The sequence below is a fragment of the Pseudoalteromonas sp. GABNS16E genome (assembly GCF_028598715.1).
GTDB lineage: Bacteria > Pseudomonadota > Gammaproteobacteria > Enterobacterales > Alteromonadaceae > Pseudoalteromonas > Pseudoalteromonas atlantica.
In genome coordinates this window covers 115,343-171,373 of sequence record NZ_JAQREZ010000003.1, presented here as the reverse complement: position 1 = coordinate 171,373, position 56,031 = coordinate 115,343, and the positions used below count along the sequence as shown (strand labels likewise).

Below are 56,031 nucleotides of genomic sequence, written 5' to 3'. Positions count from 1 at the left end.
GCACACGGCTTGAACTCAAAGCAAATTATCCAAGGTGTAGGTTTAGACCCACGTATAGGCAATCATTATAACAACCCGTCGTTTGGTTACGGTGGTTACTGTTTACCAAAAGACACCAAACAGTTACGCGCGAATTATCAAGATGTGCCAAATAATATTATAGGTGCGATTGTCGATGCTAATACTACACGTAAAGACTTTATTGCAGACTCAATCATAAAGCGCAGCCCTAATATCGTGGGCGTTTATCGCTTAGTAATGAAAACAGGCTCTGATAACTTTAGAGCCTCTGCTATACAAGGCATAATGAAGCGTATAAAAGCCAAAGGTATTGAAGTGGTTGTGTATGAGCCGGTGCTTGAAGAAGAGGAATTTTATCACTCACGGGTAATTAAAGACTTAAACGAGTTTAAGCAACTCGCTGATGTGGTTGTGTCAAACCGTATGGTGAAAGAGTTGAGTGATATAGCAGATAGAGTGTATACGCGCGATTTATTTGGTAGTGATTAAAAAGTAGCACTATCAGGGTTTTAAATTATTCTATTTAGATGAAAGACTCCCTCGGTACGAAGCGCACCTAAAGAGCTGTTAAACTGCTCTTTAGGTGGAGTGAATCAATTGCTTTAAAAGTTAGCAAACACACTCAAGCGGGCAAATGTTTCGCCATAAACATCTTTACCTTGGTAAAGCTCTGCTCCCAAACTTTGTGCGCCCATGATTGGTTTTGCCAGTTTACGAGTATAGGCTGTTTGTAGTTCGTAGCCAGTTTTATAACCATCGTTTTTGTTTTCAAGCGAACGAATAGTCGTATTGAGTGTTTCTATTGGGCTTAACTGCCAATGCCAGTTGACGCTCATTGATTTAGCTGCTGTGTAATCAGTATAGTCGTGCTCATCACCTGCCCAGTGCCCAATGACATTCCCCGAGTTTCGGTTTCCATCAAGGTACAAGTGGTTACCATACCAACTCGGCTGCCAATTGCTGTGCTCAAATCGTAAGCTGTGGTCATTACTAATAAACGGTAGGTAGAGCCCAAAACTGTACGCGTTATTTCGGGTTCCGCCTAGTGTGTCTTCTAGGGCAATTTCACCATATAATTCAAATGGCACTGAGTAGAGGCTATTATTGTATTCAAAGCTAATTGCCCCAAGCTGATCGCCCAGCTCATATTCATCTCCTAGCTCATCTGCATCTGCAGTTGTTATGTTGTCTTTACTACCAGGGGTAAAAAAGCCTTCTGCAAAATCTTTAAGGGTGACAGTACGTGGCCCCCCTCCAAATTGCATTAAGCGGCTTAAACCAATAGTTAAATTATCGGTAGCAGCAAAGCTTGTATGAAGACCAAATAAGTAGGGTTTACCCGGCTCATAAACTCTTTCTACGCCTGTCTGCTGACCTTCTTTTAAAATCCCACGTTGCTCTGTCATTTGGCTGATAAACATATCATATCTAATGTTAAAGCTAGTGATAGGCTCTACGTTACTTATTGTTATAGAGGGCGTTGTTTTAGCTTGTGTGCTTAATAGCATGGCGCTGTCTTCAAAGGGAGAGTACCAATGTTCACGGTAGCCAATATCTAGTTGGGCGTATTTATAACCTAGGTAAACAAAGCTTTGTGTTGGCAGTATTTCGTCTTCATTGGCTATGCCAGCCACACTTACACCAAAATAACGACCGAAGTTGGCATATGCACTGCCTTCGACAATTAAGTTTGTTTTTGTGGTTTGCCCGCGTTGGTTTGGTAATGTTTTATCTTTTGTACCTGCGGCAATAGTTACTTTTGCAAAAGCCCCTGCATCGCTTTGTACATACGGACTTAGCTGATAAGAAAGCGTTTGATATAGTGCAGGGTATGTATGTCGGATAGTTTGTAATACATTGTAAATATCATGCGCTTTATAGGGTTTGCTTATTATATGTGTGTTTTTACTTACAGCTAAAAGACGTTGTATTTGATGTTCAAGTACAGGCGCTTGGTTTAATGGTAAGTAAGGAGAGACACCGCCTTTAGCCACTGCACTTGTACTCATTGCCATCCCGACAAGCAGTGATATTTTTTTCAGCATAATTATTCCGTTAGCAAAAAATTGTTTAAGTAAAAAACGTTAATGCGAGGTTAGCAATAATCACATAAGTAATAAAGCGAAAAGCACGCATGCCCAGCAAGATAATTTCAGTGGGAAGTCCACCCGTAATGGCAAAATATGAAGGCAGCTTTATGAAGCCTATGGCTATTTTTCTTGCATAAAGTTGGTTTTTTGTTAACCTACTGGCCTTCCTTTTTTAGCTTGTTGAGGTGTATATGGCGTTGTTATCTCGTGCGATATTGGCGTTGTGTTTTGCTTTTTCAAGTTCGAGTGTACTCGCTCAAACTCAATGTGATGTTGAGTTGAGTCATGGTTTAATCATTACCGACGATGTTATTCGTATTCTAGATAAAGGCCAAACCCGTGTACAAATTAATAACAATAATCAGCTTTTTATACGGGGTTATTGGGTCGATTTAAGTACTGAAGAAAGTAAAGTGCTTGAGCAATTTAGCAATGGTATTCGCCATACGGTGCCAGAGCTTGTAAATTTGGCGACCGATGGCGTTAATTTAGGTTTAAGCGCGATTGAACATGTGGTTGAGGGAATGTCTGACAAAGAGCCTGAGGTATTAAAAACCCAGCTCCAGTACGTAGAGCGCGCGCTGATGGACAAGTTTAAGCGCGGTGATGATTTCTTTTTTATCGCGCCACAGTCGCTCTCGCAAATAGATGATTTTTTCACTAAAGAAATTAGCCAGCAAATACACTCTGCCGTACATGGCTCCTTAGGAGCTATTTTAATGTCGCTTGGTGATGCGTTTAAATCACGCGAAGGTAATATTGAAGATCGCATTAACGACATGGGCCAACGTATGGATATTATCTCTAAAGAAATAGATAAATCCCTGCAAAAAAAGGCTCAGCAACTTGAGCTTAAAGCCTCTGAATATTGCGAATGTTTAAACGCACTCGATGTGACCGAATCGCGCCTGCAAGCGATTGTTCCAGGCATGGCTGATTTTGATTTAGTGCAGATAAAATCGTAACTGAAAAAAACACCGCATTGAATTATTAATACGGTGTTTTTATGGTGTTGCAGCTTTGACTGCTTAAGCAGCTCAGTGCTAATCTAGGTTAGCTAAAACTTGCTCGCCAAACCACTCGGTGATCAAGCGCTTTTCATAAAAAAATGGCTCATCGCGGCCCATTTTAATTTTATCCATAAAACCCATATCTTTAAGCTCTACGTCGTCGCTTTCACTAACTATACTGCCTTTATCATCGCTTAGTGAGTAAGTGAGCTTAATACGCGGAAAATAAATAGGTTTTACTACGCGTATTTCATCCATACCCCCATAGCGTACATCGCCCGCTAAATCTATATCAGTTATTTCTAGATTTAGCTTATAGCCTTTTGGCAACTGCTCGGCAAGTTTGGAAAAATGTTTTTCGAACTGAGTCGCAATTTGCTTGTGGTACGACGCTTTGACTTGGTTAGAGGCGCGCACATCGCGGTAGTCTTTAAAATCTTGCCACTTAACTACAGACTCTCCAGCGTGTGCAAATGCAGGTAATGTAATACACATTGCCATAGCGATTGTTTTAACTGAGTTCATAACATTCTCCAAAGGGGCAGTGCTAATTATTTAGACTTAGCCCAGTAATAGACCATACAAGTTTAACACTAGTTTATTAACCATCACTTAATTAACCTGAACCTTTGTTAAGAGACTTACGAAAATATTTAATTATAGTGATATTTAAATTTATTTATCTAGCCAGAGATTCTCAATGAAAACATGGCGAATTCACGGGGCAATAGCTCGCCTATTGCAATTAAATTAAATGCAATAGGCGCTGAAAATAGCTGCTAGAGATCGGTTTATTGCCCACGGTTTAGGTTAATTATATTTACCCATTTTAATATGCTTTTAAAATAAAGCATGTAAATAGTACAAATATATGATGAAATTAACTTAATTGAAAAAGGTATCCACGGAGCATTCATGGCAATTTTAGTAACAGGCGGCGCAGGCTACATAGGCTCACACACCGTTTTAGAACTTTTACAGCAAGGCAGCGAAGTTGTTGTTGTTGATAATTTAAGTAACGCATCAAAAGAGTCGCTTGCACGCGTAAACCAAATCACAGGTAAAGATATTACGTTTTACCAAGGCGATATTCTCGATAAAGTGTTTTTAGACGCCATCTTTGCAAAACATACCATAGAGAGCGTTATTCACTTTGCGGGTTTAAAGTCGGTTGGTGAGTCGGTCGCTAAACCTGTTGAGTACTATCAAACAAACGTACAAGGTACGCTAACACTTGTAGATGCTATGCGTGATGCGGGTGTCTTTAAACTCGTATTTAGCTCATCAGCCACAGTTTACGGCGACCCTGCAAGTTTACCGATTAAAGAAGACTTCCCGGTAGGTGGCACAACTAATCCATATGGCACATCAAAATTAATGGTTGAGATGATGCTGCAAGATATTGCTAAATCAGACGAGCGTTTTGCATTTGCTATTTTGCGTTACTTTAACCCTGTTGGCGCACATGAGTCGGGCTTAATTGGCGAAGATCCTAATGGTATTCCTAATAACTTACTGCCATTTATTGCTCAAGTTGCGGTAGGTAAATTAAAGCAGCTTGCTGTATTTGGCGATGACTACGACACCGTTGATGGCACAGGCGTACGTGACTATATTCACGTAGTTGATTTAGCGATAGGGCATTTAAAAGCGCTTGAAAAAATTGCTAACAACACCGGCGCACTCGTGTATAACCTTGGCACAGGTAATGGTTACTCTGTCCTGCAAATGGTTAATGCCTTTATAAAAGCCAGCGGTCAAGACGTTCCTTACCAAGTATCGCCTCGACGACCTGGTGATATAGCGGCCTGTTACGCTGCTCCGGAAAAAGCCCTCAATGAACTTGGTTGGGAAGCGGTGCGTGGGATAGATGCCATGATGGAAGATACTTGGCGTTGGCAGTCAAATAATCCAAATGGTTATAAGAGTTAAGTTATTATCGTTGTAGAGAGCTACTCTACGGTTAAAAATCTAAAGAAGAGTCTGAAGTACTGCGCTTCAGGCTCTTTTTAGGTATGCTGCCCCATAAAAAATTATAGCTAAAAATGATGGGGGTACTAGTGTTTAAACGTCGCTAAAAGGGTTAATAAGCTTTGCAGTTTAACAACAGCTTTTTTAAGCTTTTCTTCGTTAAGGCCTTCACTGCTTAAGCTTTCTACATCGGCTGCTACATCAAGTACGTATGGCTTAAAGCGTTTAGCTTCAAAACTAAATCCGGCATCAGCTGGGAACAAGGCTTTAAATTTACCGTGGCCTTGTTGCTGTAGTTCATCTAGTTTTTTGTCGGCATCAAGTGCTTGGCGATAAACAATTTTTAAGTTAGCGTTGAGTTGTTCAATTATAGAATCCATGGTTTTCCTAAAGCTTTGTACTGCATTGCCGATATAGTACTTGGATTACATTTAAATGTCAGGTTGATTAAGGCTTATAACGATGAATATATCAGGTGGAAATCTACCCGCTATGTCTAGCTCTGGCCAAGGTGGTGAAGTATATACCGCTGCTTTGTCTAAAAAGCAGCAATTAGCAGATGGCGCAGCAGCACTTGCACTAATTGAAGGTGCTGCCCAGCCAACAAGTGCGCAATCACCGGCTCAGTCGGTCACTGCAACACTGGGTAACAATGTAAATATATACGTTTAAACTAGGGCGTGTTGAACTTTTCGGATTGAAATTTGTTCAATCTAGGGGCGATTAAATCGCGGCGCGAGGTTTGTAACCTAGTGGGCTAAGTAAAAACCGAGTAAAGCTTCCGCGTCCTGCTCACGCCCCTTACCTACATCCATGTAGGCAACAAAGAGTTCATCGCCCCTAGGAAGAACCCGAAGGGCAGCGCATGTTTGGCATTTATGCTGCGTTATCGCCTATTTATGGGGAATAACCACACTACACAGGCTCAGCCTTGCCTAAAAGCCAAACATACTGCTGCAAATTCAACCATCAAAGGTTAACACGCCCTAACTTAAGGTCGATAGGTGTTTTGCTTTTTTGACCGCCTATTTCTCTTACTAATTTAGGCACTAAAAATCCAGGCAGGGCTTTTAATAGTTCTGCCATTATTTCTATTGCTTGCTCTTCGTTAATATCAAAGTGGCTTGCGCCTTCAACCTTATCTAGCAAATATAAATAGTAAGGCAGTACGTCTGCATCAAATAACGCCTCACTTAAATTTATTTGTGCCTCAACGGTGTCGTTCACCTCTTTTAAAATAACTGCCTGGTTTAATAACGTTACGCCTGCTTGCTTTAGCTTTTGCATGGCGGCTTTAAACTCGTCGTCTATTTCGTTGGCATGATTTATATGGTTAATAAATATAATTTTTAGCGGTGATTGCTTTAGCCTCTCGCACAGCTCATCGGTAATACGCGCAGGTATAACAACAGGCAAACGGCTGTGTATTCGCATGCGTTTAATTTGAGGTAACTGTTCAAGCTCATCTAAAAACCAGCTAATGGCATCGTCTTTGGCCATAAGTGGGTCGCCACCACTTAAAATCACTTCGTTTATGTTGGCATCTGATTTTATATAGCTCAGCGCATCAAGCAGGCTTTTTTTATTAAGCTGGTTTTCTTGATACGGGAAGTGGCGTCTAAAGCAGTAACGGCAATTTACTGCACAGCCAGTTTTAAACATAATTAAAACACGGGATTTATATTTATGTAAAAGCCCAGGCTGTTCGTTGTCTTGCTCTAGTAAAGGGTCTTTATTAAAACCTGTTTTGGTTAAAAACTCTTGATGGCGTGGCATAACTTGTAGCAATAAGGGGTCGTTTGCATCGCCCTTGCGTATTTTTTTTATAAAAGGGACTGGCACGCGTACCGGAAATAAACTGCGGGCTTTTAGGTCGTTTTCATGGGCTTGGCTCGATAAACCGACCATTTCAAGCAAGGTTTTTGGGCAGGTAACTACATTTGCTAATTCTTTTTGCCAGTTTTTATGCAAATTTGCTTCATTTCTTTGTATCATTGGCACGTAGATTACTCGAAAAAAATTAAATAGAGGAAACGATGGCGAATTATAGCACCAACGAGTTCAAGGGCGGCCTAAAAATTATGATGGACGGCGAACCTTGCAGTATTTTAGAAAATGAAATGGTAAAACCTGGTAAAGGCCAAGCGTTTAACCGTGTTCGTATCCGCAAACTTATCTCTGGTAAGGTGCTTGAAAAAACCTTTAAATCGGGTGAATCAGTTGAAGGCGCCGATGTAATGGATACCGACTTAGCGTACCTATACACAGACGGTGAGTTTTGGCATTTCATGAACAACGAAACATTTGAACAAATTGCCGCTGACGAAAAAGCACTTGGCGATGCCGTTAAATGGTTAGTTGAAAACGATGTATGTACTATTACATTATGGAACGGTAGCCCAATCGCGGTTACTCCACCTAACTTTGTTGAGCTTGAGATCACTGAAACTGATCCTGGCCTTAAAGGCGATACAGCGGGCACAGGCGGTAAACCTGCAACGCTTAGCACTGGTGCAGTAGTACGTGTTCCATTATTCGTACAAATTGGTGAAGTAATTAAAGTAGACACCCGTAGCGGTGAATATGTAGGCCGTGTTAAGTAAGCTTGAGTACGGTTTATAAAATCCCGGCTTAAGCTGGGATTTTTTTTGGAGAAAATATGTCAGCAACACCTTGGGCACCTAGTGCAAGTATAAACACCCTTAAGCAACGTGCAGCCATACTGAGAACCATTCGTGAGTTTTTTTATACGCGTAATGTAATGGAAGTAGAAACCCCGAGCTTAAGCAGTGCCAGTGTAACCGATGTGCATTTAGCAAGTTTTAATACACAGTTTGTAGGCCCAGGCCACGCTGGTGGCTTGCCGCTTTATTTACAAACATCGCCTGAATTTGCAATGAAGCGTTTGCTAGCAGCAGGCTCAGGGCCCATATTTCAGCTTTGTAAGGCATTTAGAAACGAAGAAGCGGGGCGCCATCATAACCCCGAATTTACCATGCTTGAGTGGTATCGCCCTGGGTTTGATGAGTTTGCATTAATGGATGAAATGGATGAGCTAATGCAGCTCATTTTAAATGTAGAGCCTGCAGAGCGTCTTACTTACCAACAAGCATTTGAGCAAGTGTTAGCGCTTGACCCATTAGCAGCTACGCTTAGGCAATTGCAAACACTTGCCTGCGATCACGGCTTTGCCGATATAGCCGAAAACGAAACCAATAAAGATACCTTACTGCAGCTGTTATTTTGTATGAAAGTAGAGCCAACTATTGGGCAAACTAAGCCGTGTTTTGTGTATCACTTTCCGGCATCGCAAGCGGCACTGGCACAGATTTGTGAGCATGATAACCGCGTAGCAGGGCGCTTTGAGCTTTATTATAAAAATATGGAATTAGCGAACGGCTTTAATGAGTTAACCAATGCGACAGAGCAGGCAAAACGCTTTGATGAAGATAACGCCTATCGCGCTGCCAATGGGTTAAACCACGTGCCTATGGATACCCGCTTAATCGCCGCACTTGAGCACGGCTTACCGCAATGCGCAGGCGTTGCTATGGGTATAGACAGGTTAGTTATGCTAGCCACCGCTAAAGATACAATAAAAGAAGTCATCGCGTTTGATGTAGATAGGGCGTGATGCATGGCCTATAGGCGCCATGCTTACTGGCGCGTTGATATAAAATCTGTACGCTTTTTCTTTTTGCGTGAGCAAGCTTCACGCCTACCAATAAAAAAGCACCGCAATTGTTACAAATGCGGTGCTTAATAATGTATGTTTGATTGCTGAGTATACAGCTTATAGCTTGGCAAACACGTCTTGTAGTGGTGGCACTACTTGCTTTTTACGGCTTAATACGCCATCTAGCCATACTTTATCTTCGCTCGGCTTTTCACCGTAAGCTTGCTCTACAAGGTTTGCATCATCTGAAGCGATCAGCATTTGTGAGCCTTCTTTCATGATGTCGGTAAGCAGTAAAAATACTGAGTGGCGGTTGCCTTCAATTTTTAGCTTAGCAATATCGGCTTCTAAGTCTGCTTTAATTTCGTCAAACACTGCAAGGTCAATAACCTCTAGCTGGCCAATGCCCACTAGGTGACCGTTCATGTTGAAGTCTTTAAAGTCACGCATTACTAAGTCACGCACAGGGGTGTCTTCAACAGCTGACTTAACACGGAACATGTCCATGCCTAGTTCTTTAAAGTCTTCAATGCCGGCAATTTCTGCTAGTGCTTCTACACATTTAATATCAGCCGTTGTACAGGTCGGCGATTTAAAAATAACGGTATCGCTTAAAATTGCACATAGCATGATGCCAGCAATATCTTTAGGGATTTCTACGTTGTAGAAGTCATACATCATTTTAATAATGGTGTTTGAACAGCCTACCGGACGGATCCAACACTCAAGCGGTGTAGATGACGTTAAATCGCCTAGTTTATGGTGATCGACTACGCCAACAACACGTGCTTGGTCGATATCATCAGGTGCTTGTGTTTTTTCTGTGTGGTCAACAATATATACATCTTCGCCAGCGTAGCTTAATTTAAGCTCAGGTGCTTCGAAGCCAAATTTATCTAGGATAAATTGAGTTTCTGGTGACACTTCACCAAGGCGTGTTGGAATTGCTGGCTCATCGATTTGGTTTTTTAAATAAGCAAGTGCAATTGCACCACAAATAGAATCTGAATCTGGGATTTTATGGCCCACTACATACATAGACATTGACGGAACTCCTTTAAATTTGCCGATATTCTACCAAAGTCTGTGGCCTTTAACATATAGACAGTGCAATTAAGTTTTAGTTACACTTTAAAATCTTGAATTTACTGGGTGTATAAATATGCGACTGGGCCGCAAAGGTTGGAACAACGTTATTATTTTTTCGATGTTGATTATGATCTTCTTTTTAAATGGCTGGCATAAGCAGTTTTTAGGGGGCGAAGACGAGCCTACATTACAACCGGTACTGCCATTGCAAAGTTTTGTGTTAACACTGAGCTTTGTTGATCAGAAAATTGAACGTATTGGTACAAGTTGGCGTACAACCGCATTAAAAGAAAATACGCCCGTGAGGTGGGATGCATCACAGCAGCAATTAGCTGAGCTAATTAACCATTGGCAAACGGCTGCGTTGATGCAGGTAAATGAGTCTGTTGTATTTAATCCAAACTCACCATTGTATGTGGCCACCTTTGAGTTGGCTGGTGAGCGCTTACCTTGGGTTTATTTACTTTACAAAGGTAACGGTAGGTATTATTTGTTGGAAAAAAATAGCCAGCGCGTGATGGGGCTTGATTTAGCGACTGCAAAGCAGTTATTTCCAAGTGTTGATTTTTCAAAAAGTGAGTTGCATTAATGCCTGAATTACCAGAGGTAGAAGTAAGTAGACTGGGGATCACCCCGCATGTAGAAAACCAGGTAGTTACGAAGGTAAATATTTATAATGCCAGCATGCGATGGCCTGTGCCCGATGATGTTTATCAGTTAGAGGGGTTGAGGGTAGAGGGAATTGAGCGCCGTGCAAAGTATCTATTACTGCACTGCGAATTAGGGAGTGCTATTTTACATTTGGGAATGTCGGGTAATTTGCGCGTTGTGGATAAACGCGAGCCGCTTAAAAAGCATGATCATGTTGAGTTTGTTCTTAGTAATGACAAGGCGCTGCGATTAAATGACCCACGCCGGTTTGGTTGCTGTTTATGGCAAGCACCGGGGGATGTTCATAAGTTACTCTCAAAACTTGGCCCTGAGCCGCTTACGGATGATTTTTTTGCAAAGCGTGTATACGAGCAATCGCGAAATAAAAAAGTCCCCGTGAAGCAATTTATTATGGATAACGCGGTAGTGGTGGGCGTAGGTAATATTTATGCCAATGAGTCGTTATTTAAGGCGGGAATACACCCAAAACGCGAAGCAGGCAAAGTATCGTTAAAGCGATATCAAACCCTGATCCCTATTATTAAAGACACTCTAGCAGCGGCAATAACACAAGGCGGTACAACCCTTAAAGACTTTGCCCAAAGTGATGGCAAACCAGGTTATTTTGCACAGCAGTTGTTAGTGTACGGGCGAAAAGGAGAGGCGTGCGTAACGTGTAAAACGCCACTTGAAGAAATTAGGCTAGGGCAGCGCAGTACGGTGTTTTGTAAGCACTGCCAAAAATAGCCGTGTTATAGCTCAAACGGTGCCACACCGACGGCTTTCATTTTATAGCCCACTTGGGCTATTTCACCAGACCAGGTTTCGGTACTGATAACGCCGGTAACAACAATCGCATCATACAGGCTCTCAATGGGTACGCCGCCTTTTACTGTTACATGAACGATTTGATTTGGCGGCGGGGGCGGTACGTGAATACACGCGCCAAAGTATGGCACAAGCAAAAACTCTGTAATGACTTCACTGTCGCCCTCAAGTGGGACAACAAACCCCGGTAAGCTCACTGATTGGCCATTTAATGCTTCAACCACAGGTGCATCTAGCTCTGGCTGCACCCAGTTTTGTTCACTGCCTTCGTGGTTAGCTTGTGCTTGGATATCTATTTGTACATGCCCTTTTGGGATTAAGTCTTCCCAAAAAATTTCTTTCGGCGGGTTTGCACTACTGACAAAGCTAATAAGTAGGCAGCTTGCTAGCGTGCAGTAATAAAGCGCGGATTTAAAAAGTATCATGAAATTCCTAAAGTTAAGTTTTTATACTCATACCATCGCTAAGCGAATAAAAGTAAGCGCGGGTAGCTGGTATTAAGCCAATTATAAACCCAGCGGCCATAATAACGCCTATTAAAGTGAGTTCATAGTAAGAGAGCATGGCAATATTAACGCTTATGCCTGCATGGCTTTGCAAATAGCTGCTACTGATAAGCATAACGCCATAATACAAACCACAGCCAACTAGGCAGCCTAATAATGTTGTAAATAACGATTCCATGCTTATTAGTGTAAATAGCTGCCATGGCCGTGCGCCTACTGAGCGCAATATAGCAAGCTCTCTTCGGCGTTGATTTAAATTGGCCAGTAGTGTGGTCAACATGCCCAATAAACTGACTAATATAACAACGCCTGAAAACAGTAAGAGTACTTTTTCGACAATGGCGAGCATTTGCCACAGCTCTTTTAAGGTCACTGTGGGCATAATGGCCAGAAGTGGCTCTTTTTTGTATTGGTTGATATTACGCCTAATTTGCAATGTGTATAAAGGCGAGTCGAATCCCATTAAAAACGCAGTAATTTGACTTGGCTCACCGATTAGGTTGTTATTCTCATCGTGCTCATTATTCGCAGAATGTGAACCACCATGTATTAAATCAATAGCTGCTAGAGGTATGTGTAAGGTTTTATCTACTGGCGTGCCAGTGGCGTATAAAATACCGATAACAGTAAACGGGTTGTCTTTATGATGGTGAAAGCTCGTATTACCCATCCCGTGTGAGATCACTATGTTATCACCTAGTGTATACCCTAAACGGCTCGCTACATCGCTGCCTAGTACCACCTGGTTTAAATGCTTAAACGCGTGGCCTTGTTGAAAACTTAACGTTTGTTTTTTACCAAAGCGATAGTGGGTAAAGTAATCACGGCTTGTACCTAGTACAGCTTGGCCTTTGTGGCTGTCGCCTAAACTAATAGGAATACTCCATTTAACACCACGTTGAGCTGCGATGTACTGATAACTTTGCCAGCTCACCCCATTATTGGCGTAACCTATTCTAAATACAGAGGAAAGCAGTAATTGAATATCGCCGGTGCGGGCGCCTACAATTAGGTCTGTCCCAGAGATGGTATTACTAAAACTGGTTTTTGCATCCACGCGAATTCGCTCAATACTTAGTAAAAGCATTACGCTAATAGCAATGGTAAACAATGTGAGCAGTACACTTGCTCGGCGATTTAGCAAACTTTTATAAGCTAACTTAGTCAGGATCATAACTGCTCCTGCAAGCTAACTAGGCTAATTGCACGATTAAATAGCGGTTTTAATGTTTCGTCATGGCTTACAAAAACTAACGTACTGTTGGCGCGCTTAGCCTGTTCGAATAACAGCTTTATAAAGTTTTCTCTATTTGCGGTATCGAGTGCCGAGGTAGGCTCATCAGCAATTATAAGCTCTGGGCTGCCAATAAATGCGCGAGCGGCGGCAACCCGCTGTTGCTGACCAATGCTGAGCGAGGCAACATCTTTACTATGGTAAGACTCACTTAAGCCTAATGCTGTTAATAAGCGTATCGCTTCGTTTTGTAAGCTTGGCTTGGGCTCTGCTGTTTGCTGTAAGGCTTTTTGTTTTCTGCTTTTTGAAAATTCACAGCCAAGCGTGACATTCTCAATGGGTGTTAAATACGGTAATAAATTAAAGTTTTGAAAAATATAGCCAATATTCTCCGCTCTAAATACATCTCTTTGCGTATTGCTAAGTGTATTTAAATCGCGATTTAAAATACGTATGTTGCCACTACTTGGTGTGTTTATACCTGCCAATAGCGCAAGCAGGGTTGATTTACCGACGCCGCTGGGACCATGTAAAAAAATATGCTCGCCTTTATCAATTCTAAGGGTTGGGATATTTAGCGTAGGCTTGGCATCATTTTTATGCCATTTAAAGGTTACATTATCAAGCTCAATCATACAGTGTGGTGTTACCAACCCCAAAAGTTGAATTCTTTACGCATTTTAAGATTTCTAAATAGGTTAAGCGGTTTAGGTTTTAGCTTTTCTTTTTTGTGCAAAAATTCATTTGCAGCATTAAGCACGCGTTGGCTAGATTTACCATCAGTATATGGGTGGAGCTCTAGGCAATAGTCTTCAATACTTTGCATTAATTTATTAGGTTTAGTTAACGCATGTTCTATTGCTGCTTCTACTTTATCGGCTTCAGTTACATCAAGTAAGTGAGGGAGTGGTTTTTGATTGCAAAACGTAACAACTGGCTTTCTAAGTAATAAAAACATCAATAATACCGAGGATGTATCACACAGCATTACATCTGCAGCTTTAAGCAAAGGGAGTACGTTGTCGGTTTCTATAAAGGTTAAGTTTTCATTATTTAATGCTTTATATTTCTCAACCCATTCTTGGGGCATTTTAGGATGAAACTGCATTAAAATACGCCACTTCCCTTGTAGGCTAAAATGCTTTATTTGCTCATATAATTTGGGAGCAAGTGATAATTTTTTTGAAAAAGTAGAGCAAATAAGCAGTGTTGGACGTGGGTCGTCGCTTTCGTATGGGTTAGTTTGTGTATCGGTAAATAGGGGGTCGAGCGTTGGCCAGCCGGTTTCTACTACTTTAAAAAAACCATGTTGTTGCGCCAACTCTTTAAATCGGGTGGTAGTATTGGGGCCCTGTGTACAATATAGGTCGTAGCAGCCTCGTATTGCAAAGTGGCCATGATTGCCCTCTGAGCTGCGCTTCTCAGAATTAAAACCATGAAAAACAGCAACTTTTTTACCAGGAATAAAACTTGGAACAATATTGCCTGGAATATAAGTTATATCAGGGTGCCAGCTTCTCACATCAGATATTGTATGCAAGCGCTGCTCATCATCATCTAAAAAGTCGGGGTTTACTTCATTACCTGCTAAAAACCACCGAACTTCTCCACCATGGGCTAAAATTTGCGCCTGAAGCGGCCTTAAAATAGCGTATGAATAATTTTGCGAAATATACATTAGGTATTTTTTATTTGCGGTCGCAGTTAGGTAATCCAAGCGTTACTCCTCTAGTTAGCACGCTAAGTTTACCGCATTATTACAGCCATATAAATATTGCGTGGTTATTTAACCTGAGCTCTGGGTGATAAACCTATTTCTAGCAGCTATTTTCAGCGCTAACTGCGTTGAGTTTACTTGCAATAGGCCAGCTATTGACGCGTAAATTCGCCTTGCTTTCATTGAAAATCTCTGGCTAGAGAAAATAAATTTAAATATCACCATAATACAACACGCCCTAGTCAGTCTCTTAACCAGAGTTCAGGTTATTTAGTTTTCAGTGCTGATTGAGCTTTAGGGTAGGCTGATTTATTATATAGCGCTTATAACCCCATACCATACTTTGCTCTATGAGCATCCCTAACCCCGGAGATAGCATGACTAGCTATAAAGTTTTAGACGTAAACGATGACTTACCCATTCGCACTAAAGGTGGCGTACACAGCGGTAAAGTTCGTTCGGTTTATTGGCTAACAGATGAAGACAGCGCACGCCTCATTAAAGAAAAAAACTATAAAGTTCCGCAAGGAACTGAGCTGGCAATTATGGTTATTTCAGACCGTATTTCTGCTTTTGATTGTATTTGGCAAGGCGAAAATGGCTTAAACGGCGTGCCGGGTAAAGGTATTGCGCTTAACTCTGTTGCATCTCATTGGTTTAAGTTATTTGATAAAGCTGGCCTTGCGGGTAACCACATTGTTGATATTCCACACCCTTATGTATGGATTGTACGCAAAGCAAGTACCGTAAAAGTAGAAGCGATTGCGCGCCAATATATAACCGGCAGCATGTGGCGTGATTACAGTAAAGGGGATCGCAACTTTTGTGGCATAGATTTACCTGAGGGCTTAAGAGCAAACCAAAAGCTTGAAAACGTACTAATAACCCCTTCTACAAAAGGTATTATCGAAGGCGTGGCTGATATTCCACCTGTTGATGATGTGAATATTACGCGCGCTAATATCACTGATAATTTAGACGTATTTAATTTTAAATCGGCAGAGGATGTGACTAAATACGAAAAGCTATTGGTTGAGGGCTTTAAGCTAATTAGTGAAGAGCTGGCAAAGCTTGATCAAATATTTGTAGATACAAAATTTGAGTTTGGTTATGTAGAGGATTTAGACGGTAACCAACAGCTTATTTATATTGATGAAGTAGGCACCCCAGACTCTTCGCGCATATGGGATGGCGCGGCTTACCGAGATGGTAAAATAATCGAAAACTCTAAAGAAGGGTTCCGCCAGTTATTAATTTCTACTGTGCCAGAAAGTGACGTGCTGTTAAATAAAGACCGCATGGATGAGCGAGAGCAGCTTGCTAAAGACTTTATTTTACCAGAATCGGTCATGCTTGAGGTGTCTAACACTTATGTAGGCATTGCCAGTAAAATCATTGGTAAAGAGATTGTAATTCCAGAAGATCCTCGCCAAGAAGTAATTAATATTTTAGATACTGATTACGACCTTATTGTAAAATAGTACAACTAAAGTATTAAAATAAACAAAGCCCAGTCTTTATTTTTAGTTACTGGGCTATATTCCTTGCAATTAGTGCTGGTCTCTAATTAACTTAACCTAAGATTAACTTTTAGGTATTGATATGTTTAGGCAAGTGCAGCAAGTTTTTAATAAAAGAGGTTATTTACTCGCCGCTACTTTATTTTTTAGCCAAGGCGTACTGGGTGCAAATATTGATTTAGTCATTCAAGATCAGCATGGTCAACCACTAAAAGATGCAGTCGTTGAGCTTTATAAGGCGACAAAGTCAGAGCGCACTACGTTACCCGTTGCGGTAATGGACCAAGTACATAAAGCGTTTTTGCCTGATTTACTGGTGGTGCAAAAAGGCCAGCAGGTTAACTTTCCTAACAGCGATAATATTCGCCATCATGTTTACTCTTTTTCTCAGGCTAAGCCCTTCCAGCTAAAACTCTATTCAGGCCAACCTAAAGAGCCTGTAATTTTTGATCAACAAGGTGTTGTTGTACTAGGCTGTAATATTCATGACTCTATGGTTGGCTATATTTATGTAGCCAATAGTGAACACGTTTATAAAACGAATAATACGGGTAAGTTAACTTTAGACATAACGTCGTTACCGACTACGCTGAGTGTGTGGCATGCGCTACAAACTGTACCGTTGGAAAATAAAAAAATGATAACAATAAACAATAACAATGAGTTACTAATTAAGGTTAATACCTCCACCCCAGCACCGCGAAATACTTTTGGTAGTAAGTTTAAGGGCGGTAATGACTAACAGTTTAAAAAACCGCATTATTGTTTTATGTGTAGGCTTAGTGTTACTGACCACTATGGTGAGCATTGTTAGCTTTTGGTGGTCTACAAGTAAATTTCAAGAAGAAAAAGTAAATCAAGATATTAGCGTAGCGCAAAATGTATATAAGCAATATCTGAGCGCAAAAGAAAGCCTACTGCTTACTGCTGCTAAAGTACTCACTGCCGACTTTGGCTTTAAGCAAGCGGTTGCCACTCGCGATGCAGGCACCATAAGTAGTGTGTTGTTTAATCACAGCCAGCGTATTGATGCAGAGCTTATGCTACTGATTGATTTATCAGGTAAATTAATTTCAGCCAATACTAATGCAGATTTGTACCCTCAAAATTTAAAGCCGTTACTGGATGAGTTATTAACTTCGCCAGAGCAATCGAGCTTTGTTGTTCTTAATAATCAGCTATATCAAGTTATTTTACTACCTGTAAGGGCGCCTAGAACCGTTGCATACAGCTTAGTGGGTTTTAAAATTGATGACGAAGTCGCCCTAGAACTTAAAAACCTAACAGGAATGGATGTCAGCTTTATTGCTGAGCAGGACAACTTAGTAAGAAGCTCGTTGCTTAATCGCCCAGAGGTTTTTTCACCTAAAAACTACTTTAACACCACCACAACAACGCGTTTGTTTGGTGATTATCCTGTATATAAAAACCAAGATATTATGTTGCCCTCCCTACAAGGGGATGCGGTAACAATTTTGCTCAGTGCTGATTTAACGCAAAGCTATAACGATTTTGAAAACTTATTGTTTACGTTAATTATTATGGCCATTTTAACGATGCTGGTGGGGGTTATTACCAGTAGTTTACTGGCAAATAACTTAACAACCCCACTCTCACAGCTTGCAGTTATTGCCAGGCAATTTGCACAAGGTAATTACGCATTTGAATTTAATGCATCTAAACAAAGTACCGAAATAGCAACTCTTGCTAACGCCTTTGATAACATGGGTAACGATATTAACGAGCGTGAACAAAAAATTAGTTTTCAGGCACGCCATGATTCGCTTACAGGCTTTTATAACCGCTCGGCTATGCTTGAAGTACTCGATGATGAGCTGACTCCCTCTACACAATACACCCTAGTTGCTATTGATATAAAAGGTTTACGGCATATAAACGATAAGCTAGGCCCACGCGTAGGCGATGAATGTTTAAAAGCGGTTGCCAATCGAATTAGTGGCTTTTCGGACGAACTTGGCGGCTTTCATGCGCGTATTGGTGGCGATGAGTTTTTAACTGTGTTTCCAAGTGCCGCTGCCAGAGAGAAAAAAAGCGGTATTGTTGGTTTAATGGCACAGCTATTAGCGTGTTATACCATTAAAACGTTAAAAATTAACTTACGATTTAGCGCTGGGGTTGTCGAGTATCCCATGCAAGGTCTTGCCAGCGACGATTTAATGCGCCGCGTACTTATTGCTGTAGACAATGCAACAGATAGCCAAGACAGTATTCATTATTACCAAAATGGTGAAGACGAAGCGCATTTAGAACGCCTTAAAATGTTAGATGAGCTTAAACAAGCCATTAGCGATGATGATGGGCAATTATTTATGACCTATCAGCCTAAACTGCATTTACACACAAAAAAAATAAATAAAGTCGAATCACTGATCCGCTGGCAACGTAAAGATGGCAGCTGGGTAAACCCTGAGCTGTTTATTGATTTAGCTGAGCAATCGGGGCTTATTGTTGAGCTTACATCATGGGTTGTTAACACGGTGGTTTCTCAGGTGGCTGATTGGCAGGCTAAAGGGATTGAAATGCAGGCAGCAATTAATGTATCAGCACAAGATATTGCCTCACCGAGTTTTCATTCAGCGTTAGTGCGTACTCTAAAAAAATACAATGTTGATCCAACCCTCATTACTGTTGAATTAACTGAGCGCGACATGATTGAAAATGAAGAAAAAGGCATAAAAGCATTACAAAACTTAAAAGCCATCGGTGTAAAAATTTCATTGGATGATTATGGCGTAGGGCAAACATCACTGGGGAGATTAAAAATGCTGCCTATTGATGAGCTAAAGTTAGATAAGTGCTTTATTTTAAAGTTAGATGAGTCGCGCAAGGATCAACACATAGTGCAGTCGTCTATTACCTTAGGGCATCAACTAGGCTTTAGCGTTGTTGCAGAGGGCGTTGAAAACAGAGATTCGTTAGACTTACTTAAACTTATGCATTGTGACCATGCTCAGGGTTACTACCTAAGTAGGCCTTTAAAAGCAGAATTATTAGAACAGTGGCTAAAGGAATATTATGAAAAAAGTTAAGTGTTTATTACTTGGGTTATTACTTAGCTCGAGCTTTTCTGGTTTAGCAAGCGATGGTAAATTATTAGCGACCCCCGGGGTTTCGCAAATAGAAGGCAGTGGGGGCGGCGGTATTGTGCCTTGGGCACAGCTTGCAGGTTACGCCAGCGAAGACGAGTTCTCTGTGAATGGCTTTTGTAGCCGTGCAGATGTAACAGACTACACTTTAGATGTATGTGGAGCACAAGTTAACCTATTTAATCGTGTAGAACTTAGCTACGCTCAACAACGTTTTGACGTGCCTGCACTTGATACCGAAATAGAGCAATCTATCACGGGCGCTAAAATTCGTTTATACGGCGATATAGTTTACAGTGACTGGCCGCAATTGAGTGTGGGTATACAGCATAAATCCCTTGATGATGGCGCTGTTGCGACCCTAGTAGGTGCACAAGATACTAGTGGCACTGATTACTACCTTGCAGCGAGTAAACTCCACTTAGGCGCTGTAGGGGGGCTTAACTGGTTTTGGAACGTCACAACTCGCTACAGTGAGGCTAATCAACTCGGTTTGCTTGGTTATGGTGGGGCAAATGATGATGCAAAAATTTTATTTGAAGGCAGCACGGCTGTGTTTTTGAGCCGAAGTGTTGCCGTAGGTATAGAGTATAGGCAAAAGTCTAATAACCTTAATTTGGGTGAACAAGACTGGAAAGATTTATTTGTTGCTTGGATGCCAAACAAGCACGTGAGTGTCACCGCTGCATACTTAGATTTAGGTAGCATTGCAGGTGCGAGCGATCAAACAGGGTGGTACTTATCGGTAACAGGGTATTGGTAATGAAAAACGTTGTCATTTTATGGTTGTGTTTAAGTGCCCTGGCAGGGTGTGCAAGCTCAACAAATTTATCGCTTTATCAACAGCTTGATGGCCGAGCGGGGCTTACGCGTATTGTAGACAGTTTTATTTACCAAATAGGTAATGATGAACAAGTACTGCATTATTTTGAACACAGCGACATAAGCCACTTTAGAGAAGGCTTTATTATGCATATGTGTATGCTAGTTGATGGCCCATGCAAGTACAAAGGAGATTCTATGGTAGATATTCATACTGGGATGCACATAACTGAGAAAGATTTTAACCATGTGGTGGACTTACTTGTAAATGCGATGGAAGAGCAAAATATTAGCCATAGCATACAAAATGAGATTCTATCTAGGATGGCACCGCTGCGTAGTAAAATAATAAGAATTTAGGTAACATCTGTAAATTATTTACTCGTAGCAGTGAACCTTACTTTTGTAATAGTGTCCACTTAGTATTATTTCCTATAAACAATAATTGGCGCGCACAGATTGTATGTCTTACCTATTTATATCCCGCAAAAATGTACACGCAAAGTACTATAAAAAAATAATCAAAAAGCTGAGTATGGATTGCCAACTGCATGTTATGGGGGCGCCAAAGCTTTCAGCTATACACTATTTAAGTAAAGCGTTTAAAGTTGATTTTAACGATGTTATTAATGCACAACTAAAACGTAAGCGCGCCCGTAATAACCTTTGGAACAATGCTTTAGTATCTGCGGTTTACAAAGTGGGGCTGCGCTTTTTTGAGCGTTTGCGTTACGCAAAATATTTAGCTTTATTAACTGAAGTTAACCCTGATGTAATGGTGATATGGAATGGTAATAAACTGCCTAATACTACCGTTGCTATGGCTGCCAAGGCACTGGGTATTAAGCAATTTTATTATGAAAATGGTTTACTTCCGGGTACCACCAGTTTAGACCCTCAAGGGATTAACTTTAATGCGTCGCTAAGTCGAGATCCTGATTTTTATTTAAATTTTAATGCAAATAATGCCTTAAACTTTGATGCACCGGCGCTTGTCCCTCGAGAAAACCATAAAAAACGCTGTGATTTTGCAGCTGAAAATATACCTGAACGCTACATATTTGTGCCTTTTCAAGTGCCTCACGATACGCAATTAGCGAGCTTTTCGCCATGGATTGACTCAATGGAAATGCTATACGATGAAGTTGTTAGCGCAGTGAAAGCATTGAACGACCCTAGTTTAAAGGTCGTTTTTAAAGAACACCCGTCGTGGCACAAGCATTACACCCATTTATACGATAAAGACCCAATTGCACTATTTGCAAACGGCAATAAAACCTGTGAACTTATTGAATGCGCAGAAGCGGTGATCACTATTAACTCTACGGTCGGTTTAGAAGCGCTGTTACTAAATAAGCGGGTAATTACTGTAGGGCAGGCTTGTTATAATATAGAAGGCTTAGTTAAGCATGCTGATACTCGTGAGGGCTTAGCTGCCCAAGTAGCAGATGTAGCTCAAGGATGGCAGTTTAATCCGCAGCTACGTGATAAGTTTTTTTGCTATTTAAAGCATGTGTATAGTGTGCCGGGCGTTTGGAAACACGCCGAAGAAGAGCATATCAAAGCAATCGAGTTACGTTTTAAAGGGGCGGATAAATTTGCACAATACAGCAACAATGTGCCCAACGAACTTATTTAACCGCGTATTGTATATCAACATGTTGTGATTTAGCTGTAAGGACAATTTTTACAGCCATTTTTACAGCATGTACCTCGCTTTAAAAAAACCATTTACTAAACACCATGTAGCCATTTTGCATGGTGTAGTCTAGCCCTTCAATTAAATTGTCATTACCTCTAAATTTTTTAGCAAACTCAATTTGTGCTTTGATTGGCTGAGTATAAATATGCGCTAAATAAGCGTTTATTTTATTAAGCGTACATTGCGGGCATAAACAGCTTGTTGCTGACTCTTCAAGCGGTAAAATAGCAGGTAGTTGGTTACACCAGCATGCGTTTATATCGTTTACATTACAACTAAGCGCAGTGTGGCATTGTGAGCAGTTTAATCTCGTCATTTTAAGTCTTATCAGCAGTAGAGCAGCAAGAATAACAAATATTATGAATATACAAAAAGCATTGGCCGAATTTATTACCTTTGGTGAGCAAAGAGATGATGCTATTAGCGTGATTATTTCTACCCCAGCAGAAGAAAGTACTCCCGGTTATACACTCACAAAGCCGGTATTGATTGACGTGCTAACACGTTGTGTAAACCACGAAATAGAGATAGATGATTTAGAGTTATGGGCAAATGTGGTTGAATCGCGAGATGATATAAATTGCGCCGAACACGAAGGGGTTATTTTTGCGCTCAGTAATAGCGAGCAAATGGGTGAACTTGATAAGCGTAAGCTGACTGTATTGTTGAAGTTGCTACAGAGCTAAGCGTAATTTTAGTAATGATTGCATTTAAACCGTTTTAAATTATCATCAGGTGCAGCGAAATCAAACTTAGCTTATAGATTAACATTGCTCTGAACTCAAAACCGTGAACTACGAGAACAGAGCAATGTGATAAAACTTCTTTATTCAGAGGGCTTACAGCTCTTCACTTTCTTTAATTGTTGCAAATGCGGTGTTTAAACGCGTTACTGTTTCAGGCAGTTGGTCGTCTAAAATGTCTGCTTTATCTGCACCCCATGCTAATACCACTGTTGAGCCTAGTTTAAAGCGGCCCATTTCTTCACCTTTTTTAAGAGTAATGGCGTTTTCGCCTTTAGTAGGGTAGTTCCAGCTAAACACATCGCTACCGGCTGGTGGTGTTACTGTGCCTGCCCAAACGGTCTCTATGCTGGCTACAATGGTTGCTCCTACAAGTACCATAGCAAGTGAGCCAATTTCGGTTTCAAAAATAGCCACTACACGTTCGTTACGCGCAAATAAATTAGGGACATTGCGCGCTGTAAGCGGGTTTACCGAAAATAAGTCGCCCGGTACGTAAATCATTTTACTTAGTGTGCCGTCTATAGGCATATGAATACGGTGGTAGTCTTTTGGCGCTAAATAAATGGTAGCAAATTTTCCGCCTAAAAATGGTGTTGTATCATCTTCAGAGCCACCTAATAGTGCTTGTAGACTGTAGTCATGACCTTTTGCTTGTATTAGCTGCCCATCAACAATGTCGCCCAGTTGGCTAATGGCACCATCAACAGGGTGAGTAATTACGTTCTCGCCTTGCGCCATTGGACGCACACCATCTTTTAATGGGCGAGTAAAAAATTCATTAAACGTTTTGTAGTGCGCTGGGTCTTCATATAAAGCCTCGTTCATGTCTACTTTATATTGTTTAATAAATAGTTTAATAAGCGTTGTAGTTAAAGCACCTGCTTTTGCTGCTGCTAATTTACCTACTACGCGTGAAATAAAGTGCTTTGGCATTGCATACTGCATTGCAATTTTAAATTTGTCTAAACTCACAGATTGTTTCCTAAATTAAACGCGAGGTGCGCGTGCACCAGCACGGCCATCGGCCATTGTTTCTAAAATACGGTGGTAGCTGTCGAATCGCAATTGCGAAATATCGCCATCGGCTACCGCTTGTTGAATTATACAGCCAGGGTCGTTTAAATGCTTACAGTCTCTAAAACGACATCCACCTATAAACTCTCTAAATTCTTTAAAGCACCAGGTTACCCGTTCAACATCTAAGTGCCATAAACCAAACTCACGTATTCCCGGTGAGTCAATTAGGTTACCACCACTTGGTAGGTGATGTAAGCGCGATACAGTGGTGGTATGTTGCCCTAAGCCACTGTTTTCTGATACTTCTTTAGTTAATATTTCGGCATCAGGAAGCACAGTGTTAACTAAGGTTGATTTACCTACGCCACTTTGACCAACAAAAATATTATTTTTATCAACCAGTACGTTTTTTAAATCATCTATGCCTTCGCCGGTTACACTACTTACAAGCAGTACCTGATAACCAAGGCCTCGATAAATATCGAGTATTTTTTGAATTTCATTTAGGCCTTCGTCGTCGATTAAATCGATTTTATTAAGTACTAAAATAGGTTCTATACCCATGTCTTCACAGGCAATTAAGTAACGGTCGATAATACTGGGCGTAAACTCTGGCAGTACCGCTGAGACCATTAAAATTTGGTCAATATTTGCAGCGATTACTTTTACGCCATCGTAAAAGTCGGGACGCGTAAGCTGCGAGCGGCGTTTTTGTGTTGCTTCAATAACGCCCGCTAAGTCGCCTTCACTTACTTTTGCGCGGCGAAATAGTACTTCATCACCACACACTAAGTTAGTAACGGTACGGCGAATATTACAGCGTAATACGTCACCTTCTTGTGTTTCTACATCGGCATGTTGGCCAAAACGGCTGATCACGACGGCGTTTTCGGTTGCGCCCAAATTATCTGTTTGCCACTCTTGTGCGCCACCTTTTGCCAATTTTGTATCGGCATTGTTTAAGCGCTTTTGATGATTAGCCTTGATCCTGCGAGATTGGCCTTTACTTAATTTTTTCTGTTTTGCCACTTTTGGCCTATAACCTTGGTTTAAATGTCGGCTTTGCGTATAAAAAAGCTTTAGCTCGACGGTTGATGCTAATATGATATATCGAAATGCATTGGATCTAAAGAAAAGCACTGTTTAAGGTTACTATGACTATTAATGAATCTAATTTAATTTGGCTTGATCTGGAAATGACTGGACTTGAGCCGGCCACAGATAAAATACTCGAAATTGCAACAGTAGTAACTGATGCCGATTTAAATATACTCGCGGAAGGTCCTACTATAGCTATTCATCAAAGTGATGAGCTGTTAGATGGCATGGACGAATGGTGTACTACACAGCATGGGAAATCAGGTTTGACGGCCCGTTGTAAAGCCAGTACATATGATGAGGCTTATGCGGTTGAACAAACGCTTAATTTTTTAAAGCAGTGGGTACCTGCGGGTAAATCACCTATGTGTGGTAACTCAATAGGTCAAGACAGACGCTTTATGAATAAGTATATGCGCGAGCTTGAAGACTTTTTTCATTATCGAAATTTAGATGTAAGCACAATTAAAGAGCTTGCCCGACGTTGGAAGCCTGAGGTACTAGAGCAGGTAAATAAAAAAGGCTCTCATTTAGCTCTCGATGACATTAAAGATTCTATTATGGAATTAAAGGTGTATAGAGAAAAATTCTTTAATTTGTAAAAAACACTTGCAAACACATTAGATTATTGTAGAATCCTGCCCCGCTCAAGACGATAACCCTCGCGGGGTTGGTGTGTTTGAGTGGTTTAAATACCATCAGTAAGTGCGGCTCTAGCTTAGTTGCCAGAACGTAGGACGCGACCTGTCGCGCATCAACGGACAAATTACTGACAATCTTTAAAGCGGCACTAGCTCAGTTGCCAGAACGTAGGACGCGGCCCGTCGCGCACCAACGGACAAATTACTGACTAACTATGAAGCGGCACTAGCTCAGTTGGTAGAGCGCGACCTTGCCAAGGTCGAGGTCACGAGTTCGAGCCTCGTGTGCCGCTCCAATTTCTCACCAAAAGAAATTGAAGTATCGAATAAAATATAAAGCGGCACTAGCTCAGTTGGTAGAGCGCGACCTTGCCAAGGTCGAGGTCACGAGTTCGAGCCTCGTGTGCCGCTCCAATCTCTCTAAATATCCCACTAAAATAAACACCTCTAAAACAATATTTTGATCTGATTTATACCTACGAAAATTATTTATAAATATTAAACGCACGAGTGGCCGCATGCCGCCGCGCGATATAAAGGGTTTTAATTAATGCGAGGTGAGGTGGGTAAAAGCAAGGGAGGAGAGGTCAATACAAGGTTAAAAGGTTTCGCCTTGCAAGGTCGCTATAATACGTCTTGCACCGCCAGCGTCGCGATGCTCGCCTAAGTAAATACCTTGCCATGTACCTAGCGCTAAGCGACCATTGCTTATAGGAATACTTAATTCACTCCCTAACGTACTGGTTTTTATATGGGCTGGCATATCATCATCACCTTCGTAATCGTGACGATAGTAAGGTTGGCGCTCGGGAACAAAATGGTTAAAGTGGCTTTCCATATCCATGCGGACTGTAGGATCGGCGTTTTCGTTTATGGTTAAACTTGCCGATGTGTGCTGAATAAACAAATGTAATAGGCCAACTTTATAATTAGCCAGCTCGCTCAGCTGCGCGAGTATTTCATCATCTATTAAATGAAATCCTCGAGCGCGCGGTTTTAAGGTTATTTGAGTTTGTTGCCAGCTCATAACTTATCAAAGCTAACTTCTATATTTGCATCGCCTGCATCACAGCTAAATGGCATAATTATTTTTTTGCCCTTACTTTTATGTGTGATGGTGTGGCCTTTACCTGCAACTACAATTGGCGTAGCCATATCAAAGTCATAGCCTTTTTCGCCGAGTAAGTTTTTAGCTCCACCGGTAACCATATTAGTAATTTCCCCAACCATATCAGTTACTTCATCGTCTATGTTGTCAGGGCGCTCACCAAGCATGCGTTCCATGATGGTCAGAGCTAAGTTTTCATCAAAGGTAATTGAAAATGAGCCACGAGTTTGCGCGCCTACCATGCCAATTAAACCAGATACATCGCCACAGGCGACTTCGTCTGTTTTTATACGCGGCTTACCTGGTTTTAACTCGGTTTGTGCCATTGTAGATAACACATTGATCAAAGAAGATAAAAATGGATTAATGAACTCAACATTCATGTTAGGTACTCTTAAAATTGGTGCTAAAGTGGCTATCTAAATATGAGTATAGCTTTAAAACAAACTTTGGGTTTAGCTTCTACAAGACTCACACTTACCGTGTGCTTCAATAGTTTGCCCTGATACAACAAAGCCGCTTTCTGCTGCTAAGTTGTTTAGCTCGTGAGAAATAACCGTAGAGTGCAGCTCTTTTACAAAACCACAACTGTCACAGATTAATAGCTGCACAGGATGAATATGATCAAAGTGATGGCAAAGCATAAATGCATTGGTGCTTTCTATTTTGTGAATAAAGCCCAGCTCTGATAAAAAGTCTAGCGCACGGTAAATTGTTGCAGGTTTTGCGCCTGTTTCTGTTACTTTTAATTGCTCAAGTAAATCGTACGCCCCAACGCCGCCTTGGGCGCTAGCTAATAGGCGAAATACTTTTTCGCGGATAGGCGTAAAACGCGCACCACGGTTGTCACAAACTTGTTTTGCTTTACTTACGAGTGATTCTATATTCATCATTCTCTTATCCTTACGCTACCGTGATATACTAACATACTGTGTTGTACTTGCAGCGTTTTTATTAAACACTTTTTATCTAGGAACCCCATTAATGCATGAACTGGTAGCTATATTTATTTTCTTTTTTGCGGTGATAGACCCTATAGGTACAGTGCCTGTATTTATTGCTGTGACACGTGGGGAAGATGAAAAGTTTAAACGAAAAGTTGTTTTTAAAGCCGTGGGTGTATCCGCTGTGGTTTTACTCTTTTTTGTTATTGCCGGTGAGCAGCTATTAAATGCAATTGAAATACCGCTGTCGGCGTTTCAAATAGCTGGGGGCATAGTCCTGCTTATTTTTGCGCTTTCAATGATTTTTGGTGAAAGTAAGCCCGAGTCTGAGATTAAAAGTGTGCGCGACAGCACAGAAACCGCGATTTTTCCGCTAGCCATTCCCTCTATAGCAAGCCCAGGCGCCATGCTTGGCGCAGTACTGATGACCCGTAACGAAGAATACTCGTGGGTTGAGCAAGTTACTACATCGTCGATGATGTTGGTTGTATTAGTTGTTGTGCTTGTGCTGTTGTTACTCGCAAATCATGTACATAAATTAATAGGCGACAGTGGCGCAAGTATTATAAGTAGAATCATGGGGTTAATTTTAAGCTCTGTGGCAGTTACAAATATACTCAACGGTATCGCGCATTATTTTGGTTTACAAATATACAGCTAACATTGATGCTAATTAGGCTTTTGTGTAAAATACAGCGCCTTTTTATGGGCGTATTTACTTATAATCCCCGAGGCTTTTACATTGCAAAAACGCACATTAGATAATCCAACGTTAAACAGACGTTTTTCTGTTGCACCCATGCTTGATTGGAATCATATATGCGAAAAATAACTTAAACCACTGATTTATTAGGATTTAATTTTTAATGGCAAATTTCGCTGTCTACTTATTGTCACTCCACTTTAATGAAATAAACAGAAATAGCTAGAAACCCACGCTAAATTAAGTCACTCATTTCTGTTATTTGATCCACTTCTGCACTTAACTCTTCAATCGATTCACCAATGATTTGAATACAGGTATCAACATGCTGTATTTCAGAATCAGTTAGCTGTTGTTTAAGCGTATCGGTTTTAGCTAAATCAACAGAGCTTTGCACTTGTTTGATCATTTGCCTCATTAACAATTGCAGACGCGCGAGTGATATTCCAAATTCTTGGGCAAAATCTGCCAACATATAAGCTGTAAACGGGTGATTAAAATTACCAGCACTGCCTGCACCATATTCACCTATCGACATCGCGAAATGGTTTGCCATGCCTGTAGCTATTGCCACATTAGATTTTTCATCAGCTTGCCTTGCCTGGATCTCTCGAATGATAGCTTCGATATTTACTAAATCGTAAAATGGCGTAAGACTTAGACCCTGTTTACCCACAAAGAAACTGATGTTCTTACCGTGAGCATCATAGTTACGCACTAAAATATTAAAGGTCATCCAGCGTATAAGTTGCGTTTGATACGCTTCGGCATTGGTTGTTTGTACATTAAACAGCTTCACAAAAGACACACCATCACGAATATAAATACCGTCGCCTTCATCGCCGTGTTGACGCTCGTATTTGTATGATGGAGGTAGGTTGGTTGCTTGGCAGCCATCGATAATGTGACGGCGCATAACACGCTGTTGTTCAGCTATTAACTTACGGTCAAAACGGTCAATGACAAACGCGCTGACTTCTCCATATTTTCGTACTGCCACCTCTGGTACATCAATACCCGAATGTTTTGCCAATAACATGGTAAATAACTCATTCACAGCAATAAAAGGCGCTTTTCCCGTTTCAAACTTAAAGATCTTATTGGAGCAAAGCTGGCCTTCACCAAATCCTAATTTGCCATCTATCTCTAATAAGTTAAGTTTATCTTGTACACCCGCGACTGATAGCCTTGTATGACCATCCCAATAGGTAATTGATTCTCCAGCATTCTTAAAACGAGCTAACTTTTCGATTAGTTCTTCATTAGTGACTTCTCGAAATGAAGTTTCAGTTTCTTCATTGCTTTTGGTTGTAAATGACAACGCGCCAGATGTGTCTGCGCCGATGATCTTGATGAGCCCAAAGGTATTATTTTTGGAGATAGTGGTATTACTGGTGATCTCTTCTAACCCTTTACCTTCAGGTAACAAGTTTTGTAGGAAGTTTCGAACCGCTCTGTGATCAAACTCACCATTCAAAGGTAAGTGTGGAGAGATAGCGAAACCCTCTCTAATCCAGTCATGATTATAAGTTAAGGTTAGTTCTGTTTCAGAGCCTACAGGAATGGCTATTGCCGCAATTTTACGATCATGACCGATATAAACGTTCAGGGTATTTCTATCAGTACCAGTCATCACTTACCCCTGTTTCTTCTTTGGAAGTAGCATCATCGGAAAGAAGGCTAAATGTAAGACCAAGGTATTCCATTACCTTGAGAAGGTTCGCTAACTTTACATTGGTATCGCCTTTTTCTATTTTCACCAGCGTTGGCTTTGAAATAGACAATGACTCAGATACATCTACGAGAGACAGCTTCATACCCGTTCGCTTTGCAGTGATCGCCTCAGCGAGCTGAGTAGGGGTAAAGCGTTTTGATAAGTTAGGCATCACTGTTGCCTTAACCGATTTACCTGTTCTGTTTGTCTTGGCAAGATTACTCATATAAGTTAACTATTATTTACTTTTAAATATAAAGTAATGCCGAAATAGATATAAGTCAAATATAATTAACTTATAGCCTCTAAAAGCCTTTTTCTCATTAAAAGTCACTTATAGTTTACTTTTAATGTTCTAGATAAGAGTCTAGGGAAGCTAGTTCATTTTTATAAACATTAACTATTCCCTTTGCTGGCATCTTTAAACTCACTGATATGCTTTTGGAGCTCTTTCGCGCTCGCTCTCGTTGCCGTTCGACTAACTCGGTCAGATCATCAACATGAACGAACAGTTTACCTTTTTGTGAATCCGCCAACCTAAAAGTTACAAATGGTAATCCACCAGATTTTATTTTTCTGGTGGCGACATCATGTGAGCAGCCAAGATGTTTTTGCCGAATATCATCAAAGTCGATGATTGCAGTGCCGTAAAACTCATAAAGTCCAATAAGCTTCAATAACAGATTGTTGATTACAGTGTACGCCAAGTAGTGACTTACCAATTCGAAGCACTTTTCTTATTAAGCTTACATCGATACTTATTGTTGCAGGGGAGGGATTATGTTCTGAATTTTTGCGTTGTAAACAAAACTGAACAATATCATGGCTCTGTATTTTAGAAGAAACTAACTCGGCAATAGGATGTTTTATAATCGTTTTATAGCCGTAACTAGCTGTACGACCCAGAGGGCGGTTCGATTTTTCTTTTCTTATCATATACTCATTAATTAGATCTCCTAATGTCATCTCTTTTGGTCCTGGGTGGTTCATCGCTTCATTTATTTCTAATTGACTGACTAAGTTTTTGGCCCACTTAGCAGCAGCCGTTTTAGATGAATGTGTTTTAGATTTTGAAAAAGTAATTATTCCTTTATTTTTCTGAATAACTGACGCACAAAATACAGGTTGATCTGCGCGAAATCGTTTTCGGATGGTATAATGAGCCATAGTTTTGTCTGCCTATTGTCTTCCTGAGGGTTAAAAATCAGCGGAAATAGCCAGAAATCGTCAGAATTTTAGAGAGTTAAAAAATTGTGAAATTTAACATAAGTCATTATAAATCAATGGGTTCAGAGTGATGGTCGCAAATGAAGTAGATCGCAGATTTTCTGTTGCACCCATGCTGGATTGGACTGATCGTCATTGTCGTACTTTTCATCGTAAGATGAGTAAGCACGCTGTTTTATACACTGAGATGATCACCACGGGGGCGATTTTATTTGGTCGCGGCGATTACCTACACTTTAATCAGCACGAGGGGCCGGTTGCTTTGCAGCTGGGGGGTTCTGATCCCGAGGCGCTAGCAAAGTGTGCAAAACTTGCGGGTGAGCGCGGTTACGATGAGATTAACTTAAATGTAGGCTGCCCTTCAGATAGAGTACAAAACGGGCGCTTTGGTGCATGCCTAATGGCCGAGCCTGAGCTGGTTGCACAGTGTGTTGCGGCAATGAAAAGCGAAGTTAGTATTCCTGTTACGGTAAAAACACGCATCGGTATTGATGAGCAAGACTCGTATGAGTTTTTATGCGCATTAATTGAAGCCAGCCATAAAGTTGGCTGTGATGACTTTATTATTCATGCCCGTAAAGCGTGGTTAAATGGTTTAAGCCCTAAAGAAAATCGTGAAGTACCGCCTCTTGATTACCCACGCGTTTACCAACTAAAAAAAGACTACCCACAGCTCGACTTAAGCATTAATGGCGGCGTTAAAACAATTGAAGAAAGCCTAGCGCATTTAGCGCATATAGACGGCGTTATGATTGGTCGCGAAGCATATAGTAATCCATTTATGCTTAATGAGGTGGATGAAAAGATTTACGGTGAGGTGGCCAATACTCAGACTCGTCACGATGTGGTGCGCGCTATGTATGATTACATAGAAGAAGAAATGCGTTTAGGTGCTAACTTTTGGCATATAGCACGCCATATGCTGGGGATTTTTCAGGGGCAGCCAGGGGCGCGCGGATTTAGACGTCACCTTTCAGAAAACGGTCACGGTAAACAGGCTGATTTGTCGGTAATGGATAAAGCATTAAGTTTTGTGCCTGAGTAATACTAAAGCATTGACCAGTTATAAAAAAACCACTTTTTAAAGTGGTTTTTTTATAACTAAAATTTAGTCAAAAGATAAATAAATTAGTGATTTTAGCTTATTAGCATTCAGTTTTTAGTTAGTTTAAAATAACTTATTACCTGTCTAACTAATTGAATATAAAGGATTATAAATAAATTTTTGTTACTTGGCATAACTCTTGGAATCCTGTTGTTGTTATCAATTAAAAACAACAGGACAAAACAATGAGTATATTTAATCGCGTAAATGATGTTATCCAATCCAATATTGCTGCCATGCTGGATAAAGCAGAAGACCCAGAAAAACTCCTCAACCTTATGCTAAGTGAAATGCAAGAAGCGCTTAACGAATGTAGAAGCACGGCCGCAGCCTTGCTGTGCGAAGAGAAAACGCTTAAACGCCAAATTGCACAAAAACAAAAAGACTTAACTTTGTGGCAAACAAAAGCTGAGCTGGCAGTTGCTAAAAACCGTGACGATTTAGCCAAGTCTGCGTTAGTAGAAAAACAGCGAGTAGATGAGCAAATTGCAGCAAAAAACACTCAGCTAAATACTCTAAAAGAGTCGATAGAGAAAATTACAGCAGATTGTGAGCGTTTACAGCAAAAAATGGCGCAAGCTAAAAGCAAACAAGCTCAATTAATAAAACGCCACGATATTGTTGCTGCACGTGAAAAAGTGAACATGCAATTACACAGCGACAACGTCGCAAATGCTTTGTCTCGCTTTGAAATGATAGAGCAAAAAGTGGAAGGCATAGAAGCACAGGTTGATGCTTATGAACTTACAAATACAGCGCAATCAACCGCTGAGCAAATTGAGTCTTTAGTTAAAAATGAAAAAATAGATGCAGAGCTGGCTCGTTTAAAAGCCAGTGTTAAGCAAAGTAATACCAATACAACTGCGCGAAGCGCTTAAGGAGTAGAGTATGAATAACTTTAAAACACAGCGTGGTTGGTACAAAGATTCACTGAATAAAAAAATATCGGGCGTATGCAGTGGGTTAGCGCGTCGCCTTGATTTTCCAGTGTGGTCAACACGCTTAGTAACAATTTTATTATTTATAAGTTTTCCGTTTGCAGTAGCGCTTGGTTATTTGATTGCTCACTGCTGCCTTAAAGAGCGTGCGTATTAGGAGAGGGATATGAAAACCTTAGCAATATGTGTTGTCGTATATGTGTTACTTTTTACTGATACTGTGTCGCTAATACATTTTGATTCATGGCAGTTTCCACTTTGGATTGCAGATATGAGCTGGGTGGGGCTTGAGCTGGCTGGCGTATTAGTCGCTATTATTGCAGTGGTAGCCGTAATGGCTTTAGTGACCATGGGGTTAATAGGCGCAGGGATTGTCGCGCTGGTTGGCACCATTTTGGCACTGTTATTTGGTTCAGTGATGATAGCCTGGCCATTATTATTTGTAGCTGTACTGTGCTGGTTGGTGCTCGATAACAAAAAAGTAACCTCTTAAGCCTTAATTTAACTGACTATTATTAGTTAACTATGTTAAATTTAAAGTGAAATTTTATGCTTTCACAAGGAATAAAGCGATGATGAAGCAGTGCTTTTTTATGGCCTCGGCGTTAATGATTAATGTGTTTTCGTCATCGGTTGCTGCACATGCTGGGCACAGCCACGATACAGACGAAGCTAAGCTTGAAGTAAGCCATGCACAAGTAAGGGCGTTTTTGCCTGGTAGTAAGTCGAGTGTTGGCTATTTAACAATTTCTAACCACGGTGGTGGTGTTGCTAAATTAATTAAAGCAACCATCGAAGGTTTAGGGCGTGTAGAAATACATGAGCACAAACATGTCAACGGCATGATGAAAATGCAACAGGTTAAAGCCGTCACCATTAAGGGCCATGAAAGCCTAAGCTTTGAGCCTGGTGGTTACCATTTAATGGTATTTGATCCACAAGAACCGCTAAAAGTAGGGCAAGAACGTAAACTCACGCTATATTTTAGTGACGGTAACCGCTTGTTTACTAATGCTCAAGTGGTTTCGCTTGAAGCGCAAGCTGCGCATTCAAAGCCATCTAAAAAACAACACGCTCATCACTAGGAGGATAAATGTCGCAACATAAAGGAAAAATAGCTGGTGCCTTGGTGGTACTACTTATTATTTTTTACGCTATTGCAGTTTATTGGAGCATTGAGCCGGCACGTTTTAACGTAGTAACTAATGCAAAAGAAACCGCGCAAGCACGCAACGAAAAAATGGTAACAGGCTATACAACCACCTCAACGCTTATTACCGTTGCTAGCACATTACTTGATAAGCAAGGTGGATATCTATCAAACGATGTGATGCCGCCAAGTGTGATAATGGATGACATGCCTGCGTGGGAATATGGCGCGCTTGAAATGGTGCGTGATTTAGCGCTATCAATGCGTAAAGACTTTAGCCGTTCACAGTCGCAATCTACCGAACATGAAGCCCTTAAAAAAGCGCAGCCACAATTTAATATTAGCTCTGAGGCATGGGCGTGGCCAAGTGCCGAGGGAGAGTACCAAAAGGGAATAGACTACCTTCTTGTGTACCGCTCACAAATTGCTAACGAGCATGAGCGCGATAGCCAATTTTATTCACGTGCAGATAATCTACGTAGCTGGTTAAAAGAAGCCGAAAAGCGTTTAGGCAGTTTAAGTCAGCGTTTAAGTGCAAGTGTTGGCCAAGACAAAGTAAATACCGATTTAGCCGGTAACTCTTCAAACACGCAAGCGACCTACACACCACTTCAGCAACAAGTAAGAACGTCGTGGTGGGAAATAGACGACGTGTTTTACGAGTCGCGCGGTGCAACGTGGGCGTTATTACACTTTTTACAAGCGGTTGAGTATGACTTTGCTGATGTATTAGAAAAGAAAAATGCACGTGTAAGCTTACAGCAAATTATACGTGAGCTTGAGGCAACACAAGAAACCGTGTGGAGCCCAATTATATTAAACGGGAATGGTTTTGGCTTTGTGGCAAATCATTCTTTAGTTATGGCAAATTATATTTCAAGAGCCAATGCGGCTTTAATCGAACTTAGCGAACTACTAGCTCAAGGATAAAAAATGAAAAAGTATTGTTTAGCAGCTGCCCTTTCAATGGCATGTTTAGCCCCTGCAGCACAGGCAGACACTCTATTAGGTTTATATGTAGGTGTTGATGGCTGGCAGTCAGATAACGACGGTCAGTTTTCTTACAAAGATAACGCACCACAAGATTTTAATTTTGAAGACGAAACCTTTATTAGCTACTACGCGGCACTAGAGCACCCAGTGCCATTAGTTCCTAACCTAAAGCTTAAATACACTGAGCTTGAACTTAATGGCTCAGCAACCCTTACTGATACGTTTAGCTTTAATGGCTCAGATTACGTAGTTGGTACAACTGCAAATACATTAAGTGATTTAACTCACATTGATTACATTCTTTATTACGAAATTTTTGATAACGATTTAATTTCAATTGATTTAGGTTTAAACGCAAAGCAGTTTGACGGTGACATTGTTGTAACTGGTACCACTCAACAAGGTGGCACTAACTTCTCTGAGACTAAAGATTTTTCGGGCTTTGTTCCACTTGCTTATGGTCGTGCTGAAGCAGGCTTACCATTTACGGGTTTGAGCGTGTTTTTTGAAGGCAGCTTTTTAGCTATCGACGATAGTAAAGTACAAGACTACCAAGTAGGCGTAGCGTATGAACTTATTGATAACCTAGCGGTAGATGTAGCTATTAAAGCGGGTTACCGCTCAATGACGTTAGAGCTAGATGATGTTGATGATATTAATACCGATATTGACGCATCAGGCCCATTTGCGGGTATTCAAGTTCACTTTTAATTAGTGAGCTTACAGCGTGGTGTGTTATTTATTAACATGCCACGTTAAATCAAACTCTCCCTCCAATGCATTATTAATTAATTGCTTATACACCTTATTTACAGGGTAATTTATAAGCTTAGAAAGCTCATCGCCAGTTTGGGTAAACTTGTAATAGCTTAATACTAAGTCACTGCTTTTAGCTCTTAACATCACTTTTTGCGATAAAAACGACAGGGTGAGTTCTTGGCCTGCTTTTAATACCGCCGATTCTATTTCTTTTCTGTAGAGTAAATTAAGATCCATTAGCGTTAAAATATCAGGAAAGCTGATCCCCGTTTTTCCTAAATTAAGCGATACCTTATTGCCTTTTCGTAGTAAGTCGAAAAGCGAAGGCTTTTTATAAAACCCTAATAAAATAAAGTGGCTGTCGTCTTTTGCGTTGTAGCTGCTCAGCGATACACACTTTTGTAATGCATCAGCTTCGCGTTGGGTCATATGCTTGAGTGTTTGTAAGCTTTTTATAGAAAATGTACCGGGGTTGAGCGTCTCGCCAGTTAAAATTTTAGCCCACAGTGTTTGCATCGATTCATTTGAGGTGTCTTCACATAAGGCAATAAAGCGCTCTATCCAGTCGGCATCTGGTTGCTTATTGCTTGCCACATCGGGGCAAAATTCCATTGCTTTAGCTAAAATGGTTTCTATATTTTGCTGCTGTTTTATAAGCAGTAAATCTTGGCGCTTTTGGGCGCGCGCTAAAATAGGGTTATCGCTATTTATGTGATAAAGCGGGTTTAGATCGCCTTTAGAACCGTAACTTTGATCTGTACTTGGTTGCCCAGTATTTGTGGTTATTTTTTTTACGGGGTAACCAAGTAAAGACTCAATTATATTGGCGAGGTTAATTCTCGCTTGGGCTGATTTTACTGTCATCGTTATCCAGCTGTGTTTTTTGGTCGCGTAATTGCGCCACTGTTTGTAAGTTATTTAAGCCAAGTGACACTGTATTGCTTAATACATACTCGCTAAAAATTGATAGATAACCCGAAATTAGCGGGGTATTGGTTTGGCCATTAATATTACACGTTACATTTACCACACCTTCTACTTCGGTAAATGTAATTTCACCTTCAATAATATGCTCATTTTTTAAAAGCGCATTAAAGGTCATTTTATTTTGTGAAAGCGAAGTAATGGTCATTTCTCCATACCCCCAGTCACTTTGCCACGATTGATGCGCGCCTATACCTCGACTAGGTTCGCCTAAAGTAAAAGTGATAGACGGATCTACTTTGCCCCAAGGTGACCATGTATGCCAAAGGCTAAAGTCAGACACAAGCGATTTAACGGTCGCTACATTGGCATTTATTTGTATGTTTTTATTTACGCTGTAATTTTGCGGCAGGGTTAAACCAATCAAAATAGCCACTAAAACTAACAATAAGAGCGTTTTTATAAGGATTTTAAAAAATTTAATAGGCACACCTTTTACGAGTTTTTTAGTTTGAAATATAACAACTTTTTATTAATCGACTATAGTATGAATTAGCCTATAAACCAAAAATATATTTTTAGCACATAGGTATGAGCTTATATAAGTATTAAAACTGATAAAGGGTAGATAATGTCGTCAGAGCAAAGCGATTTTTTATTTTTAGCGCCAGACAACGAAGAAGAAATAACCCAAGAATTATCTGATTTTTGGGATGTTTTGATCGTTGATGACGATCCTGAAATACATTCAGTGACTAAGCTTGCATTGTCGGGCGTAGAGTTTTGGGGGGCAGGGCTGCGTTTTCACGATGCGTACTCTGGCAGCGAAGCCATCGAAATACTCAAAAACAATAATACAATATCCGTTATTTTTTTAGATGTAGTGATGGAATCTGATGATGCGGGTTTGCAAGTTGTAAAGCGCGTACGCGAAGAGCTTAACAACCAGCATGTGCGAATTATTTTACGTACCGGCCAAGCGGGCAACACCCCAGAAGAAAAAGTAATTCGCGAATATGACATTAACGATTATAAAACAAAAACAGAGTTAACTCGTTCTAAATTAGTAACTTCTTTAATTACCGCTATTCGCTCGTACGAGCAAGTGTGCCAACTTGAGTATCAAAGTGATGCAATGAACACCATTGTTTCGGCTTCAAAGTCTATTTTAGGGCTTACCGATATTAAAGTGTTGTGCAAAGAGATTATTAAACACTTGGGCATTATTTTAGAGTGTCAGCAAGTTGGGTTGGTATGCAGTAAGCTAGATGGCGATAACTTTATTCAAGTATTGGGTGGCAGTGGCCATTATGAGAGCTACTTTGGTGAAAAGCTTGTTAATGTTGATAGCATTGCGCTTGAGCAAGTAGAGCAGTGTTTTGAGTCGGCTCAGCATTGCCAAACTGATTCGAGCGTAACTTTTATTGTTAAAAGTAAGCACCGCCAGGCTGCTATTTATTTAGAGTGCGAGCATAAACCGAGTGATGCGCAGCTGCAATTTGCAGAGATTTTTCTTACTAATGTGAGTGTAGCCCTTGATAACGTAAGGCTGTTTGTAAAACTAAGAGATGCGGCCTACAAAGACGTACTAACCGGTATTTCTAATCGTACTAATTTTATTGAGCGGGTGGTGCGTTATCAAAAACCACATGTTAATGACTACGTTTTTGTATTAATTGATGTGATTGGTTTTGCAGATATTAACAATGGCTTAGGACAAGAAATTGGCAATCATTTGTTAATCGAGATTGTAAAGCGGCTTAAAGATGCTTACCCAGACGCAAAGTTATTGTCGCGTATTGGCGCAGATGTATTTGCCTTTATTATTAGCCAAACGGAGTTTGACCTTGAACAATTTAACGACGTGCTAAGTGTGCCTTTTAGTGCTGGCGAGCATATTTTGCCTGTCGATTTTAGAATTGGTTTATGTCAGCAGCAAGACTTTCAAAGTACTGGGTTAGATACACTCAAAGTTGCCTATATTGCATTAAACCAAGCTAAAAAGCTTAGATGCAAAGAGGGTATTTACTACGATATTGATATGCAAGACAAAATGGCTTGGCGCTTAGGTATCATTAGGCAGTTACGTCATGACTTTGCTCGGCAAAAGCTCCAAGTGTGGTATCAACCTCAGCTTTCACTTGATAATTTATCTTTGATTGGCTGTGAAGCATTGCTGCGCTGGCCATCAGAAGATGGCTCGTTTATATCTCCCGCGGTGTTTGTGCCTTTAGCAGAGCATGCCGGTTTAATTGTTGATATTGGCCAATGGGTTTTAGAACAAGCTTGCCAACAGCAAAAACGCTTAGAGGCACTCGGTGAAGAAATTTGCATTGCTGTAAATGTATCTGTGCCGCAATTTAAGGTTAAAGGCTACGCTACAACAGTAAAAAACACCTTACAAAAGTACGATGTTAAACCCTGTAATATAGAGTTAGAAGTGACTGAAAGCGTGGTAATGGATGAATTAGAAACCGTGATCAATACCCTAAAAGAGTTAAAAGAATTAGGCGTAGAAGTGGCGATTGATGATTTTGGAACGGGCTTTTCTTCGTTAAGTTACTTACAAAGTTTACCGCTTGACAGGCTTAAAATAGACCGCGCATTTGTAAAAGATTTACCCGATAACGACACCGGTGCTATTGCTGCTTTGGTGGTGTCGCTTGGTGCTAAACTAGGACTAAAAACAATTGCTGAAGGTGTAGAAACACAGCAGCAGGCAGAGTTTTTGAAAAACTTAGGGTGTGATGAAGTACAAGGTTTTATGTACGCTAAGCCAATGCCTGAGCACGAACTTTTAGAGTTTATTAAAGAGCGAAGTAAAAAAACTTAATATAAACAGACTTTACAGTAGGCGCGATATCTCTAGGTAATGTTGTATAAATAAGCAATGTATTAGGATATAATTCGCGCCTTTTGTTATTCTACGGCCAAAACTATGAGCTCCCTTAAAGCTGAACGCGCGCTATTTTCATACCCCAAATATTGGGCAGAATGTTATGGCACCGCCCCATTTTTACCTACCACTCGCGAAGAAATGGACGCTCTTGGCTGGGATAGCTGCGACATTATAATTATTAGCGGCGATGCCTATGTTGATCACCCTAGTTTTGGTATGGCGGTTATTGGCCGTGTACTTGAAGCGCAAGGCTTTAGAGTAGGTATAATTGCTCAGCCAGATTGGCAATCAAAAGATGCCTTTATGGGGCTTGGTAAACCAAACTTATTTTTTGGTGTAACAGCCGGCAACATGGATTCGATGATCAACCGCTACACGGCAGAAAAACGAATGCGCCATGACGATGCCTATACACCAGGTAATGTGGGCGGCAAGCGCCCTGACCGTGCGGTGATGATTTACTCTCAGCGCTTACGCGAAGCCTACAAAGGTGTGCCTATTGTTATTGGTGGTATTGAAGCAAGCTTGCGCCGTATTGCTCATTACGACTACTGGCAAGAAAAAGTACGCCGTAGTATTTTATTTGATGCCAAAGCCGACATCCTTATTTATGGTAATGCAGAGCGCCCGCTGGTGGAAGTAGCCCATCGTATAGCCGCTGGCGAAACTATGGATACAATTCAGGATATTCGTGGTACAGCGGTTATTCGTAAAGAGCCAATACCGGGCTGGCGCGGAAGTGATTCAACAGCGATTGATAAAATTGGCAAAATTGACCCTATCCCAAACCCCTATGGGGCTGATGATGTTGGGTGTAGTAAATCAGAGTTTAAGCAAGCCGGTATTGATTTAAAAGCAGAGGCCGCTAAGCCTATAACTATTCAGCCTGCGCGTCCTAAACCGTGGGAAAAAACATACGTTAAACTGCCTGCATTTGAGCAAGTAAGTGTTAATAAACCGCTTTATGCCCATGCTTCGCGCATTTTGCACCAAGAGACCAACCCAGGTTGTGCTCGTGCGTTATTTCAGCGCCATGGCGATCGCTCTATTTGGGTTAACCCGCCGGCATTTCCGCTCGAAACCCATGAGATGGATGATGTATTTGGTTTGCCTTATCAGCGTATACCGCACCCAAGTTATGGTGATGCAAAAATACCAGCCTACGATATGATTAAAACGTCGGTTAATATTATGCGTGGCTGTTTTGGTGGCTGTTCGTTCTGCTCTATTACCGAGCATGAAGGACGTATTATTCAAAGTCGCTCGCAAGAGTCGATTATTGATGAAATAGAACAAATTAGAGATAAAGTACCTGGTTTTACCGGTGTTATCTCTGATTTAGGTGGCCCAACGGCCAACATGTATAAATTGCGCTGTACGAGCAAAAAAGCAGAAAGTACCTGTAGACGACTTTCATGTGTTTATCCTGATATATGTAAGCACATGGATACAGACCATACACCTACTATCGATTTATACAAAAAAGCCCGTGAAGTGAAAGGCATTAAAAAGATTTTGATCGCCTCAGGCGTTCGTTACGATCTAGCCGTACAAGACCCTCGCTATGTAAAAGAGCTGGTGACACATCATGTGGGTGGCTATTTAAAAATTGCCCCTGAGCACACAGAAGATGGCCCTTTGTCTAAAATGATGAAGCCGGGCATGGGTGCTTACGATCAATTTAAAGAGCTATTTGATAAGTACTCAAAAGAAGCGGGTAAAAAGCAGTATTTAATCCCGTACTTTATTTCAGCGCACCCAGGTACCAAAGACGAAGACATGGTTAACATGGCATTGTGGCTTAAATCTAACGACTTTAAGTTAGACCAAGTACAAAACTTTTACCCGTCGCCTATGGCCAATGCAACCACCATTTACCATACAGAAATGAACTCGTTGCGTAATATTAAAAACAACAAAGAGCAAGTACCCGTGCCAAAAGGAGCGCGCCAACGTCGCTTACACAAAGCCATATTGCGTTATCACGATCCATCTGGTTGGCCAATGATCCGCGATGCACTGCGTAGTATGGGTAAAGCCAATTTAATTGGTAAAGGCCCAAATTGCTTAGTGCCAGAAGAAGGCCGCGATGAAAAAGTACATAAAGGCGCTGGTAAAGGTAAAGGAGGGCGCCCAGCCTTAACTCGCCATACTGGGTTTAGCCAATTTAAAAAGGCTAACACTAAGCCTAAAGTGGGCGGCAATCGCCAGCGTGCTTCTCGCTAAGCGTTAAAACAAGTAAACAAAAAACCCGATACTGAGTAACAGTATCGGGTTTTTTATTGCGTTAATTTACTGCTGTTAGGTGTGCATTACACCTTAAAGTTTTCTACCGATATTCTTAGCTCTTCAGCAAGTTTGGCTACTTCTGAGCTTGAAATGTTTGTTTGATTTGCACCCTCAGCTGTTTGCTCGGCTATGGCTACAATAGATTCTAAACGTTCACTAATTTCTTGTGATACTTGTTGTTGCTCTTGAGCTGCGGTAGAGATTTCTTCACTTACATCGTGTGCTTGCGATACGGCAAGTGTGATTGAGTCTAATGCGCTGCTTGCTAAGTCGCTTTGTTCAACACATGACTCTGCTTGCTGTTTACCTTTATACATTGCTGTTACAGCCGCTTCTGCGCCACTTTGAAGCGATTCAATCATAGATTGTATCTCTTGGGTCGACTCTTGCGTTTTGCTTGCCAGTGAGCGTACTTCATCCGCTACTACTGCAAAACCTCGGCCATATTCACCGGCACGTGCCGCTTCAATTGCAGCGTTAAGTGCTAATAGGTTGGTTTGCTCTGCAATGCCGCGTATTACATCTAAAATACTGCCTATAGATGCGCTGTCTTGATGAAGCTTATTAATAACACCTGATGCATCGTCCACCTCGCGAGCAAGTTGCTCAATAGTGGCTTTATTTTGATGAGATATCCCTTTTACACGTTCAGCTTCTTTATCGGCATTTTTAATTTCGTTAAGTGCCTGTTGTGCGCTGTTGCTTACTGTTTGCGACGTGCTGCTCATTTCGGTTGTGGCTGTTGCTGCTTGCTCTACTTGTGCTTGTTGGTTACGGATAGCTTGGCTTGACTCACCGGTAATGGCCGATGTTTGCTCAGACGCCGCTGCTAGTTGAGTTGAGCGTGAAATAATGCCCTTAATTAAGCTACGTAGGCTATCTATAAGGGTGTTACAGCTTTTTGATAGCTCGCCAAATTCATCTTTTGCAGAGTCATCTAAGCGTTGGGTCATATCACCGCTGGCAACAATATCTAAAATCCGATTAACCTCAGCCAGTGGCTTAGTGATTCTATTAACGGTAAGAATCGCAATTGCGATTGCAATTAACGTTGCGATGATCATGCCTGCCCATGTCCAGAGCGTCGCTGAGTCTACATCCTCGCGAACACCTTCTTGTAATTTGTAAGCTACAGTACTTGCTTGTGTCACTAAATCATCAATTTGCGACAGTGCCATAGTGGTCGCTTGCTCTGATTGGGCAAGTTCTTTTTCGGTAAGTGCGATAGCGTCAATAAGGCGCTGCTTATTGGCCGCTAGGCTATTATTACCGCTAATATTTTCTATCAGCGTATCAACGTATGCTTGTAAATCACTGTATAGGTCGTTGTTATCTTGCTCTATAGCTGGCTTTATTAACGTTAAAGTACGAATTACTTCGTCAAGGTAATAAGCTTGCTCATTTTTTACAATATCTAAGGTGTTTGTCGTCTTAACCGTGAGCATATCGGTACTGTTACTCACCACAGACATAAAGTTGTTTTCTAAGTTATTGGCGGCTTGGTAAGCGCGTGGGTGATTTTGCTCAAAGTTAGTAATATCTGTGATATCAAGCACGACTGAATTGGCATCTTCAGCTGCAATCTCAATTGTTTCAAGCTGTGCTGTGAGGGTTTTATTAAGTGCTAGTTGTTTATCTTTATCAGCTAATAGGTTTTCGACCGTACCTAAAAAGCTTAAGTAGGTTTTTTCTACAGCTTGGCTTTTTTGACTCAGTGATGCATCGTTTTTTACAACACGTTGAAGGTCGGCGTGCAGCGAGTTGAATTTGTCTTTTTGCTCAAGTACTTTTTGTTTTATAGGGGTGAGCTGTGCGCTTGAGGTGGTATAAAAACTAGCTTGGGCTGCTTTACTCATTAAAATAAATTCAGCTTGTAGTTCTGAGCTTTTATTAAGCGCGGGCAGTGATAACTGGTTTACCTGCTGGGTAGAGCGGTCAATGCTCGCAATTTTTATTAAAGAGTTACCACCAATGATTATGAGTAATAAGGTGATAAATATAAAACCACACCAAATTCGTTGGCTTACTGTCAGATTCATATGGATTTCCAATTAAAGTACTTCAATCACATCTTATCGGCTTTTTAACCAATAAGTTAAGCAATTAATATCTATTAATTTAAATTTAACATATGTGCTGGGGTTTTACAGTTTATTTAGATAAAAGCGTCGGCTTTTCTACTATTTTTTGCTTAGTTTGCAAGTTCATCATCGTTAAAGCACCGCCCCATACGCATCCGGTATCGAGCGCATGTATGTGATTGAGCTGAGTAACCCCTTCAAGAGCGGCCCAATGGCCAAATATAAGGTTGTTTTCTAATGCTTTTATATTAGGGTGAGTGAACCAGGCTGTTAACGTTTTATTATCGCTAATTGCGCCTTTCGCACTAAGCTCTAACGTGTTGTTGCTGGTTAAAAAGCGCATGCGGGTAAAGTAGTTAACAATGTACCTAAACTTATCAAATTCGTTTAAATCGTCATGCCATATCGCGGGGTGGGGCTGATACATTTTTTCAAAAAAGTGCTTAGCATTAGCCGATTGATAACAACTCTGAGCAAACTGTGCGTGTTTAAGTGCGCTTTCTATAGACCAATTAGGGTTAAGCCCTGCATGCGATATAAAGCTGCGGTGCTGTGCTAAATAAATAGCAAGCGGCTGAGTTTGCAAATAGGCTATATAGTGATGAAGCTTTTTACTATCAAAAATAGCACCGAGTTTATCTTTGGGGTTGATTGGCTTATTAAGATAGTGACAGGCAACCATGTGTAAATCATGATTGCCTAAAGTAACACTCATGCTGTCTTGATGGCGATAAATATAATCTAGGCAGGCCAGAGAGTCCGGCCCACGTGCGACGATATCGCCCACTAAATAAAGGTGATCTTTGCTTGGGTTAAAGTCAACCCGTTTGAGCAAGCGGCTAAACTCTTTAAAGCAGCCTTGTAAATCACCAATTGCGTAATCAGCCATGGCGCTTTTTACTAATGTAAAATGTTAGGGCACGCTAAACGAAATACGCTTATAGGTGCTTCAAACTCAGAGCCAAACTCATTGCGCAGTGTGTAGTGTCCCTGCATGGTGCCAACAGGGGTGTCTAATATTGCGCCACTGGTGTATTTGTAAGTTTCGCCTGGGCCTATAACGGGGGTTTCGCCCACAACGCCTTCGCCCTCTACTTCAACTTCTTTACCATTGGCATCGGTGATCAACCAATAACGGCTTAAAAGTGTAGCGCTGCAAAGACTGTGGTTTTTAATTGTCACTGAGTAGGCAAAAACGTACTTTTCTAGCTCAGGCTGAGATTGCCCTTCAACATAAAAAGTCTCTACAGAGACTTTTACAGGAGAGCTAATATTACTGCTTGTTGTCATAAATCCAATTAGCTATATCAATAAATTGTTGTAACGTTAGGCTTTCAGCACGCAAAGTAATATCAATACCAATGCTGGTAAGCTCATCTGCGGTGAGTAAGTTGCCTAAGCTGTTACGCAATGTTTTACGGCGTTGATTAAAGGCTTCTAAACACACGGTGTTTAAAATTTTCACGCTTTTAGCGGTACGTTGCTCGGCTTTTTTAGGGATCAGACGAATAACCGCAGAGTCTACTTTAGGTGCTGGTTTAAAACATTCTGGCGGTACTTCAACCACGGGCATTGCGTGGCAGTAGTATTGCGTCATCACACTTAAGCGGCCAAAGGTTTTGCTGCCTGGGCCTGCAACCATACGTTTTACTACTTCTTTTTGCAGCATAAAGTGCATGTGCTCAATATGATCAGCAAACTCAAAAAGATGAAACAGTAATGGCGTAGAAATATTGTAAGGCAGGTTACCAAACACTTTTAATTTTTTGTCATCGCGTACAAGGCTTGCAAAGTCAAACTTCATTGCATCGCCTTGGTTTACGTTTAATTTAGGACCTAAAAAAGGGTGCTCAATTAAACGCTGAGCTAAGTCTTTATCTAGCTCAACAACAGTAAGTTGGCCGCTTAAATCGGCAACAGGCTCGGTAATTGCGCCTAAACCTGGGCCAATCTCTACTAGGTTGTCTTGTGGTTTAGGATCGATTGCAGTCACTATTTTATCAATGATAGATTCATCAAATAAAAAGTTTTGCCCAAAACGTTTACGGGCGCGGTGTCCTAAATGTACTTTATCGGTCATTGATTCTGTGCTTTTTCATGGGCGAGCTTAATTGCTTCGCGGATCGCTAATTCAAAACTGCCAACTTCAGCGTCACCGGTGCCTGCTAAATCAAGCGCAGTACCGTGATCAACCGAAGTGCGGATAAATGGTAAACCTAAGGTTATATTTACCGAGTTACCAAATCCCTTGTATTTTAGCACAGGTAAACCCTGATCGTGATACATAGCAAGCACGGCATCGGCTTGAGAGAGGTATTTATCCTGAAATAGGGTATCGGCAGGAAGCGGACCAATTAAATTCATGCCTTGGCTGTTTAAGAGCTCAAGCGTAGGTGAAATTGTTTCTATTTCTTCAGTGCCTAAATGACCGTCTTCGCCGGCATGGGGGTTTAATCCACACACTAAAATTTTTGGTTGCTCAATACCAAACTTAGTTTGTAAGTCGTGGTTTAAAATACTAATAACTTTGGTTAAGCGCTCTTGTGTAATTGCACGCGATACATAAGCCAGTGGTATATGCGTTGTTACTAGGGCAACACGCAAGCCTTCAGTTGCTAGCATCATTACGACATCAGAGGTGCCCGATTGCTGAGCAAAGTACTCCGTGTGGCCACTAAAGGAAATACCGGCTTTATTAATAATCCCTTTGTGAACAGGGCCCGTGACAACGGCATCAAAGGTACCGTCCATATTTTTTTCGCTGGCAATACGTAAGGTATCAAGCACGTATTGGCCGTTTAAGTCGTCTAGTTCACCTAGCTTAACGTCAGTGCCTAAATCTACTTGGTGAATATAAATGCTACCTGCAGGCGCTTTAGCTGCAGGGGCATTTTCATCAAAATCAATTAGCTCAATATTAAGGCCCAAGTGTTGAGCGCGTTCTTTTAATAACTGTTTGTCGGCGATAGCGACCAGTTGAGCTTGCCATGGTTGCTGAGCTAATTGCAGCAGCAAGTCAGGGCCAATCCCCGCAGGTTCACCCGGGGTAATTGCAATTCGTAATGTCATAATTACTCGTCTATAGGGAAAATTTCAACATGGGCTTGTTCGCGCATTTCTTGCTGCCAGTTAAAACTTTCCTCTTTAAATTTACGATTAAACAACATGCCGTGCGCACGGTTACGTTTAGCTAGCTCGGTTTTATCTGCTACACGTTTATCTAAAAGTTGTACTATGTGCCAACCAAATTGTGTTCTAAATGGTTCACTAATTTGATTTTTATCAAGTGATAACAAAGTATCTTTAAACGCCGGTACATACGTTGTAGGGTCAGTCCAATCATACTCACCGCCTTTAAGGGCTGAGCCTGGATCTTCTGAGTATTCTTTAGCAAGCTCAGCAAAGTCTGCTTTTCCTGCGCGTAAATCTTTGGCAAATCCTGCTAGCATGCTACGTGCTTTTTCTTCACTTAAAATAATTGAAGGCTTAATAAGAATATGGCGTGAGCGTACTTCTGTGGTTTCTACTAATTGGCGACCACGTACATCTTGCACCTTAATTATGTGAAAGCCAGCACCCGAGCGAAGCGGGCCAACAATAGCGCCTTTCTTTTGACCTTTTACAGCTTCGGCAAATAACGAAGGCATTTCGTTGATACCCATATAACCGAGTTGTCCGCCTTCAAGCGCTTTTGAGCCACCTGATGATGAAATAGCGATGCGTTTAAACTCTTGGCCATCGTTTAATAGCTCAATAACTTTGTCAGCACGGGTTTTCGCACTGGTGATTTCATCTGCTGTTGCATCGTTAGGAATATCAATAAGGATGTGGCCAATATCATACTCTTCAGAGTTTTGACCTTGGCTTTCCATTATTTTTAACAGGTTATCTACTTCTTGTTGGCTAATATAGATTCGACGATCTACATTGGCACGGGTAACCTGTTGGGTGGTGATTTCTTTACGAATTTCTTCGCGGTAGGCTTGAAAGCTCTCGCCAGCGGCTTCAATGGTACGACGAAGATCGGCAATGCTGCCGCCTTGATCTTTTGCCATATTTGCGAGTGTTTGGTCTAACTGGCTGTCTGAAATTTCAAGGCCCATACGTTCAGCCATTTGCATCATAAGCGTTTGGTTAACTAAACGCTCAACGGCTTGTACGCGAAGCGTTTCGTCTTTAGGAAGTTGTTGGCCTTGCTCTGCGGCTTGCTTTTTAACACGATTAATTATGGTGTCTACTTCACTTTTTAAAATTACGCCTTGGTTTACAACACCAATTACTTTGTCGATTTCCTGTGGGGCGGCAAATGCGCCATGGCATAAGCTTAAGCTTAAAATAGCTGTTGATAATAGTTTTTTTAAATTCATATTCTTTTTACTACTCTTCTAATAGTACTGCTTTAAAACAGGGCGTACTGCATTTTAGGGCTTTAAAGTATCACCTTAATTGCTCGTTTGCCTTAATTATTAAGAAAATACGGTCTACGGTAGCCAAAAATACCTTGTTGTAATAATTTTTGTGCATCGTAACGGCTCTTACTGCCAAGCCCTTTTAATACAAAGTTTAAACTAATACCTGAATCAAAAGTGGCTTGTTGCTGCCCGATAGAATGATTTAAATCGGTTTCAATCTGACGGTGACCAGTAATTTGGATTGCCCAACAGCATGACTCATACTGTAATCCGCTTAAAAATTCGATGCTTCGATTATTTTCAAGGTCCCGGTGGTAGCTTGCAATAAATTGCCACTGATCACTAATTGGGATACTTGTAAATACACCCGTTTGCTCGATTGTATTTCCTGAGACATCATTTGCATAGCGATGGTTCAATTGAACTAGCTCATTATTGTCACCTTTGTAATCGAGGGTGACATTTGACTGGATCATTTGTTTACCATCCGTGTCGTATTGCATACCCGCTGAGAGGTACCAACGGCGGTGCCAATGTAGCATTGTTTGCGCTGCAAAAAGGGCGTTGTAGTTTGTCTCTGAGTCTAAATCTTGCTCGGTAGGTTTAGCCGAGTCATTTAGGTAAAAAATTTGACCCGCGCTAAAGTTAAACACTTCTTCGTGTTTATTATCAAATAAGCGTGTTGTTGCACCTAACGTAAATTGGTTAGCTGCGGCTATACGGTCTACACCCGAAAAGCGCGTATCTCTAAATAGGCCAAAAAAGTCATCCTGTAGGCGAGTGGTGTCAAATAGGCCTATCTCAGATTGATCCTTATTAGGGGTATATAAATACTGTATTTGTGGCTCAAGAGTTTGAATGCCATCTTCAAAAAAGGTCGAGGTGTCACGTTCAAAGTTAAGCTGCGAGTACAAACGTACTTTTGGCAAGGTACGCGAAACGCTATCGCTATATTGAGTGCCCGTTAAATTACCACTTTGCTTGTAGTTAGTTTGCAATAAGCTCACTTCTGAGAGAAACGACCACGCATGCGTTGCGTAGTTAAAGCGCGCTTTTGGCTCTACGTGTACGCGGGTAGCACTGTCGATGGCAATTTCTGAAGATTCGTTGGTAAAGTGGCTTACTTCACCCGACAAACTAAAGTCAAAGTTATCAAAACGCCATGGGGCGGTTTGTGTAAAGCTAATTTGTGGAACCGCGGCATACGACTCTAAGTGATCGCCCAGTACTTCAAAGTTTTGAAATTTAATATCGGTACGCCATGTGTCACCAAGGTGAGTCACAGAGCCGGTACGATAAAGTTGGGTATCGGTTTTATTTGCGTAATTAGAGCTTAAATCGGTGATGTAGTTGTCATCACTGACGTTAGTTACATCAATATTGGCGCGCCAGTCTTCACTTAAATAGCTTTGTTGCTGCCAATGAAACATATAGCGCTCATCAAGGCTAGGCTCCGAATCATCGCTATCTAAGTATTCAATACCGACTAAGCCTTCATGTTGCTCGCTCAGGTATCTAAACTCGGTTTGCAATTGTAAGCCTTTGCGCGACATATAACGTGGTGTAATAGTGGCGTCAAAATTAGGCGCAATATTCCAATAATAAGGCGTAACAGTTTCAAGGCCGTAACGGTCGGAGCTTGAAATGCTTGGTGTTAATAAGCCCGACTTGCGTCGCTCATCCAGCGGAAACGTGAAATAAGGTAAATATAAAACGGGGGTATCAAGAATACGTAAAACGGCGTTATAGGTTTCGCCCCAGCCTTCTTCACGAGAGAGATTAATTTCGTCGGCTTCTATTTCCCACACTGGTGTATCGCTTGGGCAAGTAGTAAAGCTTGCATTCATTAACAATAAGCCAGACTCGTTGACAGTGAGTTTTTCGGCGCCACCTTTACCTTGTTGCGCTGTTAAGCTGTAATCGGCACCTAGTAGGCTTATTTCTGAATTATTTAAATCGGCATTTAAACCTGAGCTGTTTACTTGGCTTACACGGTCTTGATAAGTAATAGGGCCTGTTGCATTAAGTAAACCGCGCTGTTTATCTATAAGCGCAGTTTGTGCGGACAAACTCATATCAAGGGTGTTAATATCAACATTGCCGGTAAATTCAGCGCTTTGTGTGCCTAGGAGCTCTACATCGTCAGCTTGTATATCAACCGATCCTACCGCTAAATTTGGTAGAGGTTGCCAAGCTCTGGTTTGCATTGAAATGCCACATAAATTGTGTGCCAGTTCAGTTTCGGCAAGCGATGGTGCGCTAATTACGCCTAGCATCAATATGCCCCAGGTTTTGCTCATTTATCGACCTTAATGCTCTTTGGTTTATTATAAGCTAGACATAATAAAGGAAAACAATGGCAAATACAGTAATTGACCTATAAAAATAGACATCTTATATAATGACACGCTTTGATAATTTACAACTATTTATAAATACGTACTTTGATGCTAAACTACACTCCTTAGTAGCCATTACTGGGGATGCCAGCTTTCGCCGTTATTACCGTTTAAGCTGTGCCGGAAAAGCGTTTATTGTGATGGACTCCGACCCACAAAAAGTAAATAACGCTCCGTATATCTCTCTTAATAAAGTATTCACCGACAACGGCTTTTTATTGCCTGAAATAATTGCAAGCGATGAAGAACAAGGCTTTTTTGTGTTAAGTGACTTAGGAAATACACACTTAGCCGATAAGCTCGATGAGCCAAATAGAGATGAATATTACAAGCAATTAATCCGTTTAGCGGCAAGCTGGGCCAAAACCCCTGAATCAGCAGCTATGCAAAATTATAATAAAGAATTTATTCATCTTGAGCTGAATATTTTTAGCCAATGGCTGGTTACTGATTTTATTGGCTTAAAATTGAGTACTGAGCAACAAACGCTTTGGCAGCAAAGCTGTGAGCTATTAACGAACGCTATGCTAGCGCAGCCTACGGTCACGGTTCATCGTGATTATCACAGCCGTAATATTATGTATAGCAATGAGCAGTGGGCAATTATAGATTACCAAGATGCCGTGCGCGGGCCGCTGTGTTATGACTTAGTGTCGCTGCTACGTGATTGCTACTTTAAGTTGCCACAAGCACAGCTTAATCAGCTGCTTGAGTACGGCTATGAAGAATTTACAGCGCAAAAATTAATAACAGATACTTCTTTTGAGCAGTTTAAACAGTGGTTTGATTTAACGGGTATTCAGCGCCATTTAAAGGCAGCGGGAATATTTTGCCGGCTCTATTTACGCGATGGTAAAACCGGCTACCTTGATAATATTTTACCGACGTTGGATTACATTGTTGATGTTGCTAAAACCTATCCAGAGCTTGCAGCCTTAAGTGAGTGGGTAAGTAGCGCTGTAATACCGCAGGTAACACTAAAATTAGCTAAGGAGCGCACATGAAAGCCATGATTTTAGCAGCCGGGCGCGGCCAGCGAATGATGCCGCTTACACAAGCTATGCCTAAACCTATGCTAAAAGTGGCGGGTAAACCGCTGATTGAGCACCATATTAATAACCTTAAAGCCGCTGGCATTACTAACATTGTTATAAACCTAGCTTGGCAAGGGGATAAAATAAAAAGCTATTTTAAAAATGGTGCTGAGTTTGGTGTGCGCATTGTATATAGCCAAGAGGCTGAGGGCGGCCTTGAAACCGCAGGCGGAATTATTCAGGCGCTGCCATTACTAGGTGAGCAATTTATTGTAATTAATGGCGATGTATACACAGATTACGATGTGAATGCGCTTACACAATTGCACCTGCAAGACGGCGAGGCCCACATAGTGTTAGTAGAAAATCCACCGCATAACGAAAAAGGGGATTTTGCGTTAAGTCACTTATCGGCTGAGAGTCAAAAGTATACATTTTCGGGAATTAGCCGTTACCACGCTAATTTTTTTAAAGGTTTAGAGCCTGGCATACGCCCGCTTGGGCCAATATTGCGAGAAAAGCTCGCCCAACAAGTTATCTCAACTGAGCTTTATATTGGTCAGTGGGACGATATCGGCACACCACAGCGACTCGCGCAGCTCAACGAGCGCATACAAAACATACTTTAATAGAGGCAGTTAATTAGATGTGGGGAAAAATACTCGGTTTTTGTTTTGGCTTTATGTTTGGCAAAATTTTTGGTGCCATTTTAGGTTTATACCTCGGCCATTTATTTGATAAAAGCTTAAAAAACGATTTTGATAAAGCCGGCGGCTTTTCAGGTTTGTTTAAAGGTGATGATGTAAACGAGCGCCAAGCGTTGTTTTTTTCGAGCTGCTTTGCGGTTATGGGGCATATTGCAAAGTCGAACGGTCGCGTAAGCGAGGTGCATATAAAAGCGGCAAGTATGTTTATGGATGAAATGGGGCTAAAGGGCGATGAGCGCCGCGAAGCTCAGCATGCATTTCAATCAGGTAAAGACAGCGACTTTTCGATTAAAGAAACAGTACACGACTTTAAAGAACGCTTTGCAAAACGTTACGACTTACTGCAACTGTTTTTAGAAATTCAAATTCAAATGGCGTTTTCTGATGGCGTGCTCGCAGAGCAAGAAAAACAGCTGTTACAAGAGGTAAGTAAGCAATTAGGTATTTCTAAAACTCATTTTGCTTTTATTCTTAAGCGTTACCAAGCTGAATTTAGTTTTAGACAGCAGCAGCAACAGTATAGACAACAGCAGCAAGGTCAAAGTAGCAGTTACCGTGAAGGCTCTGGTCATCATGTGCCCCCTAATAACAGCATGAACCGCTCACAGGCCTTGGCTTTATTAGGGTTAAGTAGTGACGCGACGCAACGAGATATTAAAGTAGCGTATCGTAAATTAATGGCGCAGCATCACCCTGATAAATTAGTATCTCAAGGGCTGCCTAAACACATGATGGAAGTAGCAGTTAAAAAAAGCCAAGATATTCAAGCGGCTTACGAGTATTTAAAAAAGGCGGCGTAAAAAACCGTCTATCACTTTAGTTAACCGTGCATGCTGCTCTGGCGCATGGCGCAGGCCAAAGAGTTGGCGCTGGCGGTAATCAAATTTAGCATTTCGATTTACCCAGCGCTGGCGGTTTTTAAGGCTCATAAGTATATCGGTATTGTCATTTGCATAGTAAATATCAAGCAAGGCGGGGGTCACCAGCGATGTGGTTTGCGCTAAACCTTTATTGCGCTGTGTATTAGGTAAATAACTACTTAAGCTTATAAACGCATCTATTCGCGAGTCTGGAAAATCTGCATAGTATTCTAGGAGTACCCCCGCACTGGTACCTTGTGCTATGACGACAATATTATTTGGCTCGCTCATCGCGTTTTGATAGAGCGCCTCATAACGCATTATTAAATTAGTTTTATAATGACTTAGTACCTCGTTACTCACCAAATCAATGGCATTAACAAAGTGTGGCTCTTGAGCCGTTGTAACAGCACCGTCGCTGTTACTTTGCGCCGTTTTTGTTGGCTCTTCATTTTGCGCTTGCGTACTTGATTGCGTGCTTGATTGGGTATCTGCTTGTGAAGCCATGTTACTTGCTTGCCAATCTATATCGGGTACTGTCATGGCATAGGTTGTGTAACCTAAATTAGTAAGCTCTTTTCGCAGGTAACTCATGCCAGCATTGCTAGTGGGGGTAGAATTCCAATCGGGGATGAGTAATACAATACCTCTAAAATCGCGGCTCATGTATTCGCTATACAAACTTAAAAATTCTGTATCACCAGCAAGTATGGGTTTAACTTCATCATTGGGTAGTAGACGTTTTATATCGCTATTTTCGATACTTGATAAAGAAGGTGGGGCTATATGCTCTGCAGCACTGGCGTATGCGCTTAAGCATAACGCAGAGCAACAACATACACTTTGTAGCGTTTTTTTGATTAGCTGCGCAGATATCATAGTAAGCCCAAAACGTGAGTAATAACTAAGTATCGGCGCGCTAAGGTAAAAGTTTAGTACTAACTTTGTGGGCTTTACCTATTAAAAGTCGGGCTCTACCTCAAAGGTCAGTACTTGCTCGGTCACGGGGTGTTTTAGTTGCAACATTTGCGCATGTAGTTGTAAACGTGGTGCCGCGGCTAGGGCCTCTTTATGGGCATAAAGTCTATCGCCCAGTATTGGGTGGCCAAGGCTTAGCATGTGCACGCGTAATTGGTGCGAGCGCCCCGTAATTGGCGTGAGCTCTACACGTGTTGCGCCCTCTTCTCGTGTAAGTATTTTAAAGTGGGTTAGCGAGGGCTTACCGTTTTCATAATCAACCATTTGCTTAGGGCGATTAGGCCAATCACAGATAAGTGGCAAATCAACCGATCCGGTATCTTGCTCAAGTTGGCCGTAAACACGTGCAATATAGCGTTTTGCAGTTTCACGTTCTTGAAACTGCATACTTAAATGCCTATGAGCTGCCTTATTCATAGCAAGGCAAAGTATGCCCGAGGTTGCCATATCTAGGCGGTGCACTATTTTAGCTGTAGGAAAAACACGGTTAACGCGATTAATTAAGCTATCGGCATGTTTTGGATCTTTACCTGGGACGGTTAAAAGTTCGCTGGGTTTATTAACGATGAGCAAGTCGTCATCTTGGTGCAGTATTGTTAAATACGGACTCATTGGGGGATTGTAATTAACTAACACGGCCGACCTCAGTAATTTTGCAGGGCGCTATTTTAGGGGAGCGAGAGCAAAGGCTCAAGGAAAAGATAAAAGTTTAATTGCGTATTTTTCAGGCTGGAGTAAAACTGCACCAGCTTAAAGTCATAGGAACACATTATGGCAAGGCAAAGTATTTCACTTACTGAACAGAATGATTTATGGCTTCGTAATTACGTTGAAAACGTGGGGGATTACACAAATAAAAGTGAATCGGTGAATGATTTAATTCGCCGTGCAAGAAGAGCAGAAGCGATAAATGGTAAGCTTGCTAACTCAGAAAAAAGCGGTTTTAGTGAACAATCGGCGTGCCGTTTGTGGCTCAGACAGCATTTATTACAGAGTTACAGAAATAGGTATTGAGATAATGGCTATATTAGGTGGCCAAGATACTGGTGAGTAATTGTAGAGGTGAATGTAAAAAGCACGGCCTGTAAACCGTGCTTTTTGAAGTGTAGTTTAGTTAAATATTGATCTAACTAACGGCTGATAGCTATAAACTAAACGCTCAAAAACCCTTTAGTGTGAAACTACGATTAAGCGTATCGCATCAAGTTTTAACTGGGCTTTTTCTATATGCGTTGTCAGCTCGCTGCGCTGCTTATCGAAGAAGGTAATTTCTTCTTGGCGAATATTAGGGTTAATTTGCTTAAGCGCTTCAAGGCGAGCTTGTTCTTCACCTAAGGTGCTTTGCATTTTTTCAAGTGACG

The 56,031-nt window shown here is 41.2% G+C and carries 60 protein-coding genes, 2 tRNA genes and 1 pseudogene (2 of these 63 only partly in view); 32 read left to right on the top strand and 31 right to left on the bottom strand.

Features of this window, described 5'->3' with window-relative positions; all coding sequences use genetic code 11:
• Window positions 1-510 carry the 3' end of a nucleotide sugar dehydrogenase gene (locus tag PSI06_RS02775; RefSeq protein WP_273604307.1) on the top strand. It extends 657 nt beyond the left edge of the window, so the window shows 510 of its 1,167 coding nt (coding positions 658-1,167); its start codon lies off the left edge, out of view; its stop codon occupies window positions 508-510.
• Window positions 511-623: 113 nt separating this feature from the next.
• Here PSI06_RS02775 and PSI06_RS02770 read toward each other — a convergent pair whose 3' ends face one another.
• Window positions 624-2,066: a capsule assembly Wzi family protein gene (locus PSI06_RS02770; protein ID WP_273604306.1), complete on the bottom strand. Its 1,443-nt coding sequence runs from the start codon at window positions 2,064-2,066 to the stop codon at window positions 624-626.
• Window positions 2,067-2,302: 236 nt separating this feature from the next.
• On the opposite strand from PSI06_RS02770, the gene PSI06_RS02765 reads away from it, so the two are divergent.
• Window positions 2,303-3,076 (top strand): YggN family protein, encoded by a 774-nt coding sequence (locus PSI06_RS02765; protein WP_029773261.1) that lies wholly within the window; start codon window positions 2,303-2,305, stop codon window positions 3,074-3,076.
• 78 nt (window positions 3,077-3,154) lie between these two features.
• Here the strand turns inward: PSI06_RS02765 and PSI06_RS02760 are convergent, their stop codons facing one another.
• Window positions 3,155-3,646, bottom strand: a complete 492-nt coding sequence (locus tag PSI06_RS02760; RefSeq protein ID WP_138611648.1) for a DUF3016 domain-containing protein — start codon at window positions 3,644-3,646, stop codon at window positions 3,155-3,157.
• A 390-nt stretch (window positions 3,647-4,036) separates the two neighbouring features.
• Between PSI06_RS02760 and galE the strand changes: the two genes are divergently transcribed.
• A complete protein-coding gene (gene galE / locus PSI06_RS02755) occupies window positions 4,037-5,053 on the top strand; it encodes a UDP-glucose 4-epimerase GalE (RefSeq protein ID WP_138611649.1) in 1,017 nt (338 codons plus the stop codon).
• A 125-nt stretch (window positions 5,054-5,178) separates the two neighbouring features.
• On the opposite strand, the gene PSI06_RS02750 is transcribed toward galE, so the two are convergent.
• Window positions 5,179-5,472: a prephenate dehydrogenase gene (locus PSI06_RS02750; RefSeq protein ID WP_138611650.1), complete on the bottom strand. Its 294-nt coding sequence runs from the start codon at window positions 5,470-5,472 to the stop codon at window positions 5,179-5,181.
• A gap of 82 nt (window positions 5,473-5,554) precedes the next feature.
• On the opposite strand from PSI06_RS02750, the gene PSI06_RS02745 reads away from it, so the two are divergent.
• A complete protein-coding gene (locus tag PSI06_RS02745; RefSeq protein WP_024031488.1) occupies window positions 5,555-5,764 on the top strand; it encodes a hypothetical protein in 210 nt (69 codons plus the stop codon).
• Between the two features lie 297 nt (window positions 5,765-6,061).
• Here the strand turns inward: PSI06_RS02745 and epmB are convergent, their stop codons facing one another.
• Complete coding sequence (gene epmB, locus PSI06_RS02740; RefSeq protein ID WP_273604304.1) at window positions 6,062-7,087, bottom strand: EF-P beta-lysylation protein EpmB; 1,026 nt, start codon at window positions 7,085-7,087, stop codon at window positions 6,062-6,064.
• 41 nt (window positions 7,088-7,128) lie between these two features.
• Here epmB and efp point away from each other — a divergent pair, with 41 nt between their 5' ends.
• Together efp and epmA are read left to right on the top strand one after the other, a co-directional pair.
• Window positions 7,129-7,695: an elongation factor P gene (efp, locus tag PSI06_RS02735; RefSeq protein WP_004587956.1), complete on the top strand. Its 567-nt coding sequence runs from the start codon at window positions 7,129-7,131 to the stop codon at window positions 7,693-7,695.
• A 56-nt stretch (window positions 7,696-7,751) separates the two neighbouring features.
• Window positions 7,752-8,726, top strand: coding sequence for an elongation factor P--(R)-beta-lysine ligase (gene epmA / locus PSI06_RS02730; protein WP_054983914.1), 975 nt, complete (start codon window positions 7,752-7,754; stop codon window positions 8,724-8,726).
• 159 nt (window positions 8,727-8,885) lie between these two features.
• On the opposite strand, the gene PSI06_RS02725 is transcribed toward epmA, so the two are convergent.
• Entirely contained in the window at window positions 8,886-9,812 is a 927-nt protein-coding gene (locus PSI06_RS02725; RefSeq protein ID WP_004589063.1) for a manganese-dependent inorganic pyrophosphatase, read from the bottom strand.
• 118 nt (window positions 9,813-9,930) lie between these two features.
• Between PSI06_RS02725 and PSI06_RS02720 the strand changes: the two genes are divergently transcribed.
• Together PSI06_RS02720 and mutM are read left to right on the top strand one after the other, a co-directional pair.
• Entirely contained in the window at window positions 9,931-10,446 is a 516-nt protein-coding gene (locus PSI06_RS02720) for a hypothetical protein (RefSeq protein ID WP_273604303.1), read from the top strand.
• Window positions 10,446-11,255, top strand: coding sequence for a bifunctional DNA-formamidopyrimidine glycosylase/DNA-(apurinic or apyrimidinic site) lyase (mutM, locus tag PSI06_RS02715; protein ID WP_273604302.1), 810 nt, complete (start codon window positions 10,446-10,448; stop codon window positions 11,253-11,255). The genes PSI06_RS02720 and mutM overlap by 1 nt, the downstream gene beginning before the upstream one ends.
• 5 nt (window positions 11,256-11,260) lie before the next feature.
• Here the strand turns inward: mutM and PSI06_RS02710 are convergent, their stop codons facing one another.
• The 4 genes from PSI06_RS02710 to PSI06_RS02695 are packed head-to-tail and all read right to left on the bottom strand — an operon-like array spanning window position 11,261 to window position 14,793.
• Window positions 11,261-11,761 carry a DUF3299 domain-containing protein gene (locus PSI06_RS02710; protein WP_273604301.1) on the bottom strand — a complete coding sequence of 167 codons (501 nt, stop codon included), beginning with the start codon at window positions 11,759-11,761 and terminating at the stop codon, window positions 11,261-11,263.
• A gap of 13 nt (window positions 11,762-11,774) precedes the next feature.
• Window positions 11,775-13,016, bottom strand: coding sequence for an ABC transporter permease (locus PSI06_RS02705; RefSeq protein WP_273604300.1), 1,242 nt, complete (start codon window positions 13,014-13,016; stop codon window positions 11,775-11,777).
• Window positions 13,013-13,711 carry an ABC transporter ATP-binding protein gene (locus PSI06_RS02700; protein ID WP_273604299.1) on the bottom strand — a complete coding sequence of 233 codons (699 nt, stop codon included), beginning with the start codon at window positions 13,709-13,711 and terminating at the stop codon, window positions 13,013-13,015. Before PSI06_RS02700 ends, PSI06_RS02705 begins: the two co-directional genes overlap by 4 nt.
• An 11-nt stretch (window positions 13,712-13,722) precedes the next feature.
• The gene (locus PSI06_RS02695) at window positions 13,723-14,793 is read right to left on the bottom strand and encodes a CDP-glycerol glycerophosphotransferase family protein (RefSeq protein ID WP_004589069.1); all 1,071 of its coding nucleotides are present in this window, start codon (window positions 14,791-14,793) and stop codon (window positions 13,723-13,725) included.
• 377 nt (window positions 14,794-15,170) lie between these two features.
• Here PSI06_RS02695 and PSI06_RS02690 point away from each other — a divergent pair, with 377 nt between their 5' ends.
• The 6 genes from PSI06_RS02690 (at window position 15,171) to PSI06_RS02665 (ending at window position 21,881) form a co-directional block, all read left to right on the top strand.
• Complete coding sequence (locus PSI06_RS02690) at window positions 15,171-16,274, top strand: phosphoribosylaminoimidazolesuccinocarboxamide synthase (RefSeq protein ID WP_121637976.1); 1,104 nt, start codon at window positions 15,171-15,173, stop codon at window positions 16,272-16,274.
• Between the two features lie 121 nt (window positions 16,275-16,395).
• Window positions 16,396-17,055 carry a methylamine utilization protein gene (locus tag PSI06_RS02685; RefSeq protein WP_273604298.1) on the top strand — a complete coding sequence of 220 codons (660 nt, stop codon included), beginning with the start codon at window positions 16,396-16,398 and terminating at the stop codon, window positions 17,053-17,055.
• Complete coding sequence (locus PSI06_RS02680; RefSeq protein ID WP_273604297.1) at window positions 17,048-19,363, top strand: bifunctional diguanylate cyclase/phosphodiesterase; 2,316 nt, start codon at window positions 17,048-17,050, stop codon at window positions 19,361-19,363. The genes PSI06_RS02685 and PSI06_RS02680 overlap by 8 nt, the downstream gene beginning before the upstream one ends.
• Window positions 19,350-20,183, top strand: coding sequence for a DUF3034 family protein (locus PSI06_RS02675; protein ID WP_029773273.1), 834 nt, complete (start codon window positions 19,350-19,352; stop codon window positions 20,181-20,183). The genes PSI06_RS02680 and PSI06_RS02675 overlap by 14 nt, the downstream gene beginning before the upstream one ends.
• On the top strand, window positions 20,183-20,602 hold the full coding sequence (locus PSI06_RS02670) for a group I truncated hemoglobin (protein ID WP_029773274.1): 420 nt from the start codon (window positions 20,183-20,185) through the stop codon (window positions 20,600-20,602). Before PSI06_RS02675 ends, PSI06_RS02670 begins: the two co-directional genes overlap by 1 nt.
• A gap of 175 nt (window positions 20,603-20,777) precedes the next feature.
• On the top strand, window positions 20,778-21,881 hold the full coding sequence (locus PSI06_RS02665; RefSeq protein ID WP_096739093.1) for a capsular polysaccharide export protein, LipB/KpsS family: 1,104 nt from the start codon (window positions 20,778-20,780) through the stop codon (window positions 21,879-21,881).
• Window positions 21,882-21,910: 29 nt separating this feature from the next.
• Here PSI06_RS02665 and PSI06_RS02660 read toward each other — a convergent pair.
• Window positions 21,911-22,260, bottom strand: a pseudogene (locus tag PSI06_RS02660) (DUF5522 domain-containing protein).
• 43 nt (window positions 22,261-22,303) lie between these two features.
• Between PSI06_RS02660 and PSI06_RS02655 the strand changes: the two are divergent.
• On the top strand, window positions 22,304-22,630 hold the full coding sequence (locus PSI06_RS02655; RefSeq protein WP_273604296.1) for a hypothetical protein: 327 nt from the start codon (window positions 22,304-22,306) through the stop codon (window positions 22,628-22,630).
• 153 nt (window positions 22,631-22,783) lie between these two features.
• Here PSI06_RS02655 and asd read toward each other — a convergent pair whose 3' ends face one another.
• Together asd and rsgA are read right to left on the bottom strand one after the other, a co-directional pair.
• Window positions 22,784-23,662 (bottom strand): archaetidylserine decarboxylase, encoded by an 879-nt coding sequence (gene asd / locus PSI06_RS02650; RefSeq protein ID WP_273604295.1) that lies wholly within the window; start codon window positions 23,660-23,662, stop codon window positions 22,784-22,786.
• 15 nt (window positions 23,663-23,677) lie between these two features.
• Window positions 23,678-24,736, bottom strand: a complete 1,059-nt coding sequence (gene rsgA / locus PSI06_RS02645) for a small ribosomal subunit biogenesis GTPase RsgA (protein ID WP_273604294.1) — start codon at window positions 24,734-24,736, stop codon at window positions 23,678-23,680.
• Between the two features lie 125 nt (window positions 24,737-24,861).
• On the opposite strand from rsgA, the gene orn reads away from it, so the two are divergent.
• From orn to PSI06_RS02630, 3 genes are all read left to right on the top strand, one after another.
• Window positions 24,862-25,407: an oligoribonuclease gene (orn, locus tag PSI06_RS02640; protein WP_004589057.1), complete on the top strand. Its 546-nt coding sequence runs from the start codon at window positions 24,862-24,864 to the stop codon at window positions 25,405-25,407.
• 259 nt (window positions 25,408-25,666) lie between these two features.
• Window positions 25,667-25,742, top strand: a tRNA-Gly gene (locus tag PSI06_RS02635).
• Window positions 25,743-25,784: 42 nt separating this feature from the next.
• A tRNA-Gly gene (locus tag PSI06_RS02630) sits at window positions 25,785-25,860 on the top strand.
• Window positions 25,861-26,044: 184 nt separating this feature from the next.
• Here the strand turns inward: PSI06_RS02630 and PSI06_RS02625 are convergent.
• The 3 genes from PSI06_RS02625 to PSI06_RS02615 all read right to left on the bottom strand — a co-directional run bounded on the left by PSI06_RS02625 (window position 26,045) and on the right by PSI06_RS02615 (window position 27,444).
• Window positions 26,045-26,473, bottom strand: coding sequence for a secondary thiamine-phosphate synthase enzyme YjbQ (locus PSI06_RS02625; RefSeq protein ID WP_029773278.1), 429 nt, complete (start codon window positions 26,471-26,473; stop codon window positions 26,045-26,047).
• Window positions 26,470-26,937 (bottom strand): chemotaxis protein CheX, encoded by a 468-nt coding sequence (locus PSI06_RS02620; protein ID WP_029773279.1) that lies wholly within the window; start codon window positions 26,935-26,937, stop codon window positions 26,470-26,472. The genes PSI06_RS02625 and PSI06_RS02620 overlap by 4 nt, the downstream gene beginning before the upstream one ends.
• Window positions 26,938-27,009: 72 nt before the next feature.
• Complete coding sequence (locus PSI06_RS02615) at window positions 27,010-27,444, bottom strand: transcriptional repressor (protein WP_029773280.1); 435 nt, start codon at window positions 27,442-27,444, stop codon at window positions 27,010-27,012.
• A gap of 94 nt (window positions 27,445-27,538) precedes the next feature.
• Between PSI06_RS02615 and PSI06_RS02610 the strand changes: the two genes are divergently transcribed.
• Window positions 27,539-28,159, top strand: coding sequence for a MarC family protein (locus tag PSI06_RS02610; protein WP_029773281.1), 621 nt, complete (start codon window positions 27,539-27,541; stop codon window positions 28,157-28,159).
• Window positions 28,160-28,436: 277 nt separating this feature from the next.
• Here the strand turns inward: PSI06_RS02610 and PSI06_RS02605 are convergent, their stop codons facing one another.
• The 4 genes from PSI06_RS02605 to PSI06_RS02590 all read right to left on the bottom strand — a co-directional run bounded on the left by PSI06_RS02605 (window position 28,437) and on the right by PSI06_RS02590 (window position 31,082).
• Window positions 28,437-29,837, bottom strand: coding sequence for a HipA domain-containing protein (locus PSI06_RS02605; protein ID WP_085065484.1), 1,401 nt, complete (start codon window positions 29,835-29,837; stop codon window positions 28,437-28,439).
• On the bottom strand, window positions 29,821-30,087 hold the full coding sequence (locus tag PSI06_RS02600; protein ID WP_085065485.1) for a helix-turn-helix domain-containing protein: 267 nt from the start codon (window positions 30,085-30,087) through the stop codon (window positions 29,821-29,823). The genes PSI06_RS02605 and PSI06_RS02600 overlap by 17 nt, the downstream gene beginning before the upstream one ends.
• A 175-nt stretch (window positions 30,088-30,262) precedes the next feature.
• Window positions 30,263-30,592 carry a pyocin activator PrtN family protein gene (locus PSI06_RS02595; RefSeq protein ID WP_164835561.1) on the bottom strand — a complete coding sequence of 110 codons (330 nt, stop codon included), beginning with the start codon at window positions 30,590-30,592 and terminating at the stop codon, window positions 30,263-30,265.
• The gene (locus PSI06_RS02590; protein WP_029773285.1) at window positions 30,570-31,082 is read right to left on the bottom strand and encodes a hypothetical protein; all 513 of its coding nucleotides are present in this window, start codon (window positions 31,080-31,082) and stop codon (window positions 30,570-30,572) included. The genes PSI06_RS02595 and PSI06_RS02590 overlap by 23 nt, the downstream gene beginning before the upstream one ends.
• A 130-nt stretch (window positions 31,083-31,212) precedes the next feature.
• Between PSI06_RS02590 and dusA the strand changes: the two genes are divergently transcribed.
• The 7 genes from dusA (at window position 31,213) to PSI06_RS02555 (ending at window position 36,039) form a co-directional block, all read left to right on the top strand.
• Window positions 31,213-32,187 (top strand): tRNA dihydrouridine(20/20a) synthase DusA, encoded by a 975-nt coding sequence (gene dusA, locus PSI06_RS02585; RefSeq protein WP_029773286.1) that lies wholly within the window; start codon window positions 31,213-31,215, stop codon window positions 32,185-32,187.
• A gap of 245 nt (window positions 32,188-32,432) precedes the next feature.
• On the top strand, window positions 32,433-33,125 hold the full coding sequence (locus tag PSI06_RS02580; RefSeq protein ID WP_029773287.1) for a PspA/IM30 family protein: 693 nt from the start codon (window positions 32,433-32,435) through the stop codon (window positions 33,123-33,125).
• 10 nt (window positions 33,126-33,135) lie between these two features.
• Complete coding sequence (locus PSI06_RS02575) at window positions 33,136-33,342, top strand: PspC domain-containing protein (protein ID WP_029773288.1); 207 nt, start codon at window positions 33,136-33,138, stop codon at window positions 33,340-33,342.
• Window positions 33,343-33,351: 9 nt separating this feature from the next.
• Window positions 33,352-33,678 (top strand): hypothetical protein, encoded by a 327-nt coding sequence (locus tag PSI06_RS02570; RefSeq protein ID WP_024031509.1) that lies wholly within the window; start codon window positions 33,352-33,354, stop codon window positions 33,676-33,678.
• 79 nt (window positions 33,679-33,757) lie between these two features.
• Window positions 33,758-34,270 carry a copper chaperone PCu(A)C gene (locus tag PSI06_RS02565; RefSeq protein WP_273602740.1) on the top strand — a complete coding sequence of 171 codons (513 nt, stop codon included), beginning with the start codon at window positions 33,758-33,760 and terminating at the stop codon, window positions 34,268-34,270.
• An 8-nt stretch (window positions 34,271-34,278) separates the two neighbouring features.
• Window positions 34,279-35,265, top strand: coding sequence for a DUF2333 family protein (locus PSI06_RS02560; RefSeq protein WP_004585847.1), 987 nt, complete (start codon window positions 34,279-34,281; stop codon window positions 35,263-35,265).
• A gap of 3 nt (window positions 35,266-35,268) precedes the next feature.
• Window positions 35,269-36,039, top strand: a complete 771-nt coding sequence (locus PSI06_RS02555) for a TIGR04219 family outer membrane beta-barrel protein (RefSeq protein WP_004585848.1) — start codon at window positions 35,269-35,271, stop codon at window positions 36,037-36,039.
• 24 nt (window positions 36,040-36,063) lie between these two features.
• Here the strand turns inward: PSI06_RS02555 and PSI06_RS02550 are convergent, their stop codons facing one another.
• Together PSI06_RS02550 and PSI06_RS02545 are read right to left on the bottom strand one after the other, a co-directional pair.
• Window positions 36,064-36,951 (bottom strand): TIGR03899 family protein, encoded by an 888-nt coding sequence (locus PSI06_RS02550; protein ID WP_273602738.1) that lies wholly within the window; start codon window positions 36,949-36,951, stop codon window positions 36,064-36,066.
• Entirely contained in the window at window positions 36,920-37,501 is a 582-nt protein-coding gene (locus tag PSI06_RS02545; protein WP_004585850.1) for an SRPBCC family protein, read from the bottom strand. The genes PSI06_RS02550 and PSI06_RS02545 overlap by 32 nt, the downstream gene beginning before the upstream one ends.
• A 141-nt stretch (window positions 37,502-37,642) precedes the next feature.
• Between PSI06_RS02545 and PSI06_RS02540 the strand changes: the two genes are divergently transcribed.
• Window positions 37,643-39,844: a bifunctional diguanylate cyclase/phosphodiesterase gene (locus tag PSI06_RS02540; protein ID WP_273602737.1), complete on the top strand. Its 2,202-nt coding sequence runs from the start codon at window positions 37,643-37,645 to the stop codon at window positions 39,842-39,844.
• Window positions 39,845-39,949: 105 nt separating this feature from the next.
• Window positions 39,950-42,136: a YgiQ family radical SAM protein gene (locus PSI06_RS02535; RefSeq protein WP_138611349.1), complete on the top strand. Its 2,187-nt coding sequence runs from the start codon at window positions 39,950-39,952 to the stop codon at window positions 42,134-42,136.
• A gap of 86 nt (window positions 42,137-42,222) precedes the next feature.
• Here PSI06_RS02535 and PSI06_RS02530 read toward each other — a convergent pair whose 3' ends face one another.
• The 7 genes from PSI06_RS02530 to lptD form a co-directional block, all read right to left on the bottom strand.
• On the bottom strand, window positions 42,223-44,238 hold the full coding sequence (locus PSI06_RS02530; RefSeq protein WP_029773294.1) for a methyl-accepting chemotaxis protein: 2,016 nt from the start codon (window positions 44,236-44,238) through the stop codon (window positions 42,223-42,225).
• A 112-nt stretch (window positions 44,239-44,350) separates the two neighbouring features.
• Window positions 44,351-45,169, bottom strand: coding sequence for a symmetrical bis(5'-nucleosyl)-tetraphosphatase (locus PSI06_RS02525; RefSeq protein ID WP_029773295.1), 819 nt, complete (start codon window positions 45,167-45,169; stop codon window positions 44,351-44,353).
• Between the two features lie 11 nt (window positions 45,170-45,180).
• On the bottom strand, window positions 45,181-45,570 hold the full coding sequence (apaG, locus tag PSI06_RS02520) for a Co2+/Mg2+ efflux protein ApaG (RefSeq protein WP_029773296.1): 390 nt from the start codon (window positions 45,568-45,570) through the stop codon (window positions 45,181-45,183).
• Window positions 45,554-46,360, bottom strand: a complete 807-nt coding sequence (gene rsmA, locus PSI06_RS02515) for a 16S rRNA (adenine(1518)-N(6)/adenine(1519)-N(6))-dimethyltransferase RsmA (protein ID WP_004585856.1) — start codon at window positions 46,358-46,360, stop codon at window positions 45,554-45,556. The genes apaG and rsmA overlap by 17 nt, the downstream gene beginning before the upstream one ends.
• On the bottom strand, window positions 46,357-47,349 hold the full coding sequence (gene pdxA / locus PSI06_RS02510; RefSeq protein WP_029773297.1) for a 4-hydroxythreonine-4-phosphate dehydrogenase PdxA: 993 nt from the start codon (window positions 47,347-47,349) through the stop codon (window positions 46,357-46,359). The genes rsmA and pdxA overlap by 4 nt, the downstream gene beginning before the upstream one ends.
• A 2-nt stretch (window positions 47,350-47,351) precedes the next feature.
• The gene (gene surA, locus PSI06_RS02505; protein WP_004585858.1) at window positions 47,352-48,647 is read right to left on the bottom strand and encodes a peptidylprolyl isomerase SurA; all 1,296 of its coding nucleotides are present in this window, start codon (window positions 48,645-48,647) and stop codon (window positions 47,352-47,354) included.
• Window positions 48,648-48,739: 92 nt separating this feature from the next.
• Window positions 48,740-50,992 (bottom strand): LPS assembly protein LptD, encoded by a 2,253-nt coding sequence (gene lptD / locus PSI06_RS02500; protein WP_029773298.1) that lies wholly within the window; start codon window positions 50,990-50,992, stop codon window positions 48,740-48,742.
• A 101-nt stretch (window positions 50,993-51,093) separates the two neighbouring features.
• Between lptD and PSI06_RS02495 the strand changes: the two genes are divergently transcribed.
• From PSI06_RS02495 to djlA, 3 genes are read left to right on the top strand one after another with little or no spacing between them, the layout of a single operon-like run.
• Window positions 51,094-52,095 carry an aminoglycoside phosphotransferase family protein gene (locus PSI06_RS02495; RefSeq protein ID WP_029773299.1) on the top strand — a complete coding sequence of 334 codons (1,002 nt, stop codon included), beginning with the start codon at window positions 51,094-51,096 and terminating at the stop codon, window positions 52,093-52,095.
• Window positions 52,092-52,754: an N-acetylmuramate alpha-1-phosphate uridylyltransferase MurU gene (murU, locus tag PSI06_RS02490; RefSeq protein ID WP_273602736.1), complete on the top strand. Its 663-nt coding sequence runs from the start codon at window positions 52,092-52,094 to the stop codon at window positions 52,752-52,754. The genes PSI06_RS02495 and murU overlap by 4 nt, the downstream gene beginning before the upstream one ends.
• Window positions 52,755-52,771: 17 nt before the next feature.
• Window positions 52,772-53,632 (top strand): co-chaperone DjlA, encoded by an 861-nt coding sequence (djlA, locus tag PSI06_RS02485; protein WP_029773301.1) that lies wholly within the window; start codon window positions 52,772-52,774, stop codon window positions 53,630-53,632.
• Here djlA and PSI06_RS02480 read toward each other — a convergent pair.
• A complete protein-coding gene (locus PSI06_RS02480; protein WP_273602735.1) occupies window positions 53,615-54,571 on the bottom strand; it encodes a DUF3530 family protein in 957 nt (318 codons plus the stop codon). The two genes, djlA and PSI06_RS02480, sit on opposite strands and share 18 nt — an antisense overlap.
• An 81-nt stretch (window positions 54,572-54,652) precedes the next feature.
• The gene (rluA, locus tag PSI06_RS02475; protein WP_273602734.1) at window positions 54,653-55,306 is read right to left on the bottom strand and encodes a bifunctional tRNA pseudouridine(32) synthase/23S rRNA pseudouridine(746) synthase RluA; all 654 of its coding nucleotides are present in this window, start codon (window positions 55,304-55,306) and stop codon (window positions 54,653-54,655) included.
• Window positions 55,307-55,441: 135 nt separating this feature from the next.
• Here rluA and PSI06_RS02470 point away from each other — a divergent pair, with 135 nt between their 5' ends.
• Window positions 55,442-55,684, top strand: coding sequence for a ribbon-helix-helix domain-containing protein (locus PSI06_RS02470; RefSeq protein ID WP_273602733.1), 243 nt, complete (start codon window positions 55,442-55,444; stop codon window positions 55,682-55,684).
• A gap of 156 nt (window positions 55,685-55,840) precedes the next feature.
• Here the strand turns inward: PSI06_RS02470 and rapA are convergent, their stop codons facing one another.
• Window positions 55,841-56,031 carry the final stretch of an RNA polymerase-associated protein RapA gene (rapA, locus tag PSI06_RS02465; RefSeq protein WP_273602732.1) on the bottom strand. The gene runs 2,704 nt beyond the window's last position, so the window shows 191 of its 2,895 coding nt (coding positions 2,705-2,895); the start codon falls outside the window, past its right edge — the gene reads right to left on this strand; it ends in the stop codon at window positions 55,841-55,843.

Bases quoted from the DNA above. Each gene is read 5' to 3' on its own strand.
- PSI06_RS02770 (WP_273604306.1), bottom strand. From the start codon at position 2,066: ATGCTGAAAAAAATATCACTGCTTGTCGGGATGGCAATGAGTACAAGT.
- PSI06_RS02765 (WP_029773261.1), top strand. From the start codon at position 2,303: ATGGCGTTGTTATCTCGTGCGATATTGGCGTTGTGTTTTGCTTTTTCA.
- PSI06_RS02760 (WP_138611648.1), bottom strand. From the start codon at position 3,646: ATGAACTCAGTTAAAACAATCGCTATGGCAATGTGTATTACATTACCT.
- galE (WP_138611649.1), top strand. From the start codon at position 4,037: ATGGCAATTTTAGTAACAGGCGGCGCAGGCTACATAGGCTCACACACC.
- PSI06_RS02750 (WP_138611650.1), bottom strand. From the start codon at position 5,472: ATGGATTCTATAATTGAACAACTCAACGCTAACTTAAAAATTGTTTAT.
- PSI06_RS02745 (WP_024031488.1), top strand. From the start codon at position 5,555: ATGAATATATCAGGTGGAAATCTACCCGCTATGTCTAGCTCTGGCCAA.
- epmB (WP_273604304.1), bottom strand. From the start codon at position 7,087: ATGATACAAAGAAATGAAGCAAATTTGCATAAAAACTGGCAAAAAGAA.
- efp (WP_004587956.1), top strand. From the start codon at position 7,129: ATGGCGAATTATAGCACCAACGAGTTCAAGGGCGGCCTAAAAATTATG.
- epmA (WP_054983914.1), top strand. From the start codon at position 7,752: ATGTCAGCAACACCTTGGGCACCTAGTGCAAGTATAAACACCCTTAAG.
- PSI06_RS02725 (WP_004589063.1), bottom strand. From the start codon at position 9,812: ATGTCTATGTATGTAGTGGGCCATAAAATCCCAGATTCAGATTCTATT.
- PSI06_RS02720 (WP_273604303.1), top strand. From the start codon at position 9,931: ATGCGACTGGGCCGCAAAGGTTGGAACAACGTTATTATTTTTTCGATG.
- mutM (WP_273604302.1), top strand. From the start codon at position 10,446: ATGCCTGAATTACCAGAGGTAGAAGTAAGTAGACTGGGGATCACCCCG.
- PSI06_RS02710 (WP_273604301.1), bottom strand. From the start codon at position 11,761: ATGATACTTTTTAAATCCGCGCTTTATTACTGCACGCTAGCAAGCTGC.
- PSI06_RS02705 (WP_273604300.1), bottom strand. From the start codon at position 13,016: ATGATCCTGACTAAGTTAGCTTATAAAAGTTTGCTAAATCGCCGAGCA.
- PSI06_RS02700 (WP_273604299.1), bottom strand. From the start codon at position 13,711: ATGATTGAGCTTGATAATGTAACCTTTAAATGGCATAAAAATGATGCC.
- PSI06_RS02690 (WP_121637976.1), top strand. From the start codon at position 15,171: ATGACTAGCTATAAAGTTTTAGACGTAAACGATGACTTACCCATTCGC.
- PSI06_RS02685 (WP_273604298.1), top strand. From the start codon at position 16,396: ATGTTTAGGCAAGTGCAGCAAGTTTTTAATAAAAGAGGTTATTTACTC.
- PSI06_RS02680 (WP_273604297.1), top strand. From the start codon at position 17,048: ATGACTAACAGTTTAAAAAACCGCATTATTGTTTTATGTGTAGGCTTA.
- PSI06_RS02675 (WP_029773273.1), top strand. From the start codon at position 19,350: ATGAAAAAAGTTAAGTGTTTATTACTTGGGTTATTACTTAGCTCGAGC.
- PSI06_RS02670 (WP_029773274.1), top strand. From the start codon at position 20,183: ATGAAAAACGTTGTCATTTTATGGTTGTGTTTAAGTGCCCTGGCAGGG.
- PSI06_RS02665 (WP_096739093.1), top strand. From the start codon at position 20,778: ATGGATTGCCAACTGCATGTTATGGGGGCGCCAAAGCTTTCAGCTATA.
- PSI06_RS02655 (WP_273604296.1), top strand. From the start codon at position 22,304: ATGAATATACAAAAAGCATTGGCCGAATTTATTACCTTTGGTGAGCAA.
- orn (WP_004589057.1), top strand. From the start codon at position 24,862: ATGACTATTAATGAATCTAATTTAATTTGGCTTGATCTGGAAATGACT.
- PSI06_RS02625 (WP_029773278.1), bottom strand. From the start codon at position 26,473: ATGAGCTGGCAACAAACTCAAATAACCTTAAAACCGCGCGCTCGAGGA.
- PSI06_RS02620 (WP_029773279.1), bottom strand. From the start codon at position 26,937: ATGAATGTTGAGTTCATTAATCCATTTTTATCTTCTTTGATCAATGTG.
- PSI06_RS02615 (WP_029773280.1), bottom strand. From the start codon at position 27,444: ATGAATATAGAATCACTCGTAAGTAAAGCAAAACAAGTTTGTGACAAC.
- PSI06_RS02610 (WP_029773281.1), top strand. From the start codon at position 27,539: ATGCATGAACTGGTAGCTATATTTATTTTCTTTTTTGCGGTGATAGAC.
- PSI06_RS02600 (WP_085065485.1), bottom strand. From the start codon at position 30,087: ATGCCTAACTTATCAAAACGCTTTACCCCTACTCAGCTCGCTGAGGCG.
- PSI06_RS02590 (WP_029773285.1), bottom strand. From the start codon at position 31,082: ATGGCTCATTATACCATCCGAAAACGATTTCGCGCAGATCAACCTGTA.
- dusA (WP_029773286.1), top strand. From the start codon at position 31,213: ATGGTCGCAAATGAAGTAGATCGCAGATTTTCTGTTGCACCCATGCTG.
- PSI06_RS02580 (WP_029773287.1), top strand. From the start codon at position 32,433: ATGAGTATATTTAATCGCGTAAATGATGTTATCCAATCCAATATTGCT.
- PSI06_RS02575 (WP_029773288.1), top strand. From the start codon at position 33,136: ATGAATAACTTTAAAACACAGCGTGGTTGGTACAAAGATTCACTGAAT.
- PSI06_RS02570 (WP_024031509.1), top strand. From the start codon at position 33,352: ATGAAAACCTTAGCAATATGTGTTGTCGTATATGTGTTACTTTTTACT.
- PSI06_RS02565 (WP_273602740.1), top strand. From the start codon at position 33,758: ATGATGAAGCAGTGCTTTTTTATGGCCTCGGCGTTAATGATTAATGTG.
- PSI06_RS02560 (WP_004585847.1), top strand. From the start codon at position 34,279: ATGTCGCAACATAAAGGAAAAATAGCTGGTGCCTTGGTGGTACTACTT.
- PSI06_RS02555 (WP_004585848.1), top strand. From the start codon at position 35,269: ATGAAAAAGTATTGTTTAGCAGCTGCCCTTTCAATGGCATGTTTAGCC.
- PSI06_RS02550 (WP_273602738.1), bottom strand. From the start codon at position 36,951: ATGACAGTAAAATCAGCCCAAGCGAGAATTAACCTCGCCAATATAATT.
- PSI06_RS02540 (WP_273602737.1), top strand. From the start codon at position 37,643: ATGTCGTCAGAGCAAAGCGATTTTTTATTTTTAGCGCCAGACAACGAA.
- PSI06_RS02535 (WP_138611349.1), top strand. From the start codon at position 39,950: ATGAGCTCCCTTAAAGCTGAACGCGCGCTATTTTCATACCCCAAATAT.
- PSI06_RS02530 (WP_029773294.1), bottom strand. From the start codon at position 44,238: ATGAATCTGACAGTAAGCCAACGAATTTGGTGTGGTTTTATATTTATC.
- PSI06_RS02525 (WP_029773295.1), bottom strand. From the start codon at position 45,169: ATGGCTGATTACGCAATTGGTGATTTACAAGGCTGCTTTAAAGAGTTT.
- apaG (WP_029773296.1), bottom strand. From the start codon at position 45,570: ATGACAACAAGCAGTAATATTAGCTCTCCTGTAAAAGTCTCTGTAGAG.
- rsmA (WP_004585856.1), bottom strand. From the start codon at position 46,360: ATGACCGATAAAGTACATTTAGGACACCGCGCCCGTAAACGTTTTGGG.
- pdxA (WP_029773297.1), bottom strand. From the start codon at position 47,349: ATGACATTACGAATTGCAATTACCCCGGGTGAACCTGCGGGGATTGGC.
- surA (WP_004585858.1), bottom strand. From the start codon at position 48,647: ATGAATTTAAAAAAACTATTATCAACAGCTATTTTAAGCTTAAGCTTA.
- lptD (WP_029773298.1), bottom strand. From the start codon at position 50,992: ATGAGCAAAACCTGGGGCATATTGATGCTAGGCGTAATTAGCGCACCA.
- PSI06_RS02495 (WP_029773299.1), top strand. From the start codon at position 51,094: ATGACACGCTTTGATAATTTACAACTATTTATAAATACGTACTTTGAT.
- murU (WP_273602736.1), top strand. From the start codon at position 52,092: ATGAAAGCCATGATTTTAGCAGCCGGGCGCGGCCAGCGAATGATGCCG.
- djlA (WP_029773301.1), top strand. From the start codon at position 52,772: ATGTGGGGAAAAATACTCGGTTTTTGTTTTGGCTTTATGTTTGGCAAA.
- PSI06_RS02480 (WP_273602735.1), bottom strand. From the start codon at position 54,571: ATGATATCTGCGCAGCTAATCAAAAAAACGCTACAAAGTGTATGTTGT.
- PSI06_RS02470 (WP_273602733.1), top strand. From the start codon at position 55,442: ATGGCAAGGCAAAGTATTTCACTTACTGAACAGAATGATTTATGGCTT.